Genomic DNA, 45018 nt, shown 5'->3' on the forward strand with positions numbered 1-45018 from the left:
GTGGAGCATTTTTGATGAAATCTGCAGCAGAGCAAGGTGCTGATATTTTCATCACAGGAGAGGCAAAGTATAATGATTATTATGATGCTCAAGACTTGCTTACATTAATGGTTATTGGGCATTTTGAGTCAGAAGAATTGACAAAAACTTTGCTTTATAATGTTTTATGCCAAAAAAAAGGTAACTTTGTCGTCCGTTGTTCGAGCAATTGCAAGAACCCAGTAAAATACATCTGAAGTAAGAATGGCTAAGAAGATAGAAAATGAATTATCCATAGAGGATCGTCTAAAGGCTCTCTATGAACTACAAGTAGTATCGTCAGAAATTGATAGAATCCGTACATTGCGTGGGGAATTACCACTAGAGGTACAAGAGTTAGAAGATCAAATTGAAGGACGTAATACCCGTCTTCAGAAGATCGATGGCGAGATCAAGAAGCTTAAGGGGTATATTGAGCAAAGTCGCGAACGTATCCGTATTGCTCAGAATATGACTCAGAAGTATCAGGAGCAGCTTAACTCTGTACGTAATGATAGGGAATACGATGCCCTTAATAAGGAGCTTGAGAATCAATCTTTGGATATTCAACTATTTGAGAAGAATATCAGAGAGGATCAAGAGCGTATTCAGGAGCTAAAAGATAGTACAGAGGCTATCGTTGCAGAGATTGACGAACTTAAAGAAGAGTATAATATCAAGAGTACCGAACTTGACGAAATTATCTCTGAAACAAGGCAAGAGGAAGAAAAGCTCAGAATGACCGCTAAGGAGCTTGAGGAGGTTATAGAGCCTCGAGTACTTAAAGCCTTCAAACGAACTAGAAAGTCATCTCACAATGGTTTGGCTGTTGCTTCCATTGATCGGGGTGCATGTATGGGTTGTTTTAATAAGATACCACCACAGCGAGTTCTTGACGTTAATGCTCGCAAGAAAGTCATTGCCTGTGAGTATTGTGGTCGCGTACTTGTAGATAACGAACTCGCCCAAGAGGTTGAAAGCAAACTGGATATAAAGAAGTAATCTCTTTATTCCCATTTTAAAGATAATTGCTGTCCGATAAAAGTTATTTTGGAGAAGAAAATAACTTTTATCGGACAGCATTTTAATGTCAATATAAGTTTTAAGAAAACCATACTAGAAATCGAATGATCAGCAATCATTATCTCATACGAACAATTCTTATAGATTTCACATAGCACATTAAAGGAAATACAATCAATGTACTGCTTGGCTCTCGCAGATAAAAACTTTCGTCCAAGTGCAATAAAGCAAGAAACAATTGTGTTGTTTATTTATATTTATTAGATTTGCTTGTTAATATTATCAAAACACATTTACTATATTACAATAGGACTATATTCTTGTAGTTTATCATGAAAAATCTTAAGTTGTTAATAGCGATTACCACTGTGTTTGTACTTAGTGGTTGTGTACAGCGTGTTTCTCTTGATGTTGAAGAAAATAATATTGCCGAAAAGGAGCAAATGGAGATCTTATTAACCGCTTCCTTTTCTGATGTGGTAACACGGGCATACCCTTCCTCGGTTGATGAAATGAGAAAAGCGAGAATTAATTTCGAGGGTTTAAGGATTGTTTTCTACCAACTTGATTCTGACATAAAGTCTTCAACTGTTGCTTATACCTATGATTGTGATATAAATGCTCATAAAGGAGTTCTAAGTGGAAAAGACTTTATACAAAGTGATAACACAGACTCAAAATTTAGGATTAAAATCCCATTTAAAATAAATAGGGGACAATATCATATTTACATTATAGCAGGTGCTACCGAAGCCATTAAGAGTGCTACATCTGTAGGTCAGCCATTCAAGCTGATGCAATCTGCAATAGTAAGAGATGAGAAAGAGTTTTACACCAAAGGATATCTTAAGAATAGTATATATATAAATTCTAACCCCCTCATTATTTCAGAGAAAGAACCGAGCATATCCACGTTGTCTGACCATACATATGCTCTCGATGAGTGTGTCTTAGCTCCAATTAATGCTTTTGCATCAGTTAACTGGTCTCCTGTGATCCATGATAATAGATTCGTTATCTCTAATAATAGCATTCTTGTTTTTGCAGACGTTCTAAATAAGAAGTTTATTCTGTTGCCAAAATATGATCAGCAAGTCAAGACAGAACTAGGCATTGATTTCCCTATTGATCCAAACTATTCGAACTTCGGGTCTAAAGAAATGGATTTATTAGAGCCTGATTTTTTGTACCATCCCTTTTATAATCAAGACGGGAGTGAAAAGTTCACGTTTTATTATTCATCGAAAGATGATAGGGAAAATAGTTATTTGATTATCCCTGAAAATACAATGGATGCTAAGGACTATTGGGGAACGGTGGTTACGCGATTAATAGTCATGGCTATGATATACCCCAAGGATATTAATTTAGGTGATGCAGATATTAATTCCATTAGAGATAGAAGCAAACTACCTTCCTGGGTCTATTTCAAGGATAAAGGATTTTCCGAAGCAGAGTTTGATGCCCTTTACAAAAAAAGCAATGAGTCAGAGACTAAAACAGATGAGGATATTGATATAATTACAGCGTACCGTGAATTAAAAGGTAGTAGTGATCAATACCCAAAGAATGGCTATCAAAGTAAGTCAATCAGATATTACAAGCATGGAACTAGCTTTTTCTCAATTCCAATACAACACTTTACAGAAGAACAATTAAAGGAAAAAAGTGCTATCCCAGGATTATATGCTGTTGTAAGAAATACACACTATAATATCGTGATCAAATTTTTTCAGGGTGTAGGAGCCGCTTCGATGGAATCCTTATCGAAGGATTTAAATTACAAAGATATTATGAATGCGACCACTGGAGACATACAAATTGTAGATGCCAATGTGATTGACAATATTATCGACACCTTATATTAACACTATCAGAGGGAAGACTATTTTCACCCATAAACAAGTTGTTATATCACCATAATAGATTATATTTGTCTGAAGAAATAAAACAAATACTATTTGTCTAAAAAGCCATTAATTTATTCCTGTACAGATCTATGACAATGAACTATAATGATATATTCAAAGAAATATATACCGAACTATCTAGTTTAGAGAATAAAGGGGAAGTCGCGAGCTATATACCAGAACTATCAAAAGTTAATCCCGATAAATTTGGAGTACAGCTTACAACTGTAGATGGAGAAAAGTTTGCCTACGGAGATGCTGATGAACGATTTTCGATCCAAAGTATATCTAAGGTATTTTCATATGTGATGGCATACTCTCATCTCAAAAGTGATATATGGGATCGTGTGGGTATTGAGCCAAGTGGAACTGCATTTAACTCCCTTGTTCAGCTCGAAAGCGACAAAGGGATTCCCAGAAACCCATTTATTAATGCCGGAGCTATCGTAATCTGTGATATTTTAGTAAGTGAACTTACTTCTCCTAAAGAAGAAGTTCTCCACTTCATTAGAGAATTAGCTGGTAGTGATGACATTAACTTTAACCATCGTGTCGCTGAATCTGAGAGATCAACAGGTTTTACCAATATGGCACTAGTATATTTCATGAAGTCTTTTGGAAACATTCATAATGATATAGATAAAGTAATGGATCTATACTTTCATATATGCTCCATAGAGATGAGTTGTGCCGAACTATCAAAGAGTTTCCTATTCCTTGCTAATAACGGTGTTGTACCTTACTGTGGCAAGCGAATATTATCTCCTAGTCGTACTAAACGAGCAAATGCACTTATGCAATCCTGTGGCTTTTATGATGAGTCGGGACAATTCACATTCAAAGTGGGTTTACCTGGAAAAAGTGGTGTAGGAGGGGGCATCGTGGCTGTTCATCCTCATAAGTACTGCATTACTGTATGGAGTCCACCGCTTAATAAGAAAGGAAACTCGTACAGAGGTATTCAATTTTTAGAGGAATTTACTACGCGGACAGAACTCTCTATTTTTTGACATCAGTAACAATTGAGTGAAGTAATTATTTATAATGTCGATAAAACCAAATAAACTTAACAAAAACTACTATAATGAAGATATTTAAACTAAAAAGTTACATTGGTCTAGCGTTGTTACTTTTCCTTTGTCTGTTCAGTTTTACAAGTTGTAATAAGGATAAGCCAACATTTTCTCAGGCTCAAACTAAAGAAATGCTTAAGCAAATAGAAGGCAACTATCATGGTTCGGTAGATGTTGCCTATTATCAGGGTAAAAGTATTTCAAAAATAAAAGATGGCATAGGAGTATCTAGTGATGTGCTGACCTTTAAGATGTCTCTCCTTCCAATGGCTGAAAGCATAATTGACGAAAGTATAGCTATGACCTTACGTAATATAAATAGCATAGAGGTAAAGGCTGAATATAAATTCACACAAAGAGATAATGGACTTATCCATTTCAAATTACTTCCTCAGGATGTGACAATTCTGGGAGGCTATGGAGCTCCTCCAACTATTAAAATTATTTTTTGTCAGAACTTTGGAGGAGATGCTGAGACAGCAATGCCAAATAAAAACATGATGTTTAATATCTCTCCAAAAGAACTTTGGATTAATGGAGAAAGATATAAGGACTTCAAGCAATTGGTTTATCATTTTGAAGGAAGTATTCACAACTAAGGATAACCTCGACTATCAATGAAGAAGTTTTAAATCGGAAATTATTAGTTTCAACAGATGAGGTTAAAACTATGAGAAGACTAAGTCTCGAACTTTTTTAAGAAAGTCTTCATTTGACATTATTGAGGATTCTCCAAGGAGAAGATCTAATCATGATAAGATTTATAAGTTTTTATACTTCCACATTAATATAAGCTTAAGCCTCACACAAAGAACCAATGCTGATAATCGCGACTAAATGACAACGAAACAATTGCTTCAATAGCAAAAAATGTCAGTCCAGTGAGCTATGAGACGATATATTTGAACATTACAAAATAAAATAGTACATTTGTAAACTAGAATCCTAGCGGGGATGACAGGTTTTGACAGCACGTAGAGGTGGTCTGTAAGCACGTAGTGCATTGTTGTACTGGCACTTAAATCTTAGGCTTCGACCAATTTAACTGGCGAAAATAATTACGCTCTTGCAGCTTAATCGAATAAAGTAGATTAATGCTCTTTCGCTTGAGCCATATGGCTCGCGGCAAGACATCACCCAGATACCGGGATCCCGAGGTGGTCTGAACTGGTGGTGTAGATATATCGGGAAGGGTTAGTAACTGACCTCTTGTTGCTAACGACAGTCACAGAGGATAAGCGTTTGGGACGGTAGCTTTGGCCCCACCCATATGCCGACAATTAAAGCAAAGATAAACGTGTAGAAAGCGGATTAGTTCCGTGTTTGGACGAGGGTTCAAATCCCTCCATCTCCACTTTGTGGCATTTTTGAGTTTCATCTGAGTAGTCAGATGAATATTCAAAACAGAGGAAAAATCGTTGTAGAGCCCTGCTTTACAGCGATTTTTCTTGTTTCAGTGACTACCGCTGAATACCAAAACAGATATTTGGTAGTTAGCAATAGACCACTTTTCTGCTACAGAAATTGCTACAACTTTTAATTGGCTGAAAAATTGTAGCAATGACTACCAAATGACCACCATATTGAATACCGTAATATGCTCATATTCAGAAACTTTATTGTGAACTTTGTGGCAGTATTTTGTGTACAAACATTTGAAAAAAGTGTAGCAATATAAAATGATGCCACTAAAAAGATTTTAGAGTATGAAGAAGCAATTCAAGGTGTCCTACTACCTACGCTCAAATTATGAGAACAAAGAAGGAAAAAATCCAATCATGGTCCGTATCATCTTAGATGGTGAAATGGTTAATCTTGGCTCTAGCCAGCTATCTGTAAAGAAAGCCCTTTGGAGTAATTCCACAAGCAGAGCTAAAGGTAGAACGGCAGATGCTATAGCATTAAATGCTTCCCTTGATGCCCTTACAGCCTCATTGTATGAACTATTTAGAAAACATGAGTTTGAAGACTATCTCACTGCAGAGTCATTCAAAACGTTGTTCCTAGGAGAAGAAAAAGAGTTCTCTACTATTCTCCCTGTCTTTGACAAATACATTGAGAGTATTAAGGAGAAGGTCGGTGTAAGCTTGAGAAAAGGAAGTTTCCAAAAGTACACTATCATTAGACGCGACTTTGTAGAGTTTCTAGAGACCAAGTATAAGAGAAAAGACTTAGGATTACTTGAGTTTAATTCTGTCGTACTGAAAGACTTTGAATTATTCTTAGTCACAGAGAAAAACATCTCTCATAATACTGCTCAGAAAAAACTAAAGGGCATAAAGACAATGGTGATATATGCTCAGAAGCGTGGGATTATTCAACACGATCCATTTATGGACATTCGCTTTCATTACAAACCTGTTGATCGGGGCTTTCTTACTGAGGAAGAAGTAATAAAAATTTCAGACAAAGATCTGTCAAGTCTTCCAAGGCTGGAGCTTGTAAGGGATATATTCCTTTTTTCTTGTTTTACAGGTCTTGCTTACATTGATGTTTCTAACCTTACTCCCGAACATATTGTATCTCTTGATGGCAATGATTGGATTATGACCAAACGGCAGAAGACTTCGACCACATCTAATGTGCTTCTTTTGGATATACCTAAAAGCATCATCCAAAAGTACGTGGGACAAACTAAGAGAAAAGGTAAACTCTTCCCTATTCTCAGCAATCAAAAGATGAATTCATATCTCAAAGAGATTGCTGACATTTGTGGCATAAAGAAGAACCTAACCTTTCATATTGCCCGTCATACTTTTGCTACTCTTTGCCTGAGCAAAGGAGTCCCTGTAGAGTCCGTTTCCAAAATCCTAGGACACACAAACATTAAGACAACACAGATTTATGCACGCATTACTAATAAGAAGATTGAGAAGGATATGATGGAACTTGCGGATAAGATTGGCGACTTTTCATTGAACAATGTACCACCTTTAGAGGCTGCAACAAGATGAATACGAATGTAGAGATTGATGTAATTCAAAGTAAAATCTTTGATGTGAGAGGACAGAGGGTAATGCTTGATTATCACCTAGCAGAGCTTTACGAAGTACAAACCAAGGTGTTAAAGCAAGCGGTTAAACGCAATATTGAGAGATTTCCAGAGGACTTTATGTTTGTACTCTCAGAATATGAGTTTTCTCAACTGGTCACAAATTGTGACCGGTTCCCAGAAGCCCTAAAACACAGCTCTGTTTTGCCGATGGTTTTCACGGAGCATGGCGTAGCAATGCTATCATCTGTATTGCGTAGTCAAAGAGCGATTGATATGAATATAGCCATCATTAGAGCATTTGTGGCATTAAGACAAATGGCGATAGGTTATGAAGAACTAAAACGAAGAATTGATGAGCTGGAGCTATCCACAAACTCTCAGTTTAGCGAGCTTTACAAGGTGCTGACTCAGCTCTTTGAACAGAAGTCTAAGCCTCGTAAGGCAATAGGATATGTAACTACTGATAAAGAAGAATGAATTATGAGACAGAAGAGACCACTATCGTACTTTCTCTTGAAGCTGGAGGAGTATTTGAATGATTATCATCCTGGGAAGTTACAGGATAAGGCTTTCACGAATGCTCGAGCAGAAGAGGCACTCACGGTCTATCTTGAAGCAATTGAGCAAGGACACGACCACTTGCAAGCGGAAGAACTAGCTTCAGAGACTATGTTTCGAGGACTTCATTTCTCAGCAAATGATACAATTCGGACAGTCTTGGAGAATGAGTTCGAGGCTGAACTACCTGAACCACTGCCTGAAAAGCTTGCACCTATTCTACTCGGCAGCCAGGCAGTCAAGGAGGTATTGCAGAAGTACGATCTTAACGATGAGTTTGACGGCACACCTGCGTATGAGTTGCTGTACACTGAACTGACTGGCACTATTGCTCTGCTGATAGAGGAGAGTAAGCTCCCAACGGTAGATGCATAGCGTGCGGAACTAAACATTAAACCATGGAGCTTCTATCGCTTCAAGAGCTAAGATATTCAAGCCGTGACACACGCCAATGAGCTTACTCTTGTCCGCTCTTGAAACCAATAGAGGCTCCAGTTATGAATAAGATAGTTATGAATAAAGACCCGCACGAACCAGCTTTTCTCCCTTTTGATAAGCAAGCTCCCAAAGCTCCGCCAGAGTCAGAATTAAGCAAGTCACAACTCATACGTTGGCGACTTCGACAATTCTTTTGCATTGCCTTCGTCTTCTGCATCCTCTACGTAGGCTACCGACTTCTTGCTGAGACACTTACAACAGAAGCCCTCAATGTCGTTGCCATCATCACAGGTTTTCTCGTCCTCCGCTGGATAATCCGCTTCATCCTCTGCATCGCTTCCACCATCTTTAACCTTGTCTTCTGGCTTGTTGTCATCTGTGCAGTCCTTCTTGTTGTCCTATAGTTTCAAAAAACTAGTCATTTGAAGTCGCAATAGAGCCATCATTGAAGAACTGTTTGCCAGTTGCCATATCAGTTATTATTTGATCAAACGGTGAATCATGCTTCACACTCCATCTCCATTCAAAATCTCCGACACGAAAATCAGTTAGCCTAATACCTGTGGGACTAAAAAAGGCACTTGATTCTCCATTGAAAATGGCAAATCCAGCACCATTATAATCTGCTTTACAATTGTCTATAGGGAAGTCAGTAAGACTGTCGCCTGTCTCTATATTAACTACAAATAAGTTGTCTTCTTCCGATACTAGAGCGAACCTGTAGTTTGGCCTTCCAATAGTAAGCACTTTATACTGAGGAAATCTTCTCTTAAACAATTCAACTAATTGAAAGCATTCTCTAAATGAGTCATGAAACTTACTAGCATAGTCTAAATATCGCTCTGTTTTTCCTCCAAACAAACTTGTAGTAAACTCGTGAACTATAGCATCTTCTTCATCTTCGCCATAATTTAGCCAAGCTTCAAAATCTGCATACTCATCACCTAATTTGCAATTCCAAGAATGGTAATCATCACAAACCCATCCTTCAGAAAAGCCTAAGACTCTTGCAGCATTAAAACAATCGTAACGTGCCCATAATATAGGATTCCCATTTTGATCTATAGCAAACGGCCAGAAATAATGGTAATACCTTGCATTTGTCCACACTTCCCAGTAACCTTGCTTCATGTAAAAAGTCACAGAAAGCAAAGGAATAGAAAAACTATAGTCAGGCATATCTTCTTCATAATTGCAACCAAACTCTTCCCACTCTTTAGAATCAGAATTGAATATTAATATATCAGTTACAAATTGTCTTCTACCTCCGAAAAATGAAGTAATTTTATCAATAGTATTGTTGAAAACATTTAGAGCATGTTTATTGTCCCTTAAGTCTTTGCAATCATTGGGTAAGATTAAATTTAAGTCAACTCCCATAATTTTAACGTCTTAAATTGTTTTTACCTCCCAGTCCTCTGAGAAATCTCTAAGTGCAGGTTGAATATCAAACTCAATCCGATAGTCTCCCTTTATAGAGAGTGGCATCATACTCTGATCTTCCATTTCTTAGTAGCTCTCTTTTGCTGTCTCTATCCCTTCTAAAATGCTATTCTTTGCTTCCCTTATTGTTTTGCCATAACCATAAGCACCTACATCTTCGGGACTATATGTGTAAACCCAAAAACCATCACTTCCATCTTCTATGTAGGCTCGAATTACGACACAGCAATCTGAATCGATAGCTTCTGCAATCTCATCACAATTTGCTCGATAAGGTGGTTCTCCTGAACTATCTAAGCCAGCAGTCTTCATTAGCATAGTCAATGTCCCCAAAGGAATCTCCGAGTCCTCTACATTTGGCATTGATAATGCCATACCTGCCTTGTTAAATAGGCTTCCTTCTTGATATTCTTGCTCCATACACGTCCATTCTTATTGGTTTAAAGCAAATATACCTATTTCTCTGTCTTCTGTAGATGAACACTTTCTCTTAACTCCCCATTTCGTTCCACATAGAGTTGCGTAGGTGGGAGCATTAGCTGTCCCCTTTTTCAGTGGCAAAGGTAGTATTGGGCATCGGCTTCTTCAAGGTCGGTGCCTTTCTGGTTTGTTGCAGAAATCTCCAGCCCCATTTGGGGTAGTATTTCTGCACAAAACCTTGTATCAGCCTTAGCCCTCTACCTTTTCTCTGCCACAATAAGGGATCAGCATACTCCGACCGTTGAACGCAAAAAAATGTCACTATGGATAAGATGAAAGAAAATAAGCAACTGACGATGAAAGAAAAAGGATATAGCTCCTCCTCTCATTACCGCATAAGTAACGACCTAATAGTAAGCGAGCAACCATTGGCGAGTAAGTTCGTGCAGTGGGACGTGAATCCATTGGAGAGCCTACAAGCGAGCAAGGTCTATCTCTTGCGTGTAAAACTGAATCGTGGCGAGCGAATAAGCCGAGAGGAAAAGGATTGGCTCTGTGAAGCAGTGAATAGCAACAGCTACTTCCGCACAGCCGTACCATTGATGGGCTATCGCTTCGACTTCTTTGATGTCCTCAAGAAGGATACTTGGATATGATTAAATAGCTTCTGGTGGTGTTTACTTATGTTGCTTATCTCCTATTAAGGATAGTGCCTAGTCAAATAGGTGAGACATAATATCACTGGGTTCCTGTTTCTCTAAATAAAACTTACTACCATGTTCTGACTTTCTTAAAATATAGCGTGTATCTTTGTCATAAATATGCATACGTAGAAATGGCTCATGTAGCTGTTCATATTTTAGATAAAATTCAAAACTATTTCCCTTGTCAGGCATTAATAGGGTAATAGGGTAATATTGAATTAATAATGCAGATCCAGAATAACTTTCATCGGAAAGCAATTCAATATGTGAAATATAAATCTTCTTTTTGGCTCTATATGAAACAATAGTTCTAGCTTGTTTTGTCATCCACTCACCAGTTACAATCCATGAGTCGATAACTGATACGACATTAAAGAAAGAATAGAAAGCCTTGCCTGAAACTAGTATTTTGTCTTCAGTACTATTATCCTTAGCCCTTACTATAACCTCAGCACTTCCTTCTTTATGAGCCGTAACTATCCCAGTTTTATCTACAGAAACTACCGCCTCATTTGAAGAGAAAAAGTCAAACCCGATACCGTTTAGCTCCCCATCATAAACTATTTCTAGCATTGTTGAAGTCCCGATTTCAAGCTCAGTTGAAGACTCCTTGAATTTCACCTTAGGTTTTCTCTTAACAACGACAGGACACTCATCAGAAGCTTCTTGTAAGACAATACTTCTTAAATTAGGGTCGTACACATGGTCTTGAAAGGTTGCGGTAACAACTGCTGTGCCTTCTTGATTGGCCTTTAAAAGTCCATTTTCATCAACCTCTACTACCTCAGGCTTATTAGATCTAAAGGTCACAGTAGGAGAATATTGCAGGATTTCTTTCGGTTCTATGACTACTTCTAGCTGGAAAGTTTCGTCTTCTTTAATGATAACATTGTCATTTACCAATGAAAAACTTGCAAGGGGAATGTATTCTACTCGGACATTACACTCAATAGTCCCTAGGTTTGTTACGAGCGTGACAGTCGATTCACCTCTTGAAATAGCCTCTATGTAGCCTTTCTCATCGATTCTTACAACTGAATAATTGGAAGATTGCCATTCTATTAAATCATAGGTGCCTTTTTCAGGGTACTCTACCACCTCTAATTTTATTTTGTCTCCAACTTTCAAGGAAATATTAGTCTCCTTAAAGGTTAATTTGGTTGCCCTTAACTCTTGAATCTCACCTGATTTATTAGAGCAGGAGATGGAGCTAAAAACAAATATGAAAAATGCAATTATCAAACTAAAATACTTCTTCATAATTCGTGCATCAATTAGTTAAACTTTTAAAGGCAAAGAATATATTCTATAGGACAAACTTACCAATAAATAACTATATTCACATCAGATACTTTTCGTTCTTTTTCAATAGTGCCTCATTTAACTCAATCAAGGCGACTGGCTATCATAGCCAATCGCCTTGCAATATATAATAAAAGCAACTACATGAACCTAATCCTCTCTCTTACTATTGAAATCAAATGAAAACTGTTCCATTTGTCCGTGGTTGTTCTCGACGTAGATGTCAATCGTCTGGCGGTCGGTGGAGAGTGAGGTGTAGTAGAGCCTGAACTCCTCTTTCGTGAGCGGATAGCGGTCGTTGGGTTGGAAGACCGTGCCGTTGTCCATTTTCAGCGTTCCTTTGCCATCGGACTGGAAGTAGCGGATGGTGTAGCGAGTGCCGGCAAAGTTGCCCTCGCGTTTGAGCGTGCAACGGATTTCAGCGGTTTCTCCCTTTGCTATACTCTTTTGCACGGGCATCGCTTCGACAGTGAACGGATAAGACTGTCGCACATCCAAATCCCGATTGCAAGCAGATAGACAAAACACGCCAAGGGCAAGTACACCCATTACCCATATTGAACTTAAAATCTTCTTTTTCATCGTTATTAGTTTTAGAGGTTAAACTTGAAGCCTGCCGAGAGTGCAGGACGGAAATGATGCACATCTGAGCCAAAGAGCAACCGCCCTTGGGCTTTGAGGACGAAGAGGATATTATCCGTAAGGAATAGTTCCACCGAGGTATGCAAGGCACCGCCATAGACGAAGCGTGAGCGGTCGAGCAGCGTTGCGCCATCGGGCAGTAACTTCTTGTCCTCGTTCAGTTCCTCATAACCGCAGAGTGCAGAAAGCCCCAAGTAGCCGAAGATATTCTTGCCCCTATCCGATAGAATCGGGTGCATATACCCGAGGTGCAACAAGGCATCACGCAGTGGAACATTGTAAGAGCGATAAGTCAACCCTTGCTGCTCATATTCCGCCAAGAGAAAAGCGTAGTTCGCCCGCTTGAAGTAGTGTGCGAACTCAAGACCTGCCCCAAAACTCTCCTTTGCGAATAGTCTCTCCCCCTTGATAATCGGAATAGAGCCGACCAGCTCAACGCTATTTTGCCTAGGGATTAGTCGCTGTGCGTACGATGGCATAGTAGCAACCATAGCCACCATCACGCAGACCATCATGGATAACCATCTCTTCATCACCACTTCAGTTTAAGGTTATCAATCTTCTTAGTGAGCAAAAGGTCTTCAGGCTCCACATAGAAAGTGAGTGTGCGACTGCCGTTTCGCTCGTAGAGCGTCACTTCAAGCTGCTTATCCTCCGATAGTGTGAACTGCTCCAAGGCAAAGACTATTCTCTCAGAGCGTCCCGCCCCAATCCACATCACCTGATGAAAGGCACGTAGTGGTTGTAGCATTCGCTCTTGTATAGCTGTATGCTTCGCCACCTTCTTGTCCACCACCTTGAACGTGATAAAGTCCACCTCATACGGCATATTAGACTCATTATCCATACGGACGTGGAAGTAAAGCAACCCATTGTGGGCATATAAGCCACGAAGTAAGAAGCGCATCCCGAATTGCTTCGCTCCAACATGCTTGATGGTTCGCTTATCATTTTGGTAGATGCTCTTCATAATCAGCTTAACCAATATGGGCGACTCACTTCCCAGCTCTTTGAAGTAGATGTCCGCACGATTGCTCGGCAGTCTTCCCTCCGTAGGAGATAGAAAGTCCTTCATCTCAATACTGAGCATCTCAGGTTCATCTGCATACTTCACATTAAAACTATAGAAAGATCCATCATCGCAGATTACCGAGAGATTACTTTCTCTTTCAAAATCCCTCACAGCTGCTTTCACCCTCAATACATTCTCAGCACCTCCCCCCTCATCTGCTTTCCCAGCTACCAAGGCATTACTGCCCAAGTCCACATAACGGATAGGTGCAGGAAATATCAAGTGCACCGTCTTCTCAAAGCTCACTTCCAATCCATACGGCACCACCACACGTCCTGCAGGGATAGCACGGCTCATCCCTTGGTAAAGGTCACCCGTAGAGAGCATATAGCTCTGTCCATTATCTTGTGCCATAGCACCCAAGCTCATACCAAGAGCCAATACCCCCATTAACATTACTTTCTTCATATTCATATTTTTGATTAGTTATTATTTCGATTGAACTAAGTAGAGCTGATGCCCACCCTTTAATCGCACCTTAATCTCACGAAGCTTCTTTTGTAGTAGCTGACTCGCCCCCTGCATTGCCCCTCTTGCCAGCTCTGATATGATCTGGTCTTTGGCAGAGGAAGCAAATGTGAAGGAAGTACCCATGGAGCCACCAGCCGTTGCAGCGGTCTCCTTGAGTGCTTGCACCTCATCAATGCCAGGAATGGCGATACCCTCCTGACCATCAAGGTCAAAAGCTGAGAGTGAGACTGAGAAGATACGTCCACCCGTCTCCACCGACCGCACATGAAGCCTCATCCTATTCCCCTCTATTTTCGCTTGAGCCACTAGCGGAGCATTGCGAGAAAGCCGAATACCTTGGAAGTGTGCATCCTCCGAGAGTCTAAGCACCACGAAGCTCCCCTCCTGTAAGGTAGTAGTCTTATCGACCACCACCTTTAGGGTGTTTCTGGGTACTACCTCCTTAGCCACGGTCCCGACAGAGAAAAATCCCAGATTTCGCTCACTTGCCCCATAGTCAGCGATAAATGCAGAGTCCGTCATCGGCTGTTCCAGCATAGAGATCACTGGCTTTCGCTCTGCCAATACCTCCATCTGAGGAAGATCAGTTGCAGGTGCATTTGTTGTCAAAGGTTCACTATTCACCGACTGCCCATCAACCAGAGGACGCCCATAGGCAAGAGTCTTATCAGCAGTCCCAACTGACGGCATATACTTCGCAGCCATTTGGTAGCTCTTTTCCATCAGAGCCAACTGTCGCTCCTCCTCGCTTGCGATGTCCTGCTCTCGATTGTTCAGCTCCTCACGAAGACTCTCTATTTCTCCTCGGAGATAATCAATTTCTTCTTCGTAGTAGTTCTCCGCCTCATTAAAGGAAGCCAGCAACTGGTTATTTCTTTCATACTGCTGAACCGACCCCGCTATATCACCACCCCAAGCCTCTGAAGTGGAAGCTGAGTCTTCCCTTTGACCTTTTAGAGGGTATGGAGATGTATCCTCCTGATCAAAGTAATCTGAGAGCCGACCAATCTCCTTGCGTTGCTCTACTACACTCTCCTCATAACTTGACAGTTCATAGGCTTTTAGCTTATTCTCTTCAAGTTGATCTACTGAAGCTTGCGGAACCATATCATTCAGCCCTGACTGCTCCATAGCCAGCTCTCTCTCTGACGGCTTAAAAATAAACCACATTGAGAAAGCAAAGAAGAGCCCCAACCCCGAGAAAATAAGCCACTTTTTGACTTGCTCTTTTTGCTTCGTTGAAAGTCCTTTATTCTTATCCATAGTTATTTATCTGCTAAATACTCCATCGATCCTATTATCAATAGTGAGTCCAATAGTATTTCCTCCACTGGCGTCTCAATTATCGTATCCCTTGCCACAACGATCGGCTGCCAACTATTCTTGACTATAAAAGGCTTAATCAGCATATAAAGTGATAGAAGCAAGTAGATGCCGCATACACTCCACAGAATCATCCTTCTTTGCTTTTGGGAAAGTTGTTCACATCCTTTATGGACAGATACCAAAACTCTTTTCCACCCTCTATTGACCACACTATTCATCGTTTTATCGTCTGAATGTCTCTATTCTCACGCACCACGAACTGTTCCATCAGGAAACCCTGTGGGTTATTATCCGAACGCACCGAGTTTTGGAGCGTACAGCTCGTCACCAAGCTACGCTCAGTGATGTTGCTCTGCCGTACGATGTACTGTCGACCAAAGGTTACTACCTCATAGGGATAAACCTCAAAGTTGCACTGGATAGAATCCAAAACCACACGTTGATTGATGTTTCCCGAGATAATCCGATTGTAATAACCTTTCTCGGCAAGGTCTTTGTAGTAGTTAAATGCTGATTTATCGCACAGCATAAAGGCTCGTGACATATTCTCCTCGATGGACTCCTTGTCCGGAGCAACCGTAAAGAAGAGTTCGTGAAAGCGTCTCACATGCTCCCTTGCCTCTACTGGTCTATTGGTAGCAGCATCCTGACTCAGTGCCAAGATGAGCGACTTCCCATTGTCCAGTACATACACCTTCTCACGCTGTTCACGCGCAAAGGAGTACGAGCTATAAACGACATACCCACACACTCCAAGACAAAAGACCACAAAGAGTATCGCATAGAGCCGTATCTGTTTGAACGAACTCTCTATATTAGTTAATGACTTAAATTCCATATCTGTTTAGCTTGTTGTTATTTATTTCAAGCCCCCTCAGGGGTTGGAGGCTTACCTCTTTGTGAGTTTGGCTTTGATTCTTCCAGACATATTACCTATCGCAGCACCACCAGCCCCTGCCGCCTGCTTACCACCAGTATAAGCCTTTTGAGCCCCAACCTTTCCTGCTTGGTTGACATTACGGCCATAAGCACCGATACCGCCACCTGCCTCAATGATCCATCCTGCTACCGTAGGCACAGCCGTATAGCCGATGATACCGATGAGAAAAAATGCCATATAGTACCAGCTCCCCACTTCTGGGATAAAGGTTGGGTCAGCCAACTGAGCAATATCCTTTTGGAGCATCAAGACTTGTATCTTGGTCAAGAGGGCTGTAAGAATACTGCTCACGGGCAACCATAGATACACCGATATATAGCGGCTAAACCAAGCAGAGAGTGAGCCACCCAAACCATCCCAAACCGAAATACCAAAGACAATAGGTCCCAAAATCGATAGAACAATCAGTATAAAAGTGCGAAGGGTATCAATGATAAGGCTGACAGCATGGAAAAGGAACTCCAATATATCTTGGATGGCCTTCATAATCCACTGCTTTGATCGATACGCAGCACGCTCCGCATACATCCCAGCAATGGTCACTGCATCTGACGGTCCGATAATACCCATTTCTTCAATCTTTGCATCAAAGAGTTCATTGGAAACCAAGTATGCGGTCTCTGGGTCTCTAAGTAAAGCCTCCTCCTTCAGCTTATCTCTCTTCGCCCTTAGGGTCGTCACTTCCCCCTCCTGAACAGCTACCAATTGCTCTGTCCCCTTAACCACTGGCGAAAGTATAGTATTCATTGTTCCCAACACCAAGGATGGGAAGAACATTATGCAGAAGCCTAAGGCAAAGGGGCGAAGCAAAGGGAAGAGGTCTATGGGCTCTGCCCTCGCCAATGAAGCCCACACCCTGATAGCTATATAAAAGAGAGCCCCCAATCCCGAAATGCCCTTGGCAATACCCGTCATATGGCTACAGAGCGGCATCATCTCGTTATAGGTAGCACGGAGAAGCTCGTGTAAACTTGTGAAGTCCATATCAAATAATCATCATTACCAATAACGAGCATCACCCGTTCCATAGAGCGAGAGCATCTGATTCAGTTGCCCCTTTTGTTTCGCACGGATATAACTGACCGAGATATTCTTGCGGGTATAGTAGGAGACGATGGAGCGATACTCACGCACGGTATTGTAGATCTGGTCTATCATCTGCATCCGCTCGTGGTCATTCATCGAGAAGACATTGCTCTTAGCCACATTCTTTAGCTCTCGCAGGCTCTCGCCACTTAGCTCCAATAGCTTGGTATAACCCGAAGCCATAGCTGCCAATTCGGTCGGTCTAAAGTTGGGGTCATTGAGCATCTTTTTGAAGGAGGTGACATAAATCTCGGAGATATCTCCTACCATGAGGATGGTCTCCTTCACTTTGTAAGCATCGCCTATAAGATTATTCACCTTCTTGAGGGCATCGTAATACTGCTTACTCTCATTATAGAGTTTCTCCACTTCCTTAAAGTTATCCAAGGTGTTCTTGACCGTCTTACTTGCAGTCGTTATCTCCTTAATCGTATTGGCGATATTGCCAGCAAAATTGGTTGGATCTGTAACAACCCATTGCGCTTCTGCTCTAATCCCAAGGAATGCGACTGCACACATTAGTATCAATAACTTCTGTTTCATTGCTTAAATCATTATTTTGTTAGTTCTTCTCTCTTTTCTCTTGTGCCAGCTGACGGATAGCTACTTCAATGTCACCACCCAATTGCTCTGCTCGTTTCATTACCTCAACCTTTTCCAACTCCTCAGTTGTATAAGTGAGGTACTCCTCCATGGAGACCTCTGTCGCATAGACTGCTGATTGTACACCACCAAGACCAATCCAAACCTCTTTATATAGTCGGTTGGGGTCGTTGTTCATGTTGATGGAGAGAATCTGTCCTTTCTCTTTCTCCGAAAGCCCAAGCATCTCTTGAATACCATCAAACTTGGTCATGTACTTACGCTGGTCGAGGAGTATCTTGCAGTCTGAGTTGTTGATTATACTCTCTTTGACGATGGGAGATTGAATGATGTCATCCACCTCCTGTGTTACCACAATGGCTTCTCCATAGAACTTTCGTACTGTCTTGTAGAGGTACTTGATGTAGTCTGCCATGCTAGCACTGGCAATTGCTTTCCAAGCCTCCTCTATGAGAATCATCTTGCGGATGCCCTTCAGTCGTCTCATCTTATTGATGAATGCCTCCATGATGATGATGGTTACCACAGGGAAGAGGTCTTTATTATCCTTCACTGCGTCAATTTCAAAGACGATAAATCGCTTGGAGAGCAAATCAATGTTCTTATCCGAATTGAGCAGGAAGTCGTACCGACCGCCCTTGTAGTATTGCTTGAGCGTGGTCAAAAGGTTGTCCACATTAAAGTCCTCACGGGTCACCTTGATGTCTCTCTGATTCAACTCCTCTCGATAGCTGTCTCGTAGGAACTCGTAGAAGCCATTGAAGCATGGGGTATGATTAGGAGACACCTTGATATATTCAATGTAAGCATTGACAGCTGAACCTAACTCGCCAGCCTCTGTTTTAGTAATCCGCTCATCAGAACTCTTCCATAGGGTCAGCAATAAGGTGCTAATACTCTCACGCTTCTCTACATCGAAGACGTTGTCATCGGTGTAGAAGGGATTAAAAGAGATAGGATGCTCATCGGTATAGGTGAAATAAATCCCATCCTTGCCTTTGGTCTTCTGGTGTATCAATGTACATAGCCCTTGATAAGAGTTACCCGTATCCACCAAGAGCACATGCGCCCCTTGCTCGTAGTACTGTCGTACCATATGATTGGTAAAAAATGATTTCCCGCTTCCAGATGGTCCGAGGATGAACTTATTGCGGTTGGTGGTAATCCCTTTCTTCATCGGGAGATCTGAGATATCTAAGTGGATGGGCTTACCCGACAAGCGGTCGGCCATCTTTATCCCAAAGGGAGATAGAGAGTCTTTGTAATTGGTCTCTGCAGTGAAGAAGCAGAGAGCAGGCTCTATGAAGGTATAGAAACTTTCCTCGCTTGGGAAGTCTGCACTATTACCAGGCATACCTGCCCAGTAGAGGGTGGCGGTATCTATGGTATTGTGTCGTGGCTTGCACTCCATAAGAGCGAGAGCGGAGCCTACGTCATTCTTGATATGACGCAGCTCCTCGGGGTCATCACTCCAAGCGAATCCCAGCTTGGGTGCGAGTGATCTGCTCTTTTTCTGCCAATTCTGCCACTCTTGGGTCGTGCAGGTAGCACTTCGCCTCAATACCCATTCGGCTTAATGCTCCCTTTCGGATGCCTGATACCACCATAGTTACGTCAGTGATGATATGCCTTACATTCTTAGATACAAAGGCTTCGTGTAATTTTTCTACCGCCCCCGAATCTACCTTTACTACTTGCTCCATTTCGAAGTCGGCAGTAGTGTGGATGGCATGCAGGAGAGCCCATTTTTTGCCCAATGGGATCTCTTTGTTTTGAAGCTCCCTCTCAATAGTCTTAAAGCTACGGATCATGATGTCCTGCCCCACTTTTTCAGATTCCTTCCCCACCGTACCATAATATCCGCGAGGCGTAATGAATTTTCCATCCACGAATTTACTTTGGGAATTGCCTATCAGCACTATGGTGAACATATCAGCCACTTCAGGATCAAATTCGCTAAGTGTAGTAAGTGTGATCTCTTGTTCCTCTCGGCCTGCCTGGCGTACGATGCCTACAGGGGTCTTTGCCGAACGCTCCATAAGGAAAAGCTCCTGTAATCGATAAAGTTGCCAAAATCGGCCATGGCTCTTGGGATTATAAATCGCCGTAACGAAATCTGCCTGAGCTGCAGCGATTATTCTCCTTTCAATCTTGTCCCAAGGGGTTAAGAGATCGGAGAGGGAGATGATGCAGAAGTCGTGCCCAATAGGTGCTCCAAGGAGTGAAGCTGCTTTTTGGAACGCACTGATGCCCGGAAGTACTTCTACATCAATGTCGCTTCCTCGCTCCTCTAGCATCTCGTATATGAGCGGTGCCATTCCATAGATACCTGCATCACCAGAGCTGATGACACATACCGTCTTGCCCTTCTCGGCGTGAATAAATGCCTCCTCAGCTCTCTGACGCTCTTTCTTCATCCCCGTATCGATACACTCTGCATCCATTCGGATGGCGTCTGAAATAAACTGGAAGTAATATTTGTATCCTACGATTACATCTGAAGTGGCTACAGCTTCTTTAACCGCAGGTGTAATATCTTCTTTGGATCCCGGACCAATCCCGGCAACGATGATTTTTCCTATAGACATATTGTTGTGTAATGAAATGGTTTTTACAAATAATCCCTAAGGTACTATCCCCCTTAATGGCAAAGTTATCAAATTTCAATGAGAAATCTCATCAAAAACCTGAATATTGCATTTAATTGAAGTTTTTATTACTTTTGGATTAATCTTTATGGAGTTCTGTGCGTCATAGTATCAGAAAATGGATATAAACCAATTTACTTTGAGTTATGAAAAGTTTGAATAAAATCGGTTTTTTCCTGTTGCTCACGTTGATGTTGAGTAGCTGTGGAATGGATGGGAGAGGAATTTTTGATCCTCATCCTACACGTAGAGGAAGAGTAATCATCACGGATCGAAGGTATGATGATCGAAGGTATGATAATCGAAGGTATGATTCGAGACGCCAAAGTTTATCGGGATCGGAATTTTCTAGACTGTACTACCGGTTAAGGATGACTTCTTCATCTAATTCTAGAAGAAGAATCATTAGGGAGATACCTAATTATATAACACTGTCTAGAAGCCAAGCATCAGATATTCTTTATTTAGAGCGTAATGAGAAGGAAGCTATTAAGTTGTATAAGGAGATAGTGCCTCATTTTAGAAATAGAAGCGATGCGGAAAGTGTAGCCAGCTCTTTTATGAATCGTAAATATCGCGAAGAGGCATTTAAGATAGCACAACGGGTGCCAAGATATTCTTATGGAGGGTATTCGTACCCGTCTCGAAATAGATGGTAATGTTTTGTTGATTAATTGTTTTTAATGTGTTGTTGTGGAGTGGTCATCCTATATCTAATATTTAGATATTTGATGCCACTCTTTTTTTGATCTAAATCCATCGGATTGAGGTGTTTTTTGGGGAGGCGTCCTCTATGTTGCCGATGATGGAGGCATAAGGGAATCCCGAATGGTGAAGGTCATTGAGCACTTCTTGGCTCTTTTCGGGAGCGACGCTCATCAGGAGTCCACCAGAGGTTTGGGCATCACCTATGAGGTAATTGATGGATGGATTGGTGTGGCGAAGGAGTTTATCACCTACATAGCGGAGATTACGAAAGGCAGCTCCAGGGATACAACCATTCTCCAACAGCTCGAGGGTGCCAGGCAATACCGGCAGGGCATCAGCATCCAATTGGAGGACTACCTTAGAGGCTTCGGCTAGTTCTAATCCATGTCCAATTAATCCAAAGCCGGTTACATCAGTGGCCCCCTTGATACCATATCGCTGCATGACCTCCATCCCCTTTTGATTCAATTGACACATGGATTGGAGTGCCTTATCATAATCCTCGGGCTTTGTCAGCCCCAACCGATGTCCTGCAATGAGGGTACCTACCCCTAGTGGCTTCGTTAGGATTAATTGGTCGCCCACTATTGCACCGCTATTTGTGATGATGGCATCGGGATGAATCGTGCCGACCACTGCTAGGCCGTATTGTGGGGTGTTATCCTCAATCGTGTGCCCACCTACCGTAAAAGCTCCGCACTCATCTATCGCACTCTGTCCACCCATAAGGATTTGTTTCATGCCTTCTAGGGGCAGGCGGGAGGAGGGGTAATGCATCAAATTGAGGGATAGAAGTGGAGTGCCTCCCATGGCAAAAATATCGCTGAGGGCATTGGTGGCAGCGATCCTACCAAATGTGTAGGGATCGGAAACCATTGGGGGAAAGAAGTCGGTGGTGAAGATAAGCGCTAGATCTTCACGGAGTTTGTACACCCCCGCATCATCGTGAGTAGAGGTGCCCACCAGTAATTCGGGTGAGATGGGGAGCTTAATATCAGAGAGGAGGGCCTCCAGCTCGGCGGGATCCACTTTGGCTGAGCATCCACCGTAGGAACATTCTTGTAATAGGTCTATACTGTTCATATTTATAAATCATTCATCTGGAGCGGACATGTATATTAGATCTTCCCGCTCGGGAGGGAGCAGGGCTTCAACCTCCGTGCGAAGCTCACGAGAGAAGCGGAGGCACATACCGCATTGCTCATAGAGCTCTCGAGGTGTATTAATCACCTCGTGGGGTATGTCTTTGACGTACTTTTCCCCCTGTATGAAACCTCTCGTGGTGGCAAAGACCACAATAAAATGTTTATCGGTGTAGTTCATAAAGGGCTGAATACAATTGATCCAAGTATTCTGGAGGAGTAAGAGCAGAGATAGAGATGCGAGTAGTGCCTAGGGGCATCGTTCCGATGGTTTTGTGGGCCAGAGGAGCACAATGGAGTCCGCTTCGACTAGAGATACGATACTGTAGAAGCAGAAGGTCTCCCAATTGTGATGGTGGGTACTTTTCCGAACAGATGGAGTAAACTGGTCCTTGGCACTCTGGGGAAGATGCTGAAAACACGTTTATCCCACTGATTGACCTAACCCTAGTGATGTGCTCTTGCCACATTTCCTTTGTGATCAATGAAGGGTGGGGCTTTGATAAGGCTGCGTACCAAGCTACCAAACCGAGCAGATTCATCGTGCCAGCCTCGAATCGATCGGGCATAAATGGGGAGATCTCTTGTAGTTCTGAACGGTAACCATTGCCTCCTCTTACCACAGGTGTAAGGGCATCGGGATGAGCGATAAAGAGAGCTCCTGTGCCAGTAGGACCAAGGCTCCCTTTGTGCCCTGTGATGGCGATAAAATCGGGTAGGGTGGATAGGGGAGGGATATATGGGAATGCTTGTGAAGCATCTAGCAGAATCTGGCACCTAGGTGCGAAGTCCCTGAGGAGCTGGATGATGTGTGCCATGGGTTGGATCACACCATTAACATTGCTCATCCCATTGAGGATTGCTAAGCGGAGGGGTGTTGATTTTGGATGATTAGTCAATAGCTCCTCCAAAAGATGGAGATCGACCATACCATCCTTGTGATGAGGCATCGTGAGGGGGGCTTTGGCCTGAAGTTTGGCATACAAGGGGCGAGTAACGGCATTGTGCTCCATTGGTGAGATCACTACCTCATCCGCCTGAAGAGGAGGCAATCCATTCAGCACTCGATTGATGCCATCGGTAGCATTGTGCGTAAAGATGATATGGCTCCCCAATCTGTCTGCTCCAATCATTGTCGCCAGAAGGTCTCGCAAATCCTCAATGATACCCGAAGTTTGGATAGTATGAGGATCGCCACTCCTACCATACGAACCAATGGTGTGGTCGTAGAAGTGGGAGAGCGTATGAATTACTTCCACAGGTTTTGGATAACTTGTGGAGGCATTGTCGAGATATATGGTCTCTTCGGGAGTGAGCATTTGGGGAGATTAGGGCTTGATAATCTTCTCTGCACTAGATAGATGCTCGTATATGGAGAGCATATTGGTGATCTGTCCAAGGGCTAATTCGCTCTTGATGCCAAAGTAATCTACGCAAGTGCCACAGAGGATTATTTTTACACCTTTCTTTTCGAGTTCGAGCAACTTCTCTGATGTGGTAGTACCCCTCAGAGCAAGCTGAACGCCCGAATTGTAGCAGATGATTTCTTTGGGAAGGGCATCACTACCTAGGAGTGCATTGAGGAATGCTAGAATGAGTACTTCGCCAAGTTCGTCAGAGCCTTGTCCCATTTTGTTGCTAGATAATTGTATGGTGGCACCTCTGGATGATGGAGTAGAGGTAATTGAAGGAGTAGAATTAGTAGTCTGTGGAGTGATGTGGCTATTGGGAGTAACCTCAATCGAGAGGGATGTGTAACCTTCCATCTGCACCTCAGTACATCCATATCCGTGGTCGTGGATGAAGTCCTTCAGGTTGCCACAAGAGGTGGGGTTGTCGGTGAGTACAGTGAAATGTGTTTCAGCAGGATTTGCTGCCATACCCTGCTTTAGCATAATGAGAGGTAGTGGACAGAGCTTGCCTCGAGTGTCTATTTCTACGGACATAATAATCTTAGTATTTGAAAAATAAATTTCCTTATTTGATGCAAATGTACAAAAAACAACTTACCTTTGTTTGGTAAACCAAAGGATTATGACGGATAAATCTGAAATATTGATAGACGTTCGTACCCCCAGTGAGTACCAAAAAGCCCATATCCCAGGTGCTTTGAATCTGCCACTTTTTTCCGATGAGGAGCGTGCTGCGGTAGGGACTACCTACGTGAAAGTGTCGCGTGAGGAAGCGATACTAGAAGGATTAGAATACGTGGGTCCTAGAATGAGTGATATGGTTCGGCAGGTGGTGGAGTGGCGGAATCAATATCAAGCCGAAAGGGTGCAATTCTATTGTGCGAGAGGTGGAATGAGAAGTGCTTCCGTGGCGTGGTTGATGGGGTTTTATGGAATGACAGCATCGATCTTGCCAGGAGGCTTCAAGCAATACAAAGCTCAATTACCTCAATTGTGCCGGAAGATCGAACAGTTGATTTTACTTGAAGCTCCTACTGGGAGCGGTAAGACCCTAGTGCTGAAGGCCTTGGAGGAGCAAGGGGCACAGGTGATCGACCTTGAGGGGATGGCTCAGCACCATGGTTCGGCGTTTGGGGCGTTACCGCATTTAGATGCTCAACGCTCCAATGAGATGATTTCATGCCTTATCATCGAGACGCTATTATCCTTCGACCTTACTCAGCCTATATTCGTAGAATCGGAAAGTAAAAAAATAGGTTCCAGAGAGGTGCCAGAGCCCTTCTTTGAACTAATGAAAGAGGCCAAGCGAATAGAGCTGGAAACCCCCTTGGACTTGCGAATCCAGCTCATCCTGAAGGAGTACGGCAACCTTGATACCGAGTATTTACTCTCGGCATTTGAGAAGATAAGAAAGCGCTTGGGAGGTGAAGCATGCGATACCGCTAAAGATGCGGTCATAAGAGGAGATCTAGCCACAGGGGTGAGTATCGCCTTGAAATACTACGATAAAGCTTACGCCTTATCTGGCTCCGAATTATGGAGCGACCAAATCCTTGGATACGTCCCATTCAATGGTGATGCCTCCACTTCCGCCACAGAGATTATGAAGCTTGTAGGAGATTGACGTACATTCATTTTGGGAATGATAGAAAAGACGGTATCTTTGTGATTGAAAATAAATAGCGATGAATTATCCTAATTCGTGAAACAAATGGAAAGACAAACCCAACTAAATATCATTAAGATGGTGCACCGTGAAGTGTTGCCTGCTACGGGGTGCACAGAGCCGGTAGCTGTAGCTCTCACTACAGCGTATGCAGCACATCAGCTTACGGGCAACATCACTTCTGTTCGCTTAGATCTAAGTGCCAATATTCTAAAGAATGCCATGGGAGTAGGCATCCCAGGTACAGGGATGATCGGCTTGCCCATAGCGATAGCCCTCGGTGCTGTGATTGCGGCACCGGAGAAAGAGCTGACTGTGTTGGATCATTTTACAGATGAGCAGTTCGCTAAAGCGAGGCAGCTGATGGAGGATAATATCATCAAGATAGCCCTAAAGGAGGGTGATGTAGATAAGCTTTATATCGAAGCCACCTTGGTAGATGATGCTGGGCATACGGCGATAGCGATTATCGAGCGTGCCCATACAGCATTGAAGTCCTTGACCCTTGATGGAAAGGTAATAGAATTGAAAACAAGTACTTCGCCTACAGATGCTGAGAGTACGACTAATCCCAATGAAGGCCCCGAGGTTCCATTGACATTTGATATGGTCTATGATTTTGCTACTCAAATGCCCATTGAGGAGATTGATTTTATATTAGAAGCTGCTCGACTCAATAGTAATGCAGCAGAGTACTCCCTAAAAGGCGAATATGGTCATAGAGTGGGGAAAATGATTCGTGGCTCATTAGGCAAAAAATATTTAGGGGATACTACTTATACCCGTTTGCTCTCCTATACGAGTGCTGCTTGTGATGCTCGAATGGATGGTGCTCCAGTAACCGTGATGAGTAATTCTGGTAGCGGTAATCAAGGCATTACAGCTACATTGCCAGTTTTGAGTTTTGCTGAGGATGAGAAAGTATCGGAGGAGCAAAAGATACGTGCACTGATGCTCAGTAATCTAATGGTGATTTACATCAAGCAGAAGCTCGGTCGTCTCTCGGCTCTTTGTGGATGTGTGGTGGCCTCTACAGGAAGTGCGAGTGGTATCACTTACCTTATGGGGGGGAGTCGTGAGCAGATTGGCTACGCCATTAAGAATATGGTGGGTAATCTCACTGGGATGATTTGTGATGGAGCAAAACCCAGCTGTAGCCTAAAGGTTACAAGTGGAGTAAGCTCCGCAATGTTATCGTCTCTATTAGCGATGGAGCAGAAGGTGGTTACTAGCAACGAAGGAGTGGTAGATGATGATATCGACCGAAGCATTGATAACCTCACTAGCATTGGCCGTGATGCGATGACTGAGACCGATAAACACGTGCTACATATCATGACCCATAAAATGAATTAGTGTAGTACTCCCCTCTTTAGGCAATGGGGTTGGTGTTTTTTCTTTCACTGTAACTTACATTCTTATCCTCCTTATTATTGATGTCGACTTAGCCCAGCGGGACGCTGAGCTGAGGGCTGCTCAAAGGCTTGAGCAGTTTTTTCCTTAATCACCCTCATCCACCCAGTAATCTTGCTCGGGGGTTGACTTCGTATCGCTTCGCTAAACTATGTATCGTCTCCTCTCCTCTCAAACCAGCGAAAACAACTTGTACCTAAACTATATTTACTTCTTCGTCCAGTAAATCTATCCCTCTGCCCCCTGAATTTGACTTTAAATGCTTTAGTTGTTCTCAAATATACTACCCTAGCAGTTGTCTAGTTTAAGGGGAGTAGTATAAGCTTTTGAATATTCATTTTCGAGTAGGAGATCTCTATCAAATTGTTACTACTCTTCAATAAACGCTAAAAAGCAAGGTGTAAATATCAATTTTTATAGAAATTCATTATTTTACAAGTTTTTTTCGCTTGGTCTTTTTTTTAATTCGAGAAGTTGGAGTATATTACCCTGGAATACAAGAAAGGAGTTGGTTTTTATTGTTTAATAAAAGGATAAGTGGTATAGAAGATCCATTTTGTTAGTCAATCTCTATTTCTTGTGGCGAATTGGTTGTTCGCACTTTGGCGAACCTGCTCAGATTCGTCGTAACAATTTAACATTTAATAATTTAAGAAACATTACAATTATGAGAAAAATCAGACTTTTGTCCGTGTTTTGGGCAAGTTCACTTTTGCTTTTATTGGGGCTTGCAAGCTGTGTTCCTAATAAGGATGTGAGTGATGGAAAAGAAGAAATCACATTGAATCTTGATAAAGAGGAGATTACTCTTGCCAATAGTGGCGGTCAAGAAAAAATCAGCGTGAATACCAATAGTTCGCAATGGGATTTCTACGTAAATACAAATGAAAGTTGGCTTCAAGTTTCCAAGGAAGGAAATGAGCTACTTGTATCGGTGGCTGCAAACCCCAATATGGAAAAGCGTACCGCTACTTTGGTTGTTTTTGCAGGAGGTGCCAGTGAGAAACTTAGCATCACTCAGTCCAGCGCCGATTTGGTATTTTCATTCTCTGAGGATGATAGCCTAGAGCTCCCTTCCCAAGGAGGTCTTAAGTTGGTGGAAATTAAATCCAATAGTAAATCATGGAAATTAAGTCCTTTGGATGCTTCTATTGATTGGCTCACTGTGAAGGGTGGTGATAATAGTGAGGTTTTTGTGCTAGAAGCAAAGCCTAATAGCAGTTTTGATGTCCGTACAGCTTCAATCGAGGTAGAGCTCAGTAATGGTGCTAAAAAGCTAATGACGATTAACCAATTGGGTCAGGCAAAATTTTTACTTCCATTTGATCAAGAGTGGAGAGAATATTCTGAGTATAACCTGATTAAGTATGAGCAAAAGAGAGGCTCTATCATGAATCAGTATATGTTCCCTCAAGTTGATACTTGGGGCGAAGCTACTCCTGGCAAGATTGTATTTAGCACCTCCAGTAGTGTGATGCCACTCATCATCTATACCACATCCTTTAATGACCCAAAATATGGGCAGGCTGTATTGAAGCTGATGTATGCCGATCCTGAGAATAGGGTAGAGGTTGAAGAGTATGCTAAATTTTTAACTGACAATAACTTTGTAGAAATCAGTCCGTCAAGTACTCCAGAAAAGACCCGAAATTTTGCTAGAATAGATGAAAAGGCAATCGTTATTATAGACTTTGACCCTGCCCACGCTGATTATGCTCTAGTAGGTTTTGTGCCTATTTATCCTCAGGAGCAGGAATATGCTACATTCCCAGCATTGCCAAGAGGAGCAAATGGAAAAGTATATGATCTTCTCAACAAAGAAGATAAAAAAATAGAAGATGTATTGGCATTAGAGGAGGCAACTGGAGGTATCGAAGATGGTAGAGTATCAAATCAATTTGATGAGACTCAGGTGGCAAAAATTCTCTTTAATGAATCGCCTGTAAAGCCTGAGGACGAAGATATGAGACTCTATAGCTTTTATGTTTCTAGTTCTAAGAAAAACTTCCCTGATGAATACTTGGGATCTGTAAATGAAATCTTATTCTTCTTCAAGAATTACACACAGGCGGTGTACTTAAAACCAAAGAATAGTGGATGGGATACTACTAATGAGTTTTATGAACTCCTCGAAAAAGAAGGTTATCGTTATCAGGGAAAAAATGGAGAAACTCAGCTCTATATAAAGAGAGTCGATCCTGAGATTGTTGAGGTTCTTCACGTTACCTATGACCAAGATGAACAAATCCTTGGAGGTCATGGACGTGCCGAGATTGGCTATTTCCAATTCTTTGATAATACTATAGAGGTTAAGTCATCTCCAAATAAGCTTAGCTCATTAAAGTATCAATTCAAGCTGAATAAAGAAGGCGAATATAGCTTGAAAGAGGTTCGCTAATCTTTATTGCAAGGGTTTTACTATAACTTTAAATGAAATTCTAAATGAAAAATAATATAATCCATTGGAGTACGCTCTTTTGTCTACTGGTCATCTTGGCTAGCTGTAAAAAGAGTACTACTGATGAGGTGATTGACCCCAATACTATTGAGGTATCTGCAGAAAGTATTTCATTAGGAAAAATGGATACCGAAGCTGAGGTGACAGTTACTACATCAGCAAAAGAGTGGGATGCCTTCTTTTCTCCAGAAGTTACATGGGCATCTATCAAAAAGGATGGTGATAAAATACTTGTTCACTCAGAGCCTAATCTAACTGCTGAGGCTAGAAACACCGCAATCGTGGTGATGTCTCAGGGTGCGATGAAAAAGATTTCTGTGACTCAGAGCAGTGCAGATGCTGTCCTTAACGTGAGCGACACAGAGGTACATGCCCCTATCTCAGGAGGACTACTGTCTATAGAAATAAATACGAATACCAAAAATTGGGGCTTGAAAGCTCTACCAGAAGGGTGTGACTGGGTAGATGCGAAAGCTGATCGAAAGGCAAAGCTGATATTTCTTCAGGTAGCGCCTAATGAAAGTACATCTCCTAGAGAAGTGACCTTAGGCGTTGCGATGGATGGTGCTGACAAAGAGCTTTCCATTAAGATTATTCAAGCGAGTCAGCTGTCATATCCAATCCCTTTTGCTAAGAATCTACGAGTCTTTGATTCTGGTGCAATCATTAAACATGGGGTTGAAAATGGATACATCCTTGGATTTTACCAACCCTCTGAAGAAACTTGGTTAGGACCTTCAGACCATGTCTTTTTCTTCCTAACTGGGCTCAAAAAGACCCCGAGCATCACTTATACTAAGGGTGCAAAACACCCTCTAGCATACGAAAAGGCAGAAGTGCCTATTGAAGATGCAGCTGAGTTATTAAAAGGTGGTGAGTATAGAAAGTTTTTGGAGGCAAATGGCTTTAAGGAAAGGCACGACTCCACTGAAGATAATCCAAAACTTGAGAATGAGGATGGTTCACTATGGTTGAATCTTAAGAAGGTGAAAGATAAATTTGACTCTGATAAGATTATCGGGTACGTCGCAGAGTTTGTACCTCAGTTTATTCAAGAGCAAGCTTATGAAACATTCCCTCAAGTGCCTCTAGGTCCAGATGGATTGATGGATATGCTCAATAGCCCAAAATACCATTGGAGTGATGTTAAGAAATATGAGGAGGAGCGCGAAAGCAATGTCTTATTGCAGGTATTGTGTAAGGATGCTGACCCAAATAAGGAGTACTATAAAAATCCTGAAGAAATGCTCCAGATATTCTATAAGACTAAGAAGGCTGATAAGTATCAGGAGGATTATCGCGGTTCGCTGTACAATGTAACCTTCGTGGATAAGTATGAGGAGCACAATGTAGCTCCAGAGTTTATCCAGTCCATGACTAAGTTGCAGCTCTGCTTTGTTGACTATACACTGGGTGTATTCCTTGTGGATAAAAACATGTATAAGGTCACAAGAGAATTTAATGAGTTGCTGGTGAATAATGGATTTAAGTATCTTGGGATGAGACCAGAAGGAATTATGTATGTTAGACCTTCTGATAATCTACAGCTTGCTGTTCAAATGGTGCTGGGTGATACTGCAAGAGGCATATTTGAAGGCAATGACAAGGTGATGCTACTTACATTTACTCGCCCTGAAGCTAGTATAGAAGCTGCAGCTGCTAAGGATGATCAAATGTTTTACGAGGCTGCAATGCGTGGTGAATATGTAGAACGTCATCACCTCAAGGATGTGCTAAATTCAAAGCATACCTTCGAACCGATGAAAAAACTAATGAAATTTTGATGCTGATTATGAATAAAAGAGTGAATATATATACCCTATTACTTATTCTATCCTTGATGATTCTCCAAGGCTGTACTCAGCATAGAGAGGATGTGATAGATCATAGCGAGGGTACTACAATAGATGGTAAAAAAGAGTTCGCCAACCTTACAGAGGATGAGGAGATAGCTCTTAGGGCAAATAACATCCATAAAGGAACCCTCATCGTGAAGCTTTCAGAAGATGGATTACGAAGCTTGAATCCTGATAAGGATACTCCTGAAGTGCTGAACTTAAGAAGTTTTCAGGGTGAGACTCAAGCAGCTCTAAGAAGTATCGGGGCTAAGAAGATGACTCGACTATTCCCACATGGGGGTAGATTTGAAGAGCGTATGAGGAAAGAGGGACTTGACCGATGGATGATTCTTGACTTTGATGAAGAGCAAGGATTGCCAGAGACGAGAGCTTTGATTGGCGATTTTGAGGACTTTGAGTACGTAGAGTTTTCTTACGTTCAAACTCTTCCTACCACAAAGGCGGTGCCCGTATCGGCTGCTGAATTGGTAAATACTGAGGGTACTAATGCGAAGAGACCCTTTGATGACCCATTGCTGAAGCTCCAATGGCACTATTACAATGATGGCAGTCGCTTAAACTCAAAACCAAGAGCTGATATCAATCTTTTCGACGCATGGAAGGTAGAGAGTGGCTCTCCTAAGGTCAAGGTGTGCGTGGTAGATGGAGGTATTGATTTGACTCATGAAGACCTTGCAGCTAATGTTGATGCTGAAAATAGTTTCAATTTCGTTCGTGACAAAAATGGGGAGTATTACGGAAAGGATGTCTTCCCAGATGAGGATGGTCACGGTACACACGTAGCAGGTACAGTGGCTGCGGTGAATAATAATGGAATTGGTGTGTCGGGAGTAGCAGGTGGTAATGGTACTCCTGGAACTGGTATCAAACTGATTAGTGCTCAGGTATATGGCTATTCAGGTCAAGTCCTACCTCCATCATCTATAGGTATCGTGCATGGTGCAAATCATGGTGCAGTGATTAGCCAAAACTCATGGGGATATAGATATCCTGGTCCACGTGAATTATTAGCACACGATAAAGAGGCGATTGATTACTTTATCAAGCATGCTGGTTGTGACAATGAAGGTAATCAATTGCCAGACTCTCCTATGAAGGGAGGAGTAGTCATTTTTGCTGCTGGAAACGACTATGTGCAGTATGAAGCTTCACCCGCACTCTATTCGGAAGTCGTTGCTGTTTCATCAATGGCGATTGACTTTACAAAGTCTGAATTTACCAACTATGGTACTTGGGTAGATATCATGGCTCCAGGTGGTGACCAACAGAGGTTTGGCGAACTTGGGGGTGTCTTAAGTACATTGCCTAAAAATAAGTATGGATTCATGCAGGGTACCTCAATGGCTTGTCCTCATGTTTCTGGAATTGCAGCTTTGGTGGTATCAAAATATGGCGGACAGGGCTTTACTAATAATGATCTCAAGAAGATGCTGACTACAGCTCTTCGTCCGTATGATATTTATGCTCTTAACCATCCTAATTATCAAGGAATGTTGGGAGTGGGTTACATTGATGCCGCAAGGGCATTGGATGAGATGCAACCTAATAATGTAGCTCCTGAAGCTCCAACTTCGGTAGACGTAAAGGTTGATTTTTCATTCGTCCAAATGAGTTGGAATCCTTCCGTTGATAAGGATGCCCATGGCGGAATTGCTCAGTTCTATGAACTGTATATCTCTAAGGATGAAATTAAGGATGTGACATCTTTAGATCCTAAAACTGCTATTAAGGTGTTTGGAGAGAATCTTGAAAAGGGTAAGGTGGCTCATTCGATACCGGATTTGGCGAATGATCAGACTTATTATTATGCTCTTCGTGCTGTGGATAGGTGGGGTGCAATATCTAATTTTGTACAAGGTGAATTCCGAACAAGCAAGAATGAAGCTCCTGAGATTATTAGCGGTATGAGTGAAACTCCATGGATTCTCCCAAGTAATTCTAAATTGGATTTTGATTTAAAAATTAAGGACCCAGAAGGACATTCTTGGTATTTTGAGAAGGATGGTAACCTTAAAGGTGTAGTGATTAATCGTACATCTCCAGAGACCATTCATGTGACCATTTACCCAGAGCAACCAGAGGGAGATTATACCTTTACGATTAGGCTTATTGATCAGTATCAAAGGACAAAAGAGTATCCAATCACTTTTAGTGTCATTAAGTATGAAGATCCACAATTTATTTTTGATGCCAAGGAGATTGTTATTGGGCTTAATGATAAGGATTTCAAGGTTAATCTACTCGACAAAGTACATGTAACTAAGGGTATTAATCCTACATTTAAGGTGTCCCATTCAAATTCAGAGTTAGATGCTCAGATAGAAGCTGGCGAATTAATTTTGAATCCTAAGGCTAAGGGTATATTCCCAATAAATCTTGTATGCAACGATGGATTTGCAAGCTCAAAAATTACATTGAAGGTATTGGTGGTAGAGGATTCTGAGGCGATCGTTAATATTATTTATCCTGTCCCTGTTAAGACTAATCTTAATGTGGTACTTAATAGAGATATAAAATCTGCAACCTTTGTGGTATCATCCTTAAGAGGTGAGATACTTATTCGAGAAGAGAAAAACTCAGGAATGGGTAATAAAGTGTCTCTGGATGTACATAAATTGACACAAGGTACCTATACATTGACTGTGATGACCTCTAAGGGTCAATATCGCACATCATTCCTCAAACATTAATGATTAATATTGATAATGATTTATAAGATGAAAATAAAATATATGCTATCGATAGTGCTTTCAATGGTGGCACTATCAGGACTTTCTCAGGTTGGTCGTCCTATACCTGTCCTTCAGGGTAACCCCGACGCTCGGTCGGCTGCCATGGGAGGTGTGATGGGTGCAAAAACTGACCGTATGTATCTATTCGTGAGTCCAGGTTCGATATTTTTTCAGGATAAAAAGCTTCAAGTAGATTTGAGCTCAGAATTTTTCCCTAAGCTCGAGGGGATTGAAGGTCGAACTATGCAGTATAATTTTGCAGGAGCATACAATTTTGGTACCGATGCAGTATTCCTTGGATATAGGTATCAAGGTGGCACAAGGATTCCTTTGATTAGCGAGGGTATGGATAATAAGGAATTAATAGTCAAGCCCTTTGATTGGTCTCTTGATGCTGGATATGCGAAGAAGTTAGGAGATAACTTCTCTATCCATGCGTCTGCCAATTTAATTGCTTCATGGATAGGAAAGGGAGCATACACAGGTTCAATCACATTCGGATGGTATTATCAGAATGAAAAAAAGCTCGGGCGTACCCCAGCTATATTTAGCTTTGGAATGAGGTTAGCTGATTTGGGAGTTCCTGTCAAGTATAAATCTGTAGAGAATAGCATCGCAGTACCTTCTTCATTGCAAATTGGTAGTGGGCTGGATATGCAGCTTTCTGCTAAGAGCCAATTGAATTTTGTAGGAGGTGCCCGCTATTTCGTACTACCAAAGGAGGCTTCGATGCTCTTATTGGGTGTAGGTACAGAGTATGGCTTCAATGATATGCTCTTTGCCCGTGCGGGATTTGAGTATGGCCAGAGGTCGCAGTCCTTTGGTACATTTGGATTGGGGGCCAAATACCAAGGCTTCCATCTGGATGCAGCCTACAGATTATCTACATCTAGGGATTTCGGGCTAAATACGTTACTCATTTCCTTAGGATACAGTTTCTAAAGATTTGATTTTAATTATTGCTGTCCGGTAAAGTTTTATCGGGTATAAAAGTTAGGGGCTGTTTTCCATAATTGGAAATCAGCCCCTATTGTCTTATCTTTAGTGTTCCAAAACAAATATAAGACATGAGCAAAAGTACATATTTTACCGGACAGCCGGTATTCGCACAAGTGTTAAAGTTGATAGATAGGGCAAAGGTCGAGCAAATAAGTAAAGACACGCCAGGTAGTGAAGTGTATGTCAAGAAGTTAGACGGATATACCCACCTGGTAACCATGCTCTTCGGGGGTTCTTCGTCATTATGACTCATTGCGGGAATTGGAGATTGGTCTGAAAGCAGAAGTCCATAAATTTCAGCACCTTGGAATAGACTATGTGGCGAAGCGTAATACTCTTTCAGAAGCGAATATGCGACGACCTCAAGAGTTCTTCGCACAGGTGTATGCTTACCTTCTGGAGCGTTACAAGCGATTTTTAGCGGACAGCCGAGCAAAAAGAGAAGAAAAGGATTGGGAGAGAATGCTATACCTGATGGACTCCACCACTATAACTCTCTTTGACAATATTTTAAAAGGTGTGGGCAGACACCCTAAGAGTGGCAAAAAGAAGGGAGGAATGAAAGTTCATACCCTCTTAAAGTCCCAAGTGGGTGTGCCTATGGTCGTCCAGCTGACGAGTGCAGCCAAGCATGACCATTATCTGCTCAAGGAAGTTCATCTGCCCAAAGACAGCGTACTAGCGATGGACAGAGCATACATAGACTATGCCCAGTTCCAGCGACTTACAGAGGAGGGTGTCTGCTACGTCACGAAGATGAAGAAAAACCTCCGTTACACGGTACTTTCATCGGTTATCAGTGTCAATGAGTATGGGTTGGCAGAATGCAGGGATGAACGTATTCTCTTCGAAAAAGGGGAGTTAAAGCACGAATCTAGAAGGGTAGAGATCTGGAGCAAGGGGGCGAAGAAGTCTGTGGTACTTCTCACCAACAATTTTGAGCTCTCCACAGAGGATATTGCAGAGATTTATCGTAGAAGGTGGGCCATTGAGACCCTTTATAAGCAGTTGAAGCAGAACTTTCCGCTCCACTTCTTCTATGGAGATAGCGTCAATGCCATCCAAATACAGACTTGGGTGGTGCTGATTGCCAACCTCCTCTCTACCATCATACAGCGTATGATTAAAAGGCACTGCTCTTTCTCACAAATCGTCGCCATGTTGCGTATCACACTCATGTACTACACCGATTTCCTCGGATTTATGGAGAATCCAAACAAAGAAGAGCAAATTATCATGGCAGAACGGGCTAATTCGCCACCCCAATACCCTCTTTTTCCCGAGCTGTAACAAAGGGGGGGGCTTGCTTTTTCAGTTTTAAAAGCAAACCCCCGATATTACTATGCTATCTAACCTTCAAAAGGTCATTTTAAACTTTTACCGGACAGCAATATTTCCTTATTGACCGTGAATTGTGTTCGCTTCTCAAACACATTCAATGCGAGAAACCTTTTCTGATGATACTGTCCCCAAAAAGTGTGTAAGTCCCAAGAATGTTATCTTTGAAAAGTTAAAAACAAAAGATAAACAAGAAGATGAGACTTACACAAATGCAATTTAAGGAAATTCTATCAAACGTGATGACAGAGCCAAATGGAGTTGGTCGTTTAATGGAGTTAATCATCGAAATAGCGATGCAAGGGGAGAGGGAACTGTATAAAGAAGATAGTGGCGATGTGAGCAATGGATACCGCCCCCGTCGCATCTTTGCGAGTGGTAATATGCTAGAATTACGAGTACCCCGAACTCGGCAGCAGGGCTTCATGCCCTTGATTTTAGGCGTTCTCAAAGATCAAGAGAAAGAGATGGGAGAACTAGCAGGTTATCTATATAGCTGCGGTAATACGATGGAGGATATCTCTGGAGTATTCGAGCGTTTGTATGGTAAACGTTATAGTACGAGTCAAATCAATCGTCTCTCCTTATCAACCCAAGAAGCAGTAGAAGAGTGGCGTCAAAGACGTCTACCGAGGACTTTAGAGGCACTTGTTATCGATGCTACATATCTTCCTGTACGGAGAGGAGAAAGTGTGAGCAAGGAGGCATTCTTTGTGGTGATGAGTTTAGATAGCGAAGGACGTCGAGACATCGTTGGTGTCTATAATAATCCAACAGAGGGGAGTGGTATCTGGGGAGAGTTTTTTGAGGACCTAAAAAGCAGAGGATTAGAGGAGGTGGGATTGATTATTTCAGATGGTCTGAATAACATTGAAGAGGTTGCTCGAGAGCACTTTACAGAAGTAGACGTACAGCTTTGTACCGTTCATTTACAGCGAGAAATAACTCGAAAGATACGCCCTCGAGATAAGTCAGCCATCGCAAGTGATCTACAGGAGGTCTTTAGTAAAGACGGCTCAAGAAGCTCACCTTTAGATGGCCTAGAGAGCTTTAAAAACTTTGCGTTCAGATGGCGTAAGAGCTATCCTTTTCTCACAAAAATAGCTAACGGTCAGAGGATAGAGTATTACTTCACATACCTAAAATACGACGTCAGTGTTCGCAAGTACATTCATAGTACTAACTGGATAGAACGCTTCAATAGACAGGTAAAGAAAGGGGCTCGATATAAATGTGCATTACCTAGCGTAGAATCCGCTCTACACTTGATAGGTAGTATTGCAATCAATGCAACCTATCTGAAGAAAAGAATAGGAGATCTAACTCTTGGACTTAGGAAGAACAATGAAAAGTAAATAACAACAATGTGCTTTATTTTCCAACACAAAGATATCAACCTAAAAGAATACGGCAAGGCGGTGTCTCCGCGGTGCTACGACAGCCTTGCCTTAATTCTTTATTGGTCTATCTTTAATGTTTATGGAAAACAAAGCGAAAAAATATGTAGGTTTGCTTTTCAGAGACGCATTCTGGCGTACACACTTTTGGGGACACTACCTTTCTGATACTCGGAAAAGTCTGCTTTTCTTTGAGTAACACTTCTCTTCAATTGAGGGGTCTTCTTTGTTTTCTCTTGAGCTATGGCATCAACACCTACTTCATCCTCCACTTCCTCTGGTATCCCAGTAGGAATCATGGAATCCTCTATTCCTTCCTCAATGCTCAATGAAGAATTTACTGAGTCTTGTTGTTCATCTTGATATTTGAAAAACACTTCATTAGGCGGGTCAAAAAATGGGCTCTTATCAGTCGTGTGAGGACTACTACCCATCTCTCCCATTTCCTTCAATTTCCTTTCCAATAGAGCATCTCTTTCTTCTTTGATTGTTCCCATAAACTATTCTGCACTCTTGGTGACTAATCCTATTCGTTGTAATAATTCAGGCACCCACTCATCGAGACCTGTACCAATACGCAGCTTGGGTTGAGGGGGAAGGTAAGAGCATCGAAAAACCTCTTTGACACCTGCCTGACCAAGCTCTCGACTGAATTTTACTGAACTATATAGCTGAGCATCAAAGAGAGACAATCCTATTTCTTTGACGTACTTTGTATATTCATCTATGATTAAGCTCCTAGCTCTACGATCCACCTTATTCCAGACGAGAATGATATCTTGAATGCGTACACTCGAAGTAGACACGCCAATGTCTCTAATCGTCTTGGCATAAGCGAGGGAAGAAGTCAATGATTGAACATCTGCTTCGATGGGACAGATGATAAAATCCATCTGAATGGAGAGTTCTAATAGCTCTTTGGTGCTGGAATGCCCAGGGAAGTCAAAGATGACCATGTCAGGAAGTGATGAGCCCATTCCGTTAAGGGTGCTATTCACTAACCTCAAAGCATCCTTGGGTTCTGCTGCGATAATTCGATACGATGGTCTCTGAAATCTTTCAAAGTGTGCATGAATGCTTTCGGCGATCTGGGGGTCTTCTTCAATGAGGGCACGGTCTCTATCTCTCAATTTCTTAAACGATGTCTGAGTGCCATCACAATCAACCACAATAAGGTCAATACCCTTTTCGTAGTAAAGTATTGCGGCGAGTACTTCTGCTAATGTACTCTTGCCTACCCCTCCTTTTTGAGAGGCAAAACCAAGATAAATTGGTTTGTAGTACTTGTTCTCTTTCTCCATAACTCCATGAATTCTATAAATGTTACGACTTACTTTGCATGTCTTGATTCTTATATACTCTAACTCGAGTTCTCGAGTTCTCGATTACTTAATTAAGTGCTTAAATAGTTAATCAATAGGCTAATTAGTTAATCACTTAGTTATTCAGCATATTAGTCAATGGGGCAATCAAGTTGGTAACAACCCCATGGGCTAATTGATGAAGTTCGTTATTGGTCAATCTATTCATCGGTTATTTAACCACTTAATTATTCCATCAAATCATTACTTGATGACTTAATTACACCACAAATTAAGCGACTAATTAAGTAGCTATTTACTACTCGGGAGCTATAGGGAAGTAGCGAGAAAACTCGTGAAAGTAGTTAATATTGAATGGATTATTTATCCCTTGTACCTTTGTCACTACAAGGATTTGAGACCTATTGGAGGGAGCTGGAGCCCCCGAAGAGATTGCCCGCAAGGCAGACTCTTCATACCCCTATCATCTTGATATTGGCAAGGTGTGTTTTTGTCCGACAAACTCCCGTTTCGCCGACAAAAAACCTTGCCCCACAGGGGAGAGAAATCACTCCAAAGTCGTGATTAGAAGAGATAAGAGATATGGAAAAGAAAAATGTAAGATGGGATCGCTGGGATACTCGTATCCTTGACCCAAAAGAGCAGCTAAAATTGATAGATATGTATCGTCGTTCGGGAGCTAAAACGAAGTCTGATTTCGTTAGGGCAAGACTCTTTGGTGAGGAGTTTAAGGTGGTCACAGTAGATAAATCTGCCGTGGATTATTATCGTAAACTCTCCGAATTAACCTCTCAAATTCACAAGATTGGTGTGCTATATAATCAGGCTGTTCGGGCAATTAATAGCTACCATTCAGTCAAGACTGCCCAGATATTACTCGAAAAATTGGTGGAGCTATCGGGGCAGATTATTGCTTTGCAAGAGCAGACAGTAGAACTCACCATTGACTATCGGAAGAAGAGATGATTGCGAAGATTTCTGCAACAGCCAATCTCGGGGGTACACTTGGCTACAACTTTAGGAAAGTGGAGCAGATGGAGGCTACTGTACTATTGGCAAATGGACTCTATCAGCAGAGTGGTCAGCCCTACACGATGGAGCAGGTTTTGGAGGATATGCAGTTGGCTATTCCAGATAGGTGCAGAACGAAGAAGGTGGTCTTTCACTGTTCGCTCAATCCACACCCTGATGAGCATCTGGACGATGATACTTTGAGGGCGATTGCCCAGGAGTATATGGAGGAGCTGGGGTATGGGGAGCAACCTTATATCGTCTTCAAGCACTCGGACATCGCTCGAGAGCATATCCACATCGTTTCACTTCGAGTGGATAGCGGGGGACAAAAGGTAAACGACAGATTTGAAAAGTGGCGAAGTAAGCGGATTACTACTGCCTTAGAAGAGAAGTATAGTCTGATATCGAGCTCTAAGAAGTCAGTAAAAGAGGAGAAACCTGCATTGCCTATGGCGGTGGATATAAATCAAGGGGATATCAAGCAACAGATAGAGGGTGTGATGCAGTTTGTACTGAAGCATTACACTTTTCAATCGCTTGGTGAACTCAATGCAGCACTTGCCCCATATCAACTGAGTGCTGAAGAGGTAAAGCGGGAGTATCGAGGCAAACAGTATGATGGCGTGGTTTATGCTCCAACAGATAGCAAGGGTAATAAAGTAGGAACACCAATACATGCTTCAGAGATTGGGAGAGGTGTGGGGTATGATGCTCTAGAGAGGCGAATGGAGCAGTCTAAGTCTTTAATTGCTACACACCTTGGAACTGTGCGTGGTCGTCTCTTGGAGGTGATGCGCTCATCTCCTCAGACGATAGAGGAGCTTCAGAAAGGATTAAAGCAGGTCGGTTTGCGAGCTTTTATCCGAAAAAATGAGGGCGGACGGCTCTATGGCATCACCTGTATAGACGACAAGGAGGGTATTGTAGTCAATGGCTCACGCTTAGGAAAAGGCTACTCTGCTAATGTCTTTAATACTTACTTTGCTAATCCAGCTCTCAATCCTTTTCTCAATGAGACTCTATACCGCATTCCTTTAGCCCCTAACCCTCCTATGGAGGACTTAATCAATGAAAATCCCCCTTTAGGGGGCTGGGAGGAGAGTGATGTAATAGGAGAACTAATTGATGAGCTACCAGTAAATAGAGGTAACGATGATTGGAAGGAGGCAGCTTGGCAACGCAAACTCCGCCGTCAGAATCGTCCTCGCTTAAAGGGTAAGAGAAGATAATGGTTTGTGCGTGCCTTGACATTGCAGAGCAGGTGCAGTGCAAGGCGATAAGAGTGAGGCTGAAGGGAGCATACAAAGGTATGTGACCAAAGTCAAATCTCGCAAGCAACGCAGTAATGTACCTGCTATACGATGTCAAGATATGGGACAAGAAGATGATTTGAGAGGCTTAGGCAAAGTGATGGACTTTATGAGGGGGATTTCTATTCTCTTCGTCATCATCAACTGCTACTGGTTTTGCTATGAGGCATTTCGCGAGTGGCACTTCACCATCAGTGTGGTAGATACCATTCTGATGAACTTTCAGAGGACGACGGGGCTATTCAACTCAATACTCTGGACGAAGCTCTTTAGTGTGCTGTTCCTTGGACTTTCATGCTTGGGAACACGAGGAGTTAAGGAGGAGAAAATTACTTGGGCTAAGATTTGGACGGTATTAGCCATTGGATTTGTATTCTTCTTCCTTAATTGGTGGCTATTAGCTCTGCTCTTTAGTAGTGTAGGGAATGCTTCACTTTATATCTTCACACTCTCTGTCGGATATATTTGCCTACTGATGGGTGGAGTCTGGATGAGCAGATTGCTAAAGAACAACCTAATGGACGATGTCTTCAACATCGAGAATGAGAGCTTTCAGCAGGAGACTAGGCTAATGACCAATGAGTATTCGGTCAATCTGCCCACTCGTTTCTATTACAAGAAGAAATGGAACAATGGTTGGATCAACATCGTTAACCCATTTCGTGCTTCTATGGTGCTGGGGACTCCCGGGTCGGGTAAGTCGTATGCAATTGTCAATAACTACATCAAGCAACAGATTGAGAAAGGTTTTGCTATGTATATCTACGACTATAAGTTCCCCGACCTTTCGGAGATTGCTTACAATCACCTGCTCAATCACATTGATGCTTACCCACTGAAACCGCAGTTCTTCGTGATTAACTTCGATGACCCTCGCAAGTCGCATCGCTGCAATCCTATCAATCCTGCTTTTATGACGGACATCTCGGATGCGTATGAGAGTGCCTATACCATTATGCTTAACCTCAACCGAACTTGGATACAGAAGCAGGGAGACTTCTTTGTGGAGTCACCAATCATCCTACTCGCTGCTATCATCTGGTATCTGAAGATTTACGAGAATGGAAAGTACTGCACCTTTCCACACGCAATTGAGTTCCTCAATCGACCCTATGCTCAGATATTCCCGATACTGACTTCATACGATGAGCTTGCTAACTACCTCTCTCCCTTTATGGACGCTTGGGAGGGTGGAGCTCAAGACCAGTTGCAAGGACAGATAGCCAGTGCCAAGATACCACTCTCTCGCATGATTTCTCCAGCACTCTACTGGGTGATGACTGGTGATGATTTCTCACTTGACATCAATAACCCAAAAGAGCCAAAAGTATTAGTGGTGGGTAATAATCCCGACCGTCAAAACATCTACTCTGCAGCTCTTGGTCTGTACAATAGCCGCATCGTAAAGCTCATCAATAAGAAGCACCAGCTGAAGAGTTCAGTGATTATAGATGAGTTGCCAACCATCTACTTTCGTGGACTGGATAACCTTATCGCCACAGCCCGAAGTAACAAAGTGGCAGTGTGTTTGGGATTTCAGGACTTCTCCCAGCTCACCCGTGACTATGGGGATAAGGAAAGCAAGGTGATACAAAACACGGTGGGCAATGTATTCAGTGGTCAAGTAGTAGGAGAAACAGCTAAGACTCTCTCAGAGCGTTTTGGTAAAGCACTCCAGAAACGCCAGTCTATGACCATCAACCGCAACGATAAGTCCACCTCTATCTCCACACAGATGGATAGCCTTATCCCTGCCTCCAAAATTAGTAACCTCACGCAAGGGATGTTTGTAGGTGCTGTCTCCGACAACTTTGATGAGCGTATAGAGCAGAAGATATTCCACGCTGAGATAGTGGTAGACTCCGCAAAGGTCTCTGCTGAAATGAAGCAATACCAGCCAATCCCCGAAATAGCCACTTTCCAAAACGAAGATGGCTCCGATAATCTCCAAGAGACCATAGAAGCCAACTATAAGCGTGTCAAACAAGAAGTGCTATTCCTCGTTGACAGTGAAATTACCCGCATCAAATCCGACCCTTTACTCGCTCACCTCATCAAAGAGTAAATATGCAGTAAATGAAAACGAAATTAATTTAGAGCTTTATTCCTTGTTCTTGGCTTTGCAGCACATTACCTATGCCTATTTTTTCCTTGGTATGCTTACGAATAGTGTAGCGGAGAAGAATCCAAGGTCGGAAACCAAGGTCTGTCTGCCTATTCCAGTTGTAAGATTTGAAGGAGCCAGTCTCCGAGAAGGTTTCAGTCGTCAGAGCACCAGTAAAGTTTTGCAGAGCCACGGCAATATAAAAGTCAGGAGTGATATTATAATTAACCTGTAATTGTGCAAAGGTGGGTCTAAAATACTGAGTTCTAGACTGAGGAGTATAGCTATACTTTTGCCAGCTAATATCAGCACCAAACATCCACTTACCCTTGTACCACCACACACCAGCATTGACTAGGGGCATAGTCTTTACCTCTTGCCCCTCAAAGTAGTAGCGATTTTGTCCACCTCCTACATAAGCGTAGCTCAAACCATCCCTAAAGTTATAGTTAATGTTTGCTCCCCAATATAAGAAGTCAAACTTCCCGTCATTCTGATAAGTGTTGACCCGAACTCCTTGATCAATATAGGAGTATGGGGTAATCCTATCAGTATAATGATTATAGGTAACGGTCAGAGGAGTGAGGAAGAATCGCCCCAATCTAAGCCTATAATTGAGCCCTACTGTATGCATCTGCTCAGGCATGAGCAGGTGATTACCTCGTGTAACTACTAGAGGGTCACTAGAAGTGTTGTAGGGATTAAGTTGTCCTACACTTGGGCTGGTATTAGTCAGATTATAATTGAGACGAATAGTGTTCTTCTTATCAATCACATAGTTGCCAGAAACAGCAAACCTTGGTCTCCAGTAGCTGTTTTTCTCGCCACCCGCATCAAGCCAAATACCCTCCAATCCAGCCGAAAGCATATAATTGAGCTTTCCTATTTTGCTTGAGAAAGAGGCGTAGAAGTATTCGTCAAATCGCCGATGATTAAAGATAGGCAATTGCTCACTCACCTGCTCGATCTTATCATTGATCCACCGTGTATTACTTCCGATATCAATACTACTTCCACTTTCCAACTGCTTAGTGTAGTTGACCTCAAGATTCATAGAGGAGCGCTGATTGTCGTATTCAAATAGGTACTTATTCTCTACCCCTCTACTATACGCCTCTATGTGGTCGCCATCAAGTTTATTACGATTCTTATTGTACCAGTATCTCGCCTGCAACTGAGATTTGTCCTTAAAGTCGTGCTGGTAAAATAGACCTCCCGTTAGGATATAGCTATTATCTACACTATTAGATGATAGAGTAAAAGGAGTTTCTACTGCTTGTCTTAGCGTTCCTGCTCCACTCATTTCACTCCAATCCTTCTTCTTATTGCCATAAAACTGGGCTGCCATATAGTCCCTCTCCCCAATCTGCCATTTGAGGATTAGGTCACCATTCACGCCACGGTTATTGACTAAAGAAGCGCCCTTGCTAGCTTTGTGAAAATCAGTATCCTCCTGCCATTGCTCATAGTCG

40 protein-coding genes, 1 other RNA gene and 3 pseudogenes are annotated in these 45018 nt (G+C 42.2%); 24 read left to right on the forward strand and 20 right to left on the reverse strand.

The genetic code is table 11. From position 1 onward, the window contains the following. The 10 genes from QYZ87_10575 to QYZ87_10620 all read left to right on the forward strand — a co-directional run. Positions 1 to 236: Nif3-like dinuclear metal center hexameric protein (locus QYZ87_10575; GenBank protein MDN4754953.1), on the forward strand; the 236-nt coding region annotated here is incomplete at its 5' end. A 7-nt stretch (positions 237 to 243) separates the two neighbouring features. Next, positions 244 to 1020 carry a C4-type zinc ribbon domain-containing protein gene (locus QYZ87_10580; GenBank protein ID MDN4754954.1) on the forward strand — a complete coding sequence of 259 codons (777 nt, stop codon included), beginning with the start codon at positions 244 to 246 and terminating at the stop codon, positions 1018 to 1020. A 353-nt stretch (positions 1021 to 1373) separates the two neighbouring features. Beyond that, positions 1374 to 2909, forward strand: a complete 1536-nt coding sequence (locus QYZ87_10585; GenBank protein MDN4754955.1) for a fimbria major subunit — start codon at positions 1374 to 1376, stop codon at positions 2907 to 2909. 137 nt (positions 2910 to 3046) lie between these two features. Next, on the forward strand, positions 3047 to 3961 hold the full coding sequence (locus tag QYZ87_10590) for a glutaminase (GenBank protein MDN4754956.1): 915 nt from the start codon (positions 3047 to 3049) through the stop codon (positions 3959 to 3961). A 74-nt stretch (positions 3962 to 4035) separates the two neighbouring features. Further along, positions 4036 to 4623, forward strand: coding sequence for a DUF4840 domain-containing protein (locus tag QYZ87_10595; GenBank protein ID MDN4754957.1), 588 nt, complete (start codon positions 4036 to 4038; stop codon positions 4621 to 4623). A gap of 351 nt (positions 4624 to 4974) precedes the next feature. Continuing rightward, positions 4975 to 5381, forward strand: a transfer-messenger RNA (tmRNA) gene (gene ssrA / locus QYZ87_10600). Between the two features lie 349 nt (positions 5382 to 5730). Next, positions 5731 to 6978 (forward strand): site-specific integrase, encoded by a 1248-nt coding sequence (locus QYZ87_10605; GenBank protein MDN4754958.1) that lies wholly within the window; start codon positions 5731 to 5733, stop codon positions 6976 to 6978. Continuing rightward, positions 6975 to 7496: an ORF6N domain-containing protein gene (locus tag QYZ87_10610; protein MDN4754959.1), complete on the forward strand. Its 522-nt coding sequence runs from the start codon at positions 6975 to 6977 to the stop codon at positions 7494 to 7496. The genes QYZ87_10605 and QYZ87_10610 overlap by 4 nt, the downstream gene beginning before the upstream one ends. 3 nt (positions 7497 to 7499) lie before the next feature. Beyond that, positions 7500 to 7952, forward strand: a complete 453-nt coding sequence (locus QYZ87_10615; protein MDN4754960.1) for a DUF1896 family protein — start codon at positions 7500 to 7502, stop codon at positions 7950 to 7952. 122 nt (positions 7953 to 8074) lie between these two features. After that, positions 8075 to 8419 (forward strand): hypothetical protein, encoded by a 345-nt coding sequence (locus QYZ87_10620; GenBank protein MDN4754961.1) that lies wholly within the window; start codon positions 8075 to 8077, stop codon positions 8417 to 8419. A gap of 10 nt (positions 8420 to 8429) precedes the next feature. Here the strand turns inward: QYZ87_10620 and QYZ87_10625 are convergent, their stop codons facing one another. Both QYZ87_10625 and QYZ87_10630 read right to left on the reverse strand, forming a co-directional pair. Then, on the reverse strand, positions 8430 to 9395 hold the full coding sequence (locus QYZ87_10625) for a hypothetical protein (GenBank protein ID MDN4754962.1): 966 nt from the start codon (positions 9393 to 9395) through the stop codon (positions 8430 to 8432). Between the two features lie 129 nt (positions 9396 to 9524). Further along, a complete protein-coding gene (locus QYZ87_10630; GenBank protein ID MDN4754963.1) occupies positions 9525 to 9878 on the reverse strand; it encodes a hypothetical protein in 354 nt (117 codons plus the stop codon). Positions 9879 to 10104: 226 nt separating this feature from the next. Between QYZ87_10630 and QYZ87_10635 the strand changes: the two are divergent. Beyond that, positions 10105 to 10519, forward strand: a pseudogene (locus tag QYZ87_10635) (hypothetical protein). A gap of 72 nt (positions 10520 to 10591) precedes the next feature. Here the strand turns inward: QYZ87_10635 and QYZ87_10640 are convergent. The 11 genes and pseudogenes from QYZ87_10640 to cobJ form a co-directional block, all read right to left on the reverse strand. Next, entirely contained in the window at positions 10592 to 11842 is a 1251-nt protein-coding gene (locus QYZ87_10640) for an Ig-like domain-containing protein (GenBank protein ID MDN4754964.1), read from the reverse strand. A gap of 192 nt (positions 11843 to 12034) precedes the next feature. Then, on the reverse strand, positions 12035 to 12466 hold the full coding sequence (locus QYZ87_10645; protein MDN4754965.1) for a DUF3872 domain-containing protein: 432 nt from the start codon (positions 12464 to 12466) through the stop codon (positions 12035 to 12037). 11 nt (positions 12467 to 12477) lie between these two features. Then, positions 12478 to 13059 carry a conjugal transfer protein TraO gene (locus QYZ87_10650; GenBank protein MDN4754966.1) on the reverse strand — a complete coding sequence of 194 codons (582 nt, stop codon included), beginning with the start codon at positions 13057 to 13059 and terminating at the stop codon, positions 12478 to 12480. Further along, entirely contained in the window at positions 13059 to 14006 is a 948-nt protein-coding gene (gene traN, locus QYZ87_10655) for a conjugative transposon protein TraN (protein MDN4754967.1), read from the reverse strand. Before traN ends, QYZ87_10650 begins: the two co-directional genes overlap by 1 nt. Before the next feature lie 21 nt (positions 14007 to 14027). After that, a complete protein-coding gene (traM, locus tag QYZ87_10660; GenBank protein ID MDN4754968.1) occupies positions 14028 to 15332 on the reverse strand; it encodes a conjugative transposon protein TraM in 1305 nt (434 codons plus the stop codon). Positions 15333 to 15334: 2 nt separating this feature from the next. Continuing rightward, on the reverse strand, positions 15335 to 15613 hold the full coding sequence (locus QYZ87_10665) for a hypothetical protein (GenBank protein MDN4754969.1): 279 nt from the start codon (positions 15611 to 15613) through the stop codon (positions 15335 to 15337). After that, the gene (gene traK, locus QYZ87_10670; GenBank protein ID MDN4754970.1) at positions 15610 to 16233 is read right to left on the reverse strand and encodes a conjugative transposon protein TraK; all 624 of its coding nucleotides are present in this window, start codon (positions 16231 to 16233) and stop codon (positions 15610 to 15612) included. Before traK ends, QYZ87_10665 begins: the two co-directional genes overlap by 4 nt. Positions 16234 to 16284: 51 nt before the next feature. Further along, the gene (traJ, locus tag QYZ87_10675) at positions 16285 to 17319 is read right to left on the reverse strand and encodes a conjugative transposon protein TraJ (GenBank protein MDN4754971.1); all 1035 of its coding nucleotides are present in this window, start codon (positions 17317 to 17319) and stop codon (positions 16285 to 16287) included. A gap of 15 nt (positions 17320 to 17334) precedes the next feature. Then, positions 17335 to 17964 (reverse strand): DUF4141 domain-containing protein, encoded by a 630-nt coding sequence (locus QYZ87_10680; protein MDN4754972.1) that lies wholly within the window; start codon positions 17962 to 17964, stop codon positions 17335 to 17337. A 19-nt stretch (positions 17965 to 17983) separates the two neighbouring features. Next, a pseudogene (locus tag QYZ87_10685) lies at positions 17984 to 19501 on the reverse strand (TraG family conjugative transposon ATPase). After that, positions 19497 to 20612 (reverse strand): annotated as a pseudogene (cobJ, locus tag QYZ87_10690) (precorrin-3B C(17)-methyltransferase). Before cobJ ends, QYZ87_10685 begins: the two co-directional pseudogenes overlap by 5 nt. 206 nt (positions 20613 to 20818) lie before the next feature. On the opposite strand from cobJ, the gene QYZ87_10695 reads away from it, so the two are divergent. Then, complete coding sequence (locus tag QYZ87_10695; GenBank protein ID MDN4754973.1) at positions 20819 to 21331, forward strand: hypothetical protein; 513 nt, start codon at positions 20819 to 20821, stop codon at positions 21329 to 21331. 91 nt (positions 21332 to 21422) lie between these two features. Here the strand turns inward: QYZ87_10695 and selD are convergent, their stop codons facing one another. Genes selD through yedF form a run of 4 tightly spaced genes read right to left on the reverse strand, consistent with a single transcriptional unit; the run spans position 21423 to position 24468 of the window. Continuing rightward, positions 21423 to 22463 (reverse strand): selenide, water dikinase SelD, encoded by a 1041-nt coding sequence (selD, locus tag QYZ87_10700; protein ID MDN4754974.1) that lies wholly within the window; start codon positions 22461 to 22463, stop codon positions 21423 to 21425. Positions 22464 to 22472: 9 nt separating this feature from the next. Continuing rightward, positions 22473 to 22703 (reverse strand): DUF3343 domain-containing protein, encoded by a 231-nt coding sequence (locus QYZ87_10705; GenBank protein MDN4754975.1) that lies wholly within the window; start codon positions 22701 to 22703, stop codon positions 22473 to 22475. Next, entirely contained in the window at positions 22687 to 23841 is a 1155-nt protein-coding gene (locus QYZ87_10710; GenBank protein MDN4754976.1) for an aminotransferase class V-fold PLP-dependent enzyme, read from the reverse strand. The genes QYZ87_10705 and QYZ87_10710 overlap by 17 nt, the downstream gene beginning before the upstream one ends. A gap of 9 nt (positions 23842 to 23850) precedes the next feature. Continuing rightward, positions 23851 to 24468 carry a sulfurtransferase-like selenium metabolism protein YedF gene (gene yedF / locus QYZ87_10715; GenBank protein ID MDN4754977.1) on the reverse strand — a complete coding sequence of 206 codons (618 nt, stop codon included), beginning with the start codon at positions 24466 to 24468 and terminating at the stop codon, positions 23851 to 23853. Between the two features lie 88 nt (positions 24469 to 24556). On the opposite strand from yedF, the gene mnmH reads away from it, so the two are divergent. The 9 genes from mnmH (at position 24557) to QYZ87_10760 (ending at position 37754) form a co-directional block, all read left to right on the forward strand. After that, on the forward strand, positions 24557 to 25558 hold the full coding sequence (gene mnmH, locus QYZ87_10720) for a tRNA 2-selenouridine(34) synthase MnmH (protein MDN4754978.1): 1002 nt from the start codon (positions 24557 to 24559) through the stop codon (positions 25556 to 25558). Positions 25559 to 25645: 87 nt separating this feature from the next. Continuing rightward, a complete protein-coding gene (locus QYZ87_10725) occupies positions 25646 to 26956 on the forward strand; it encodes an L-serine ammonia-lyase, iron-sulfur-dependent, subunit alpha (GenBank protein ID MDN4754979.1) in 1311 nt (436 codons plus the stop codon). 724 nt (positions 26957 to 27680) lie between these two features. Next, complete coding sequence (locus tag QYZ87_10730; GenBank protein ID MDN4754980.1) at positions 27681 to 29411, forward strand: BACON domain-containing protein; 1731 nt, start codon at positions 27681 to 27683, stop codon at positions 29409 to 29411. A 44-nt stretch (positions 29412 to 29455) separates the two neighbouring features. Beyond that, positions 29456 to 31255 (forward strand): hypothetical protein, encoded by a 1800-nt coding sequence (locus tag QYZ87_10735; GenBank protein ID MDN4754981.1) that lies wholly within the window; start codon positions 29456 to 29458, stop codon positions 31253 to 31255. 8 nt (positions 31256 to 31263) lie between these two features. Beyond that, entirely contained in the window at positions 31264 to 34020 is a 2757-nt protein-coding gene (locus QYZ87_10740) for a S8 family serine peptidase (protein ID MDN4754982.1), read from the forward strand. A 27-nt stretch (positions 34021 to 34047) separates the two neighbouring features. Then, positions 34048 to 35004, forward strand: a complete 957-nt coding sequence (locus tag QYZ87_10745; GenBank protein ID MDN4754983.1) for a PorV/PorQ family protein — start codon at positions 34048 to 34050, stop codon at positions 35002 to 35004. Positions 35005 to 35129: 125 nt separating this feature from the next. Continuing rightward, positions 35130 to 35309: a DUF4372 domain-containing protein gene (locus tag QYZ87_10750; GenBank protein MDN4754984.1), complete on the forward strand. Its 180-nt coding sequence runs from the start codon at positions 35130 to 35132 to the stop codon at positions 35307 to 35309. A 4-nt stretch (positions 35310 to 35313) separates the two neighbouring features. Beyond that, complete coding sequence (locus QYZ87_10755; protein MDN4754985.1) at positions 35314 to 36351, forward strand: IS4 family transposase; 1038 nt, start codon at positions 35314 to 35316, stop codon at positions 36349 to 36351. A 260-nt stretch (positions 36352 to 36611) separates the two neighbouring features. After that, a complete protein-coding gene (locus tag QYZ87_10760; protein ID MDN4754986.1) occupies positions 36612 to 37754 on the forward strand; it encodes an IS256 family transposase in 1143 nt (380 codons plus the stop codon). Positions 37755 to 37915: 161 nt separating this feature from the next. On the opposite strand, the gene QYZ87_10765 is transcribed toward QYZ87_10760, so the two are convergent. Both QYZ87_10765 and QYZ87_10770 read right to left on the reverse strand, forming a co-directional pair. After that, the gene (locus tag QYZ87_10765) at positions 37916 to 38293 is read right to left on the reverse strand and encodes a hypothetical protein (protein ID MDN4754987.1); all 378 of its coding nucleotides are present in this window, start codon (positions 38291 to 38293) and stop codon (positions 37916 to 37918) included. A gap of 3 nt (positions 38294 to 38296) precedes the next feature. After that, on the reverse strand, positions 38297 to 39097 hold the full coding sequence (locus tag QYZ87_10770) for a ParA family protein (GenBank protein ID MDN4754988.1): 801 nt from the start codon (positions 39095 to 39097) through the stop codon (positions 38297 to 38299). Between the two features lie 603 nt (positions 39098 to 39700). Here QYZ87_10770 and QYZ87_10775 point away from each other — a divergent pair. From QYZ87_10775 to mobC, 3 genes are all read left to right on the forward strand, one after another. After that, positions 39701 to 40084 carry a hypothetical protein gene (locus tag QYZ87_10775; protein ID MDN4754989.1) on the forward strand — a complete coding sequence of 128 codons (384 nt, stop codon included), beginning with the start codon at positions 39701 to 39703 and terminating at the stop codon, positions 40082 to 40084. Then, a complete protein-coding gene (gene mobB, locus QYZ87_10780; protein MDN4754990.1) occupies positions 40081 to 41361 on the forward strand; it encodes a conjugal transfer protein MobB in 1281 nt (426 codons plus the stop codon). The genes QYZ87_10775 and mobB overlap by 4 nt, the downstream gene beginning before the upstream one ends. Before the next feature lie 142 nt (positions 41362 to 41503). After that, complete coding sequence (gene mobC, locus QYZ87_10785; GenBank protein MDN4754991.1) at positions 41504 to 43507, forward strand: conjugal transfer protein MobC; 2004 nt, start codon at positions 41504 to 41506, stop codon at positions 43505 to 43507. A 28-nt stretch (positions 43508 to 43535) separates the two neighbouring features. On the opposite strand, the gene QYZ87_10790 is transcribed toward mobC, so the two are convergent. Then, the coding region (locus tag QYZ87_10790) for a TonB-dependent receptor (GenBank protein MDN4754992.1) at positions 43536 to 45018 on the reverse strand (1483 nt) is incomplete at its 5' end.

It is taken from the genome of Porphyromonadaceae bacterium W3.11 (genome assembly GCA_030434245.1).
Lineage (GTDB): Bacteria > Bacteroidota > Bacteroidia > Bacteroidales > Porphyromonadaceae > Porphyromonas_A.

What these genes read in the sequence shown, in the direction of transcription:
- QYZ87_10580 (MDN4754954.1), top strand. Translation starts at nt 244, where the DNA reads ATGGCTAAGAAGATAGAAAATGAATTATCCATAGAGGATCGTCTAAAG.
- QYZ87_10585 (MDN4754955.1), top strand. Translation starts at nt 1,374, where the DNA reads ATGAAAAATCTTAAGTTGTTAATAGCGATTACCACTGTGTTTGTACTT.
- QYZ87_10590 (MDN4754956.1), top strand. Translation starts at nt 3,047, where the DNA reads ATGAACTATAATGATATATTCAAAGAAATATATACCGAACTATCTAGT.
- QYZ87_10595 (MDN4754957.1), top strand. Translation starts at nt 4,036, where the DNA reads ATGAAGATATTTAAACTAAAAAGTTACATTGGTCTAGCGTTGTTACTT.
- QYZ87_10605 (MDN4754958.1), top strand. Translation starts at nt 5,731, where the DNA reads ATGAAGAAGCAATTCAAGGTGTCCTACTACCTACGCTCAAATTATGAG.
- QYZ87_10610 (MDN4754959.1), top strand. Translation starts at nt 6,975, where the DNA reads ATGAATACGAATGTAGAGATTGATGTAATTCAAAGTAAAATCTTTGAT.
- QYZ87_10615 (MDN4754960.1), top strand. Translation starts at nt 7,500, where the DNA reads ATGAGACAGAAGAGACCACTATCGTACTTTCTCTTGAAGCTGGAGGAG.
- QYZ87_10620 (MDN4754961.1), top strand. Translation starts at nt 8,075, where the DNA reads ATGAATAAGATAGTTATGAATAAAGACCCGCACGAACCAGCTTTTCTC.
- QYZ87_10625 (MDN4754962.1), bottom strand. Translation starts at nt 9,395, where the DNA reads ATGGGAGTTGACTTAAATTTAATCTTACCCAATGATTGCAAAGACTTA.
- QYZ87_10630 (MDN4754963.1), bottom strand. Translation starts at nt 9,878, where the DNA reads ATGGAGCAAGAATATCAAGAAGGAAGCCTATTTAACAAGGCAGGTATG.
- QYZ87_10640 (MDN4754964.1), bottom strand. Translation starts at nt 11,842, where the DNA reads ATGAAGAAGTATTTTAGTTTGATAATTGCATTTTTCATATTTGTTTTT.
- QYZ87_10645 (MDN4754965.1), bottom strand. Translation starts at nt 12,466, where the DNA reads ATGAAAAAGAAGATTTTAAGTTCAATATGGGTAATGGGTGTACTTGCC.
- QYZ87_10650 (MDN4754966.1), bottom strand. Translation starts at nt 13,059, where the DNA reads ATGAAGAGATGGTTATCCATGATGGTCTGCGTGATGGTGGCTATGGTT.
- traN (MDN4754967.1), bottom strand. Translation starts at nt 14,006, where the DNA reads ATGAAGAAAGTAATGTTAATGGGGGTATTGGCTCTTGGTATGAGCTTG.
- traM (MDN4754968.1), bottom strand. Translation starts at nt 15,332, where the DNA reads ATGGATAAGAATAAAGGACTTTCAACGAAGCAAAAAGAGCAAGTCAAA.
- QYZ87_10665 (MDN4754969.1), bottom strand. Translation starts at nt 15,613, where the DNA reads ATGAATAGTGTGGTCAATAGAGGGTGGAAAAGAGTTTTGGTATCTGTC.
- traK (MDN4754970.1), bottom strand. Translation starts at nt 16,233, where the DNA reads ATGGAATTTAAGTCATTAACTAATATAGAGAGTTCGTTCAAACAGATA.
- traJ (MDN4754971.1), bottom strand. Translation starts at nt 17,319, where the DNA reads ATGGACTTCACAAGTTTACACGAGCTTCTCCGTGCTACCTATAACGAG.
- QYZ87_10680 (MDN4754972.1), bottom strand. Translation starts at nt 17,964, where the DNA reads ATGAAACAGAAGTTATTGATACTAATGTGTGCAGTCGCATTCCTTGGG.
- QYZ87_10695 (MDN4754973.1), top strand. Translation starts at nt 20,819, where the DNA reads ATGAAAAGTTTGAATAAAATCGGTTTTTTCCTGTTGCTCACGTTGATG.
- selD (MDN4754974.1), bottom strand. Translation starts at nt 22,463, where the DNA reads ATGAACAGTATAGACCTATTACAAGAATGTTCCTACGGTGGATGCTCA.
- QYZ87_10705 (MDN4754975.1), bottom strand. Translation starts at nt 22,703, where the DNA reads ATGAACTACACCGATAAACATTTTATTGTGGTCTTTGCCACCACGAGA.
- QYZ87_10710 (MDN4754976.1), bottom strand. Translation starts at nt 23,841, where the DNA reads ATGCTCACTCCCGAAGAGACCATATATCTCGACAATGCCTCCACAAGT.
- yedF (MDN4754977.1), bottom strand. Translation starts at nt 24,468, where the DNA reads ATGTCCGTAGAAATAGACACTCGAGGCAAGCTCTGTCCACTACCTCTC.
- mnmH (MDN4754978.1), top strand. Translation starts at nt 24,557, where the DNA reads ATGACGGATAAATCTGAAATATTGATAGACGTTCGTACCCCCAGTGAG.
- QYZ87_10725 (MDN4754979.1), top strand. Translation starts at nt 25,646, where the DNA reads ATGGAAAGACAAACCCAACTAAATATCATTAAGATGGTGCACCGTGAA.
- QYZ87_10730 (MDN4754980.1), top strand. Translation starts at nt 27,681, where the DNA reads ATGAGAAAAATCAGACTTTTGTCCGTGTTTTGGGCAAGTTCACTTTTG.
- QYZ87_10735 (MDN4754981.1), top strand. Translation starts at nt 29,456, where the DNA reads ATGAAAAATAATATAATCCATTGGAGTACGCTCTTTTGTCTACTGGTC.
- QYZ87_10740 (MDN4754982.1), top strand. Translation starts at nt 31,264, where the DNA reads ATGAATAAAAGAGTGAATATATATACCCTATTACTTATTCTATCCTTG.
- QYZ87_10745 (MDN4754983.1), top strand. Translation starts at nt 34,048, where the DNA reads ATGAAAATAAAATATATGCTATCGATAGTGCTTTCAATGGTGGCACTA.
- QYZ87_10750 (MDN4754984.1), top strand. Translation starts at nt 35,130, where the DNA reads ATGAGCAAAAGTACATATTTTACCGGACAGCCGGTATTCGCACAAGTG.
- QYZ87_10760 (MDN4754986.1), top strand. Translation starts at nt 36,612, where the DNA reads ATGCAATTTAAGGAAATTCTATCAAACGTGATGACAGAGCCAAATGGA.
- QYZ87_10765 (MDN4754987.1), bottom strand. Translation starts at nt 38,293, where the DNA reads ATGGGAACAATCAAAGAAGAAAGAGATGCTCTATTGGAAAGGAAATTG.
- QYZ87_10770 (MDN4754988.1), bottom strand. Translation starts at nt 39,097, where the DNA reads ATGGAGAAAGAGAACAAGTACTACAAACCAATTTATCTTGGTTTTGCC.
- QYZ87_10775 (MDN4754989.1), top strand. Translation starts at nt 39,701, where the DNA reads ATGGAAAAGAAAAATGTAAGATGGGATCGCTGGGATACTCGTATCCTT.
- mobB (MDN4754990.1), top strand. Translation starts at nt 40,081, where the DNA reads ATGATTGCGAAGATTTCTGCAACAGCCAATCTCGGGGGTACACTTGGC.
- mobC (MDN4754991.1), top strand. Translation starts at nt 41,504, where the DNA reads ATGGGACAAGAAGATGATTTGAGAGGCTTAGGCAAAGTGATGGACTTT.